General features: G+C 62.4%; 52 protein-coding genes and 1 other RNA gene (2 of these 53 running past the window's edge). 28 read left to right on the top strand and 25 right to left on the bottom strand.

Translation table 11 applies throughout. The annotated features are described in order from the left end of the window. The 6 genes from M5G11_RS04670 to M5G11_RS04695 form a co-directional block, all read left to right on the top strand. Positions 1-706, top strand: the final stretch of a protein-coding gene (locus tag M5G11_RS04670; RefSeq protein ID WP_273909407.1) for an efflux transporter outer membrane subunit. Its footprint begins 821 nt before the window's first position; the window shows 706 of its 1,527 coding nt (coding positions 822-1,527); its start codon lies off the left edge, out of view; its stop codon occupies positions 704-706. Beyond that, on the top strand, positions 703-2,889 hold the full coding sequence (locus M5G11_RS04675; RefSeq protein WP_273909408.1) for an FUSC family protein: 2,187 nt from the start codon (positions 703-705) through the stop codon (positions 2,887-2,889). Before M5G11_RS04670 ends, M5G11_RS04675 begins: the two co-directional genes overlap by 4 nt. Continuing rightward, the gene (locus M5G11_RS04680; protein ID WP_273909409.1) at positions 2,879-3,079 is read left to right on the top strand and encodes a DUF1656 domain-containing protein; all 201 of its coding nucleotides are present in this window, start codon (positions 2,879-2,881) and stop codon (positions 3,077-3,079) included. Before M5G11_RS04675 ends, M5G11_RS04680 begins: the two co-directional genes overlap by 11 nt. Positions 3,080-3,090: 11 nt before the next feature. After that, positions 3,091-3,945: an efflux RND transporter periplasmic adaptor subunit gene (locus M5G11_RS04685; RefSeq protein WP_273909410.1), complete on the top strand. Its 855-nt coding sequence runs from the start codon at positions 3,091-3,093 to the stop codon at positions 3,943-3,945. 198 nt (positions 3,946-4,143) lie between these two features. Beyond that, the gene (locus tag M5G11_RS04690) at positions 4,144-5,052 is read left to right on the top strand and encodes a LysR family transcriptional regulator (RefSeq protein ID WP_273909411.1); all 909 of its coding nucleotides are present in this window, start codon (positions 4,144-4,146) and stop codon (positions 5,050-5,052) included. Positions 5,053-5,210: 158 nt separating this feature from the next. Further along, the gene (locus tag M5G11_RS04695; protein ID WP_273909412.1) at positions 5,211-6,005 is read left to right on the top strand and encodes an SDR family NAD(P)-dependent oxidoreductase; all 795 of its coding nucleotides are present in this window, start codon (positions 5,211-5,213) and stop codon (positions 6,003-6,005) included. A 2-nt stretch (positions 6,006-6,007) separates the two neighbouring features. Here the strand turns inward: M5G11_RS04695 and M5G11_RS04700 are convergent, their stop codons facing one another. The 15 genes from M5G11_RS04700 to M5G11_RS04770 all read right to left on the bottom strand — a co-directional run bounded on the left by M5G11_RS04700 (position 6,008) and on the right by M5G11_RS04770 (position 24,134). Then, on the bottom strand, positions 6,008-6,832 hold the full coding sequence (locus M5G11_RS04700; RefSeq protein WP_273909413.1) for an SDR family oxidoreductase: 825 nt from the start codon (positions 6,830-6,832) through the stop codon (positions 6,008-6,010). A gap of 50 nt (positions 6,833-6,882) precedes the next feature. Beyond that, complete coding sequence (locus tag M5G11_RS04705; RefSeq protein ID WP_273909414.1) at positions 6,883-7,233, bottom strand: hypothetical protein; 351 nt, start codon at positions 7,231-7,233, stop codon at positions 6,883-6,885. Between the two features lie 70 nt (positions 7,234-7,303). Further along, positions 7,304-7,768 carry a multidrug transporter gene (locus M5G11_RS04710; RefSeq protein ID WP_273909415.1) on the bottom strand — a complete coding sequence of 155 codons (465 nt, stop codon included), beginning with the start codon at positions 7,766-7,768 and terminating at the stop codon, positions 7,304-7,306. 169 nt (positions 7,769-7,937) lie between these two features. Beyond that, positions 7,938-9,389 (bottom strand): mannose-1-phosphate guanylyltransferase/mannose-6-phosphate isomerase, encoded by a 1,452-nt coding sequence (locus M5G11_RS04715; protein ID WP_273909416.1) that lies wholly within the window; start codon positions 9,387-9,389, stop codon positions 7,938-7,940. A 33-nt stretch (positions 9,390-9,422) separates the two neighbouring features. Next, on the bottom strand, positions 9,423-10,070 hold the full coding sequence (locus tag M5G11_RS04720) for an alginate O-acetyltransferase AlgF (protein WP_273909417.1): 648 nt from the start codon (positions 10,068-10,070) through the stop codon (positions 9,423-9,425). A gap of 12 nt (positions 10,071-10,082) precedes the next feature. Then, entirely contained in the window at positions 10,083-11,240 is a 1,158-nt protein-coding gene (locus M5G11_RS04725; RefSeq protein ID WP_273909418.1) for an alginate O-acetyltransferase, read from the bottom strand. Positions 11,241-11,251: 11 nt separating this feature from the next. Beyond that, on the bottom strand, positions 11,252-12,712 hold the full coding sequence (locus tag M5G11_RS04730; RefSeq protein WP_273909419.1) for an MBOAT family O-acyltransferase: 1,461 nt from the start codon (positions 12,710-12,712) through the stop codon (positions 11,252-11,254). 188 nt (positions 12,713-12,900) lie between these two features. Further along, positions 12,901-14,010, bottom strand: a complete 1,110-nt coding sequence (locus tag M5G11_RS04735) for a mannuronate-specific alginate lyase (protein WP_273909420.1) — start codon at positions 14,008-14,010, stop codon at positions 12,901-12,903. A 7-nt stretch (positions 14,011-14,017) separates the two neighbouring features. Beyond that, entirely contained in the window at positions 14,018-15,460 is a 1,443-nt protein-coding gene (locus tag M5G11_RS04740) for an alginate O-acetyltransferase (RefSeq protein WP_273909421.1), read from the bottom strand. Between the two features lie 10 nt (positions 15,461-15,470). Beyond that, positions 15,471-17,024 (bottom strand): mannuronan 5-epimerase AlgG, encoded by a 1,554-nt coding sequence (gene algG, locus M5G11_RS04745; RefSeq protein ID WP_273909422.1) that lies wholly within the window; start codon positions 17,022-17,024, stop codon positions 15,471-15,473. Positions 17,025-17,042: 18 nt separating this feature from the next. Beyond that, a complete protein-coding gene (locus M5G11_RS04750; RefSeq protein ID WP_273909423.1) occupies positions 17,043-18,524 on the bottom strand; it encodes an alginate export family protein in 1,482 nt (493 codons plus the stop codon). Then, a complete protein-coding gene (gene algK, locus M5G11_RS04755; protein WP_273909496.1) occupies positions 18,521-19,915 on the bottom strand; it encodes an alginate biosynthesis TPR repeat lipoprotein AlgK in 1,395 nt (464 codons plus the stop codon). Before algK ends, M5G11_RS04750 begins: the two co-directional genes overlap by 4 nt. A gap of 145 nt (positions 19,916-20,060) precedes the next feature. Next, on the bottom strand, positions 20,061-21,227 hold the full coding sequence (locus M5G11_RS04760; RefSeq protein WP_273909424.1) for an alginate biosynthesis protein Alg44: 1,167 nt from the start codon (positions 21,225-21,227) through the stop codon (positions 20,061-20,063). Between the two features lie 37 nt (positions 21,228-21,264). Beyond that, positions 21,265-22,746, bottom strand: a complete 1,482-nt coding sequence (gene alg8 / locus M5G11_RS04765; RefSeq protein WP_273909425.1) for a mannuronan synthase — start codon at positions 22,744-22,746, stop codon at positions 21,265-21,267. A 71-nt stretch (positions 22,747-22,817) separates the two neighbouring features. Next, complete coding sequence (locus M5G11_RS04770) at positions 22,818-24,134, bottom strand: nucleotide sugar dehydrogenase (RefSeq protein WP_273909426.1); 1,317 nt, start codon at positions 24,132-24,134, stop codon at positions 22,818-22,820. A gap of 797 nt (positions 24,135-24,931) precedes the next feature. On the opposite strand from M5G11_RS04770, the gene M5G11_RS04775 reads away from it, so the two are divergent. Continuing rightward, positions 24,932-25,459 carry a hypothetical protein gene (locus tag M5G11_RS04775; protein WP_273909427.1) on the top strand — a complete coding sequence of 176 codons (528 nt, stop codon included), beginning with the start codon at positions 24,932-24,934 and terminating at the stop codon, positions 25,457-25,459. Between the two features lie 170 nt (positions 25,460-25,629). Here the strand turns inward: M5G11_RS04775 and M5G11_RS04780 are convergent, their stop codons facing one another. Next, the gene (locus M5G11_RS04780; RefSeq protein WP_273909428.1) at positions 25,630-26,793 is read right to left on the bottom strand and encodes a type III PLP-dependent enzyme; all 1,164 of its coding nucleotides are present in this window, start codon (positions 26,791-26,793) and stop codon (positions 25,630-25,632) included. A 649-nt stretch (positions 26,794-27,442) separates the two neighbouring features. Here M5G11_RS04780 and M5G11_RS04785 point away from each other — a divergent pair. From M5G11_RS04785 to M5G11_RS04795, 3 genes are all read left to right on the top strand, one after another. Next, on the top strand, positions 27,443-27,931 hold the full coding sequence (locus M5G11_RS04785) for a sigma-70 family RNA polymerase sigma factor (protein WP_273909429.1): 489 nt from the start codon (positions 27,443-27,445) through the stop codon (positions 27,929-27,931). Between the two features lie 17 nt (positions 27,932-27,948). Beyond that, positions 27,949-28,926, top strand: coding sequence for a FecR family protein (locus M5G11_RS04790; RefSeq protein ID WP_273909430.1), 978 nt, complete (start codon positions 27,949-27,951; stop codon positions 28,924-28,926). A gap of 108 nt (positions 28,927-29,034) precedes the next feature. Next, positions 29,035-31,482, top strand: coding sequence for a TonB-dependent siderophore receptor (locus M5G11_RS04795; protein WP_420793785.1), 2,448 nt, complete (start codon positions 29,035-29,037; stop codon positions 31,480-31,482). Positions 31,483-31,653: 171 nt separating this feature from the next. On the opposite strand, the gene M5G11_RS04800 is transcribed toward M5G11_RS04795, so the two are convergent. Next, positions 31,654-32,133, bottom strand: a complete 480-nt coding sequence (locus tag M5G11_RS04800) for an Lrp/AsnC family transcriptional regulator (protein WP_273909432.1) — start codon at positions 32,131-32,133, stop codon at positions 31,654-31,656. A gap of 127 nt (positions 32,134-32,260) precedes the next feature. Between M5G11_RS04800 and M5G11_RS04805 the strand changes: the two genes are divergently transcribed. Together M5G11_RS04805 and mdeB are read left to right on the top strand one after the other, a co-directional pair. Further along, the gene (locus M5G11_RS04805; protein ID WP_273909433.1) at positions 32,261-33,457 is read left to right on the top strand and encodes a methionine gamma-lyase; all 1,197 of its coding nucleotides are present in this window, start codon (positions 32,261-32,263) and stop codon (positions 33,455-33,457) included. 25 nt (positions 33,458-33,482) lie between these two features. After that, positions 33,483-36,152 carry an alpha-ketoglutarate dehydrogenase gene (mdeB, locus tag M5G11_RS04810; protein ID WP_273909434.1) on the top strand — a complete coding sequence of 890 codons (2,670 nt, stop codon included), beginning with the start codon at positions 33,483-33,485 and terminating at the stop codon, positions 36,150-36,152. 178 nt (positions 36,153-36,330) lie between these two features. Here mdeB and M5G11_RS04815 read toward each other — a convergent pair whose 3' ends face one another. After that, entirely contained in the window at positions 36,331-36,765 is a 435-nt protein-coding gene (locus M5G11_RS04815) for a Z-ring associated ZapG family protein (protein ID WP_273909435.1), read from the bottom strand. Between the two features lie 140 nt (positions 36,766-36,905). Here M5G11_RS04815 and M5G11_RS04820 point away from each other — a divergent pair, with 140 nt between their 5' ends. The 3 genes from M5G11_RS04820 (at position 36,906) to zapE (ending at position 40,091) form a co-directional block, all read left to right on the top strand. Continuing rightward, positions 36,906-37,541, top strand: a complete 636-nt coding sequence (locus tag M5G11_RS04820) for an alpha/beta hydrolase (protein ID WP_273909436.1) — start codon at positions 36,906-36,908, stop codon at positions 37,539-37,541. 24 nt (positions 37,542-37,565) lie between these two features. Continuing rightward, positions 37,566-38,915, top strand: coding sequence for a tryptophan--tRNA ligase (locus M5G11_RS04825; protein ID WP_273909437.1), 1,350 nt, complete (start codon positions 37,566-37,568; stop codon positions 38,913-38,915). Between the two features lie 81 nt (positions 38,916-38,996). After that, positions 38,997-40,091, top strand: a complete 1,095-nt coding sequence (gene zapE / locus M5G11_RS04830; RefSeq protein ID WP_273909438.1) for a cell division protein ZapE — start codon at positions 38,997-38,999, stop codon at positions 40,089-40,091. A gap of 89 nt (positions 40,092-40,180) precedes the next feature. Here zapE and M5G11_RS04835 read toward each other — a convergent pair whose 3' ends face one another. Together M5G11_RS04835 and M5G11_RS04840 are read right to left on the bottom strand one after the other, a co-directional pair. Beyond that, positions 40,181-41,077: a GlxA family transcriptional regulator gene (locus M5G11_RS04835; protein WP_273909497.1), complete on the bottom strand. Its 897-nt coding sequence runs from the start codon at positions 41,075-41,077 to the stop codon at positions 40,181-40,183. A 214-nt stretch (positions 41,078-41,291) separates the two neighbouring features. Then, complete coding sequence (locus M5G11_RS04840; RefSeq protein WP_273909439.1) at positions 41,292-42,332, bottom strand: NADP(H)-dependent aldo-keto reductase; 1,041 nt, start codon at positions 42,330-42,332, stop codon at positions 41,292-41,294. Positions 42,333-42,579: 247 nt separating this feature from the next. On the opposite strand from M5G11_RS04840, the gene rplM reads away from it, so the two are divergent. The 7 genes from rplM (at position 42,580) to M5G11_RS04875 (ending at position 47,445) form a co-directional block, all read left to right on the top strand. Continuing rightward, on the top strand, positions 42,580-43,008 hold the full coding sequence (gene rplM, locus M5G11_RS04845; protein WP_273909440.1) for a 50S ribosomal protein L13: 429 nt from the start codon (positions 42,580-42,582) through the stop codon (positions 43,006-43,008). Positions 43,009-43,022: 14 nt separating this feature from the next. Further along, positions 43,023-43,415, top strand: a complete 393-nt coding sequence (rpsI, locus tag M5G11_RS04850) for a 30S ribosomal protein S9 (RefSeq protein WP_116549419.1) — start codon at positions 43,023-43,025, stop codon at positions 43,413-43,415. Positions 43,416-43,679: 264 nt separating this feature from the next. Continuing rightward, on the top strand, positions 43,680-44,273 hold the full coding sequence (gene petA / locus M5G11_RS04855) for a ubiquinol-cytochrome c reductase iron-sulfur subunit (protein WP_273909441.1): 594 nt from the start codon (positions 43,680-43,682) through the stop codon (positions 44,271-44,273). Next, positions 44,273-45,484: a cytochrome b gene (locus M5G11_RS04860; RefSeq protein ID WP_273909442.1), complete on the top strand. Its 1,212-nt coding sequence runs from the start codon at positions 44,273-44,275 to the stop codon at positions 45,482-45,484. The genes petA and M5G11_RS04860 overlap by 1 nt, the downstream gene beginning before the upstream one ends. Continuing rightward, positions 45,484-46,263 (top strand): cytochrome c1, encoded by a 780-nt coding sequence (locus M5G11_RS04865; protein ID WP_273909443.1) that lies wholly within the window; start codon positions 45,484-45,486, stop codon positions 46,261-46,263. The genes M5G11_RS04860 and M5G11_RS04865 overlap by 1 nt, the downstream gene beginning before the upstream one ends. A 118-nt stretch (positions 46,264-46,381) precedes the next feature. Next, positions 46,382-46,999, top strand: a complete 618-nt coding sequence (locus M5G11_RS04870; protein ID WP_273909444.1) for a glutathione S-transferase N-terminal domain-containing protein — start codon at positions 46,382-46,384, stop codon at positions 46,997-46,999. Positions 47,000-47,016: 17 nt separating this feature from the next. Further along, positions 47,017-47,445: a ClpXP protease specificity-enhancing factor gene (locus tag M5G11_RS04875; RefSeq protein WP_273909445.1), complete on the top strand. Its 429-nt coding sequence runs from the start codon at positions 47,017-47,019 to the stop codon at positions 47,443-47,445. 44 nt (positions 47,446-47,489) lie between these two features. Here M5G11_RS04875 and M5G11_RS04880 read toward each other — a convergent pair whose 3' ends face one another. The 5 genes from M5G11_RS04880 to M5G11_RS04900 form a co-directional block, all read right to left on the bottom strand. After that, a complete protein-coding gene (locus M5G11_RS04880; protein ID WP_273909446.1) occupies positions 47,490-47,708 on the bottom strand; it encodes a YgdI/YgdR family lipoprotein in 219 nt (72 codons plus the stop codon). Positions 47,709-47,824: 116 nt separating this feature from the next. Continuing rightward, a complete protein-coding gene (locus tag M5G11_RS04885) occupies positions 47,825-48,403 on the bottom strand; it encodes a BON domain-containing protein (protein ID WP_273909447.1) in 579 nt (192 codons plus the stop codon). Continuing rightward, positions 48,400-48,993, bottom strand: coding sequence for a phosphoheptose isomerase (locus M5G11_RS04890; protein WP_273909448.1), 594 nt, complete (start codon positions 48,991-48,993; stop codon positions 48,400-48,402). Before M5G11_RS04890 ends, M5G11_RS04885 begins: the two co-directional genes overlap by 4 nt. 134 nt (positions 48,994-49,127) lie before the next feature. Next, the gene (locus M5G11_RS04895; protein WP_273909449.1) at positions 49,128-49,499 is read right to left on the bottom strand and encodes a YraN family protein; all 372 of its coding nucleotides are present in this window, start codon (positions 49,497-49,499) and stop codon (positions 49,128-49,130) included. Further along, positions 49,499-51,319, bottom strand: a complete 1,821-nt coding sequence (locus tag M5G11_RS04900; RefSeq protein ID WP_273909450.1) for a penicillin-binding protein activator — start codon at positions 51,317-51,319, stop codon at positions 49,499-49,501. Before M5G11_RS04900 ends, M5G11_RS04895 begins: the two co-directional genes overlap by 1 nt. Positions 51,320-51,505: 186 nt before the next feature. On the opposite strand from M5G11_RS04900, the gene rsmI reads away from it, so the two are divergent. From rsmI to M5G11_RS04930, 6 genes are all read left to right on the top strand, one after another. Continuing rightward, positions 51,506-52,384, top strand: coding sequence for a 16S rRNA (cytidine(1402)-2'-O)-methyltransferase (gene rsmI, locus M5G11_RS04905; RefSeq protein ID WP_273909451.1), 879 nt, complete (start codon positions 51,506-51,508; stop codon positions 52,382-52,384). 67 nt (positions 52,385-52,451) lie between these two features. Next, an RNA gene (gene rnpB / locus M5G11_RS04910) (RNase P RNA component class A) lies at positions 52,452-52,810 on the top strand. A gap of 309 nt (positions 52,811-53,119) precedes the next feature. Continuing rightward, entirely contained in the window at positions 53,120-53,575 is a 456-nt protein-coding gene (gene mraZ / locus M5G11_RS04915) for a division/cell wall cluster transcriptional repressor MraZ (RefSeq protein WP_043862058.1), read from the top strand. After that, positions 53,572-54,519, top strand: coding sequence for a 16S rRNA (cytosine(1402)-N(4))-methyltransferase RsmH (rsmH, locus tag M5G11_RS04920; protein WP_420793786.1), 948 nt, complete (start codon positions 53,572-53,574; stop codon positions 54,517-54,519). Before mraZ ends, rsmH begins: the two co-directional genes overlap by 4 nt. Next, the gene (ftsL, locus tag M5G11_RS04925) at positions 54,516-54,809 is read left to right on the top strand and encodes a cell division protein FtsL (protein WP_273909452.1); all 294 of its coding nucleotides are present in this window, start codon (positions 54,516-54,518) and stop codon (positions 54,807-54,809) included. The genes rsmH and ftsL overlap by 4 nt, the downstream gene beginning before the upstream one ends. Next, positions 54,809-56,422: the 5' portion of a peptidoglycan D,D-transpeptidase FtsI family protein gene (locus M5G11_RS04930; protein WP_273909499.1), read on the top strand. Its footprint extends 120 nt past the window's final position; only the first 1,614 of its 1,734 coding nucleotides appear in the window; it begins with the start codon at positions 54,809-54,811; the stop codon falls past the right edge of the window. Before ftsL ends, M5G11_RS04930 begins: the two co-directional genes overlap by 1 nt.

Here is a 56,422-nt window from a genome sequence, read left to right on the forward strand (position 1 = left end):
CCCGAGCCTGTCGCTCAATGCCGCGCTCAAGCTGCCATCGGCCTTGCCGGCCGAACTGGTCGGCCAGCGCCCGGACGTGGTCGCCAGCCGCTGGCAGGTGGCCGCGCAGGCCCGGGGTATCGATGTCGCGCATGCCGGCTTCTTTCCCAACGTCGACTTGATCGGCGGCCTGGGCTTCATGGCTACCGGTGGCGGCCCGCTGGAGTTTCTGACCGGGCGCAAGTTCAACTACAACCTCGGCCCGGCCATCAGCCTGCCGATCTTCGACGGCGGTCGCCTGCGCTCGGAGCTGGGCGTGGCCTCGGCTGGCTACGACATCGCCGTGGCGCACTACAACCAGACCGTGGTCGAGGCGCTCAAGGGTATCTCCGACCAGTTGATCCGCCGCGAGTCGATGAACGAGCAGCAGCACTTCGCTGCCGAGTCGGTGGCCTCGGCGCAGAAGACCTACGACATCGCGATGATCGCCTTCCAGCGTGGCCTGACCGACTACCTCAATGTGCTCAATGCGCAGACCCTGTTGTTCCGCCAGCAGCAGATCCAGCAGCAGGTCCAGGCTGCGCGCCTGAGCGCCCATGCCGAGTTGGTGACGGCGTTGGGTGGCGGCCTGGGTGCCGGCAACGATGTGCCGAAGGCCGACACCGAGGCCGCGCCGAAAACCCCGGGCAGCCTGGCCATTTTCGATAAAGCGGGCAGCGCACAATGAGTGCCGCGACCCTGCCGTTGCGTTGGCTGGCCTCCCTTGAATGGCGCCGTGGATTCTTTGCCTGGGCGCGGACCGACGGGGTGACCTGGGTCTACATCTTCAAGGTGCTGACCGCCGCGTTCATCACCCTGTGGCTGGCCATGCGCCTGGAGTTGCCGCAGCCGCGCACGGCGATGATCACCGTGTTCATCGTCATGCAGCCGCAAAGCGGGCATGTCTTCGCCAAGAGTTTCTGGCGGCTGCTGGGGACCTTGACCGGCTCCTCGGTGATGGTCGCGCTGATCGCCATCTTCCCGCACAACACCGAGCTGTTCCTGCCCAGCCTGGCCCTTTGGGTCGGGCTGTGTTCGGCGGGCGCGATGCGCTACCGGACCTTCCGCGCCTACGGCTTCGTGCTGGCCGGCTATACCGCCGCGATGGTCGGCCTGCCGGCCTTGCAGCACCCGGACGGGGCGTTCATGGCGGCGGTCTGGCGGGTGCTGGAAATCTCCCTGGGGATTCTCGTGTCGACCCTGGTCAGCGCCGCGATCCTGCCGCAGTCGGCCAGTGCCTCGATGCGCAACGCGCTGTACCAGCGCTTTGGCGTGTTCGCCAGTTTTGTCACCGAGGGCCTGCGTGGCGACAGCCAGCGCGACCGCTTCGAAAGCAGCAACGTGCGCTTCATTGCCGAAGCGGTAGGCCTGGAAGGCCTGCGCAACGTAACGGCCTTCGAAGACCCGCACATGCGTCGGCGCAATGGCCGGCTGGGGCGCATGAACAGCGAGTTCATGGCCATCACCACGCGCTTCAACGCCCTGCATCAATTGCTCGAACGCTTGCGCTCACGTGGCCCGTTGCAAATCGTCACGGCCATCGAGCCGGGCTTGAACGCGCTGGCTGAACTGCTCGATGGCTATGCCGGCCGCGCCCTGACCGATGCCGACGCCGCGCGTCTTGCCGGGCAATTGGCGGCCTACAAGGAAGACCTGCCGGAGCGTGTGCGCAGCTTGCGCGCGGCCTATGTCGAAAGCGGCCCGAGCGAGGCCGACCTGCTGGACTTCCACACGGCCTACGAGCTGCTCTACCGCTTCGTCGACGACATGCACAACTACGCGCAGACCCACGCTTCGCTGGCCGAGCACAGCCACGCCCGCGAGCAGTGGGACGAGCCCTATGTGGCCCAGACCAACTGGATGGTGTCGCTGGCGGCGGGCTTGCGCGCCTCGCTCATTCTGCTGGTGCTGGGCAGCTTCTGGCTGGCCACGGCCTGGCCCAGCGGGGCGATCATGACCCTGATCGCAGCGGCCACCGTGGGCTTGTCGGCGGCCACGCCGAACCCCAAGCGCATGTCCTTCCAGATGGCCTGCGGAACCTTGCTCGGCGCGCTGATCGGCTTCTTCGAAACCTTCTTCGTGTTCCCCTGGATCGACGGTTTCCCGCTGCTGTGCCTGGTGCTGGCGCCGGTGTTCGTGCTGGGTGCATTCCTCGCCTCGCGCCCGGCCTATGCCGGTTATGGGCTGGGCTTGCTGATCTTCTTCTCGACCGGCTCGGTGCCGGACAACCTGACGATCTACAACCCCTACAGCTTCATCAACGACTACATCGCCATGGTCATCGGCATGCTGGTGTGCGCGGCGGCCGGCGCGATCATCCTGCCGCCGAACAGCCGCTGGTTGTGGAGCCGGCTGGAGGAAGACCTGCGTGGCCAGGTGCTGTTCGCCTTGAGTGGCAAGTTGCGCGGGCTGGGCTCGGCGTTCGAAAGCCGGACCCGCGACCTGCTGCACCAGGCCTATGGCCTGGCGGTCGGCCAACCGCAGGTGCAGAGCACCTTGCTGCGCTGGATGTTCGTGGTGCTGGAAGTCGGTCACGCAATCATCGAGCTGCGCCGCGAGCAGGCGATTTTGCCGGTGCACCCGTGCTACGCCGAATCGCAGCCCTGGCGCCAGGCGATCCGGGTCATGGGGCGGGCGCTGGCGCGGCTGTTCCTGCAGCCCTCGGCGAGCAACCACGAGCGCGCGCTGGTGGCGGTAGACCATGCCATCAGCCGTGTGCAGGCCACCGATGAACCCTTCGCCCGGCACTTCGACACCTCGGCCTTGCGCCGGGTGCAGAGCTACCTGCATTTCATTCGTACTTCGCTGCTAGACCCGCAATCGCCGCTGGCCGCACTGGCGCCCGCGCAAGGACCGACCCATGCCCCGTGAAATCGCCTTCCATGGCGTGTACATGCCGACCATGACCCTGATGTTCCTGTTTGCCGCAGGGCTCGCCTGGGGGCTGGACCGGTTTATCGCCGGGTTCGACGGCTACCGCTTTTTCTGGCACCCGGCCTTGTTGCGCCTGTGCCTGTTCATCTGCCTGTTTGGCGCGATGGCGCTGACTGTTTACCGTTGAGAGCGAAGTTGATGAAAAAGTTTTTCAGCCTGCTTGCCACCTTGCTCGTGCTGGCTGCTGCCGTGGTGATCGGCCGGCAGCTCTGGGTGCACTACATGAACACGCCGTGGACCCGCGATGGCCGCGTGCGCGCCGATATCATCAACGTTGCCGCGGATGTACCGGGGTATGTGGTGGACGTGCCGGTGCGCGACAACCAGTTGGTGAAGAAGGGCGATGTGCTGATGCAGATCGACCCGGAGCACTACGAGGTGGCAGTGAAGCAGGCGCAGGCAATGGTTGCCTCGCGCAAGGCCACCTGGGAGATGCGCAAGGTCAATGCGCACCGGCGTGCCGACATGGACAACCTGGTGATCTCGCGGGAGAACCGCGATGATGCCAGCAACATCGCCACTGCCGCCCAGGCCGACTACCAGCAGGCGCTGGCGCAGCTGGCGGCGGCAGAGCTGGACCTCAAGCGCACGCGAATTCTGGCAACGGTCGATGGCTATGTGACCAACCTGAATGTGCACCGGGGTGACTATGCGCGCACCGGTGAAGCGAAGATGGCGGTGGTCGACAAGGACTCGTTCTGGGTCTACGGGTTCTTCGAGGAAACCAAGCTGCCGCATGTGCGGGTGGGTGACAAGGCAGACCTGCAGATGATGAGCGGTGAAGTGCTCAAGGGGCATGTGGAGAGTATTTCGCGGGGCATCTATGACCGTGACAACCCAGAGAGCCGCGAGCTGATCGCCGATGTGAACCCGACCTTCAACTGGGTGAGACTGGCGCAGCGGGTGCCGGTGCGGATTCACATCGACGAGGTGCCGCAAGGCTACCTGCTGGCGGCGGGTACGACCTGTACCGTGGTGGTGAAACCGCAGTAATTCAGTGCAGGCGCCGGCACGGCCGGCTCCTGCAAAAATATGGATTTACTCTTTTGCACATATCCATCCAAATGAATGCGCTAAGGTAACGAAGCTGTGGCGTGGGACGGTTTTACTCTCTCTGCCAAACCGCTGCGCTACGGGTAAGCTGCACGGACCACAGCCGACCCTCTGGACCCGTTGAATGGATGCTCGCTCATGCAATTCCCGGATATGAATCTTCTGGTGGCGCTGGACGCATTGCTCGACGAAGGCAGCGTTGTCGGCGCCGCCCGCCGCATGAACCTCAGCCCCGCCGCCATGAGCCGCACACTGACCCGCATTCGCCAGGCCGTCGGCGATCCGATCCTGGTTCGCGCCGGCCGTGGCCTGGTCCCCACACCCAAGGCCATCGCCCTGCGCAGCCAGGTTCGCCAGGTAGTTGAACAGGCCAACCAGCTGTTCACGGCCAATGACGATCTCGACCTGACAACCTTGGAACGCACCTTCAACGTGCGCGCCAACGATGTGTTCATCACCCCTTATTGCCCACCATTGTTCGAGGCCATGCGCCAGCAGGCACCGCGCACCGTGCTGCGCCTGATGCCGGAGGCTGAGGACGACGAGGATGACGCTCTGCGCGATGGCCGCCTGGACCTGTACGTCGGGGCCACTCGCGACCTCGGTCCGGAAATCAAGGTGCAAGGGCTGTTTTCCACCTCGTTCGTGTGCCTGGCGCGCAACGATCACCCGATATTCGATGACGAAATCACCCCCGAGCGCTTTGCCAGCTTCGAGCAGATCAGCGTTTCGCGCCGTGGCCGGGCGCGTGGCCCGATTGATGACGCACTCGCTGCACAGGCTTTGCAGCGACGCGTGGCGCTGATCACACCGAGCGTTCACTGCGCCATGTTCGCGCTGCTCGATGGCAGCTTGTTGCTGCCGCTGCCGGAGCACATGCAGTCGTGTGTTGCGCGCTTGGGGCTGCCGTTGCGCTCGTTCCGTATCCCCTTTGCCTTGGAGCCGGTGAAGGTCATGCAAGCCTGGCACGCACGCGTCGACAATGATCCGGCCCACCGCTGGTTGCGCCAGATCCTCAAGGCCTGCTGCAGCCGACACCAAATTTGACGGTTTTTTTACAGCTGCACCGGGTGCACTGATTGGCGACTGACTCGTCAGTTCAAGTCAATGGCTGGCGTTCACGGACGCGCCAGCTACGCTCGACACAGCCAGTGCTGGAACGCCGGTTTGGGTAGTTTGACTTTCATCCATAGAAGGACGCGGGCATGAATATTTCTTTGCACGGCAAACGCGCGATCGTCAGCGGCTCCACCGCTGGCATCGGTTTGGCCATTGCGTTCGGGTTGGCGGAATCGGGTGCCGAAGTGGTCCTCAACGGGCGCAGCAAGGCCCGGGTCGATGCGGCGGTGAAACAGCTGCGCGGCAAGTTCCCAGGCGTCAAGGTCAGTGGCGTGGTGGCGGACCTGGGGACGGCCGAAGGCGCAGAAAAACTGTTCGCCAAGGTGCCGCAGGCCGACATCCTGGTGAACAACCTGGGCATCTTCGAGCCCAAGGGCTTTTTCGAGATCAGCGATGAAGAGTGGCGCAACTTCTTCGAGGTCAACGTGATGAGCGCAGTGCGCCTGTCGCGTCACTATGCGCCGGGCATGGCCGAGCGTGGCTGGGGCAGGGTGCTGTTCCTGTCCAGTGAGTCGGCCGTGCAGATCCCGGTCGAGATGGTGCACTACGGCACCACCAAGACCGCCTTGCTCGCGGTGTCCCGTGGCTTGGCCGAAACCCTGGCTGGCACCGGCGTGACGGTCAATGCGGTATTGCCGGGGCCGACCCGTTCCGAGGGCGTGGGCGAGTTCTTCCAGAAGATGGCCAAGGAGCAAGGCCTGAGCAGCGACAAGATGGAAGCCAACTTCATCGCCGAGCATCGCCCCACGTCGCTGATCAAGCGCCTGGCGACGGTGGAGGAGGTGGCCAGCATGGTGGTCTACCTCGCCTCGTGCCAGGCCAGCGCCACCACCGGCGCGGCGTTGCGCGTCGATGGCGGCGTGGTGCGCTCGATTGTCTGAGGCTACAGCGCGCGGTTGAGCCCGAAGCGCTTGGCGAGGACTTTCTCGAGCAAGGCTTTGGGCAGCAGGGTAGCCAGCAACGGCAGCGCACGGCTGCCGTTGCCCAGGCGCACCAGCCGTGGGGTCGGGGTTTTCTGGGTGGCCTTGAACAGGCCTTCGGCAAACACCGCCGCCGGGGTCGGGTGATCCTGCGAGGCGCGGGCGCGGGCACGAATGCTGTCGCGCAATGGCCACCAGGCTGAGCCCTGGTCGAGCAGCTGCTCGGCCTCGCGTTCGGCGTTGTTGGCAAAGCTTGAGGCAATCGCCCCCGGCTGCACTTCCATCACCCGGATAGCAAACGGTGCCAGTTCCAGGCGCAGCGCATCGGTCAAGGCGTGCACGGCCGCCTTGGACGCACAGTAGGCGCCGGCAAACGGGGTCACCAGCACACCGGAGACACTGCCCACATTCACCACCAGGCCGCGGTTGCGGCGCAGCAGCGGGAACAGCGCGCGGGTGACGCCGACCAGGGCGAACACATTGGTTTCGAACTGGCGCTGCATGGCCTCGACCCCGCCGTCGAGCAATGGGCCCATGGCGCCGTAGCCGGCATTGTTGATCAGGATGTCCAGGCCGCCGTGGGCCGTGTCGATTTCCTCGGCCAGTTGTTGCAGCGCGGCGCCATCGTTGACGTCCAGTTGGCGGCCGGCGAAGCCGGCGGCTTGCAGGCGGGCGACGTCGTCGGGTTTGCGGGCCGTGGCCCAGACCGTGTGGCCGGCGTTCTTGAAACTGTCGGCCAGGGCGCGGCCGATACCGCTGGAGCAACCGGTGATAAGCACGAGGGACATGGCATGGGCCTGCTGATCGGGAAGAGTGGGCCGATCATACGGCATGTCGGCTAGTGCATATCAGCCAGTTCCAGGCGGATTTCTTCCAGGCTTGAGGTGCTGATCACCCGGGATTCGCCGTGGCTTGGCAGCAACACCTGTGAGGGCAGGTATTTGATGTGGCGCAGGGCAAAGATTTCCAGCAAGGCGCTGTGCAGAAAGTCTTCTTCATAGTCATCGACGTTGAATTCGTAGAGCTGCACGTCGGGGCGGCTGTTCGCCAACGTGGCGATCTGTGAATGCAGCTCGGCGCAGTACTGCCAGGCGCGTGAGCCGAGCAACAGCAGGCCAGGTGTTTGACGTGGGTGAGTGTCGAGCAGCTTGCTCAGGTCGGTGAGGTCCGGGACGGTGATCAGTGTCATGAAGGGGTCTTCCCTGAAGAAAAGACTCCATTCAACACGCAGATTTCAAACGGCGGTACTGGTAGAAATACTAGTTGGCAAAACTGCCCTGAAGGTGTTCGGCACGAAATTCCAGGGTTTGCGGGCGGTAGCCGGAGCGCAGTGGCGGCAGGGGCAGGCAGTCGCTCCAGCTGGCACCGGCCTGCAGTTCGCCGGGGCCGCGATAGCGTGGGGCGCTATAGGTGTTCTCGGCCAGGTTGACCGTGTCGCCGGGGGCGTAGGCAGCAACACGCCAGCGCAGCTCCTGCAGCGGGACGGTGTTGCCGTTGTTCATTTTGACTTGCAGCGGGCGGTCGACGGGGCAGTCTTTCGGGGCGTAGTTCAGGCGCAGTTCAAGGCGGGCCAGCTGGCTGGCCTCGCGATTGTCGAGCCAGACCACCCAGACCCCGACCAGGCCCAGGCCGAGCAGGGCGGCGAGGGAGATGGGCAAGGCTTTGGCGGGGTAACGCAGGAGAAGAATCAGCCAGGTGAGGATCAGCAGGATTCCGATGAACATGGTGGGCGCCTTGGGTGCAGTTACCATCCATCCTAATAGCGGTGCGGGGCGGCGACAACTTTAAAAGCATCGCCGGCAAAGCCGGCTCCCACAGGCAATGGCAGGGTTTCTGAAAGCACCGCCTTACCTGTGGGAACCGGCTTTGCCGGCGATAGGGCCCTACGGCTGACTACTGGGCAATGGTCTTGATCGACACCCCCCGCTCAATCGGCGTCGAGCGCCCGTAGATATCTTCGAAACGCTCGATATCATCCTCGCCGAGGTAGCTACCCGACTGCACCTCGATGATCTCCAGCGGGATCTTGCCCGGGTTGCGCAGGCGGTGGATCGAGGCAATCGGAATATAGGTCGACTGGTTCTCGCAGAGCAGGAACACATTCTCGTCACAGGTCACTTCCGCCGTGCCGGACACCACGATCCAGTGCTCCGCCCGGTGGTGGTGCATCTGCAGCGACAGGCTCGCCCCCGGCTTGACCGTGATGTGCTTGACCTGGAAACGCCCGCCCATGTCCACCGAGTCATACGAACCCCACGGCCGGTACACCTCGCAGTGGTTCTGGGTTTCGCTGCGGCCCTGGGCGTCCAGGGTATTGACCATCTGCTTGACGCCCTGGACCTTGTCCTTGTGGGCAATCATCATCGCGTCCTTGGTCTCGACCACGACGATGTTCTCCAGGCCGATCACCGACACCAGCTTGCCGTTGCCGTGGATCATGCAGTTGCGGCTGTCCTGCACCACCACGTCGCCCTTGGTGACGTTGCCGTTGGTGTCCTTCTCGTGCACATCCCACAGCGATGACCAGCAGCCGACATCGCTCCAGCCGGCACTCAGTGGCACCACGCAGGCGCGCTGGGTTTTTTCCATCACCGCGTAGTCGATGGAGTTGTCCGGGCAGCAGGCGAAGGTGGCCTCGTCGATGCTGACGCTGTCGCCGTCCTCCTGGCTGCGTTCCAGGGTCAGCACGCAGGTGTCATAGATATCCGGGTCATGCTTTTTCAGCTCTTCGAGGAAGCGGCTGGCACGGAACAGGAACATCCCGCTGTTCCAGAAATACCCCCCGGCCTTGACGAACTCGGTGGCACGCTTCTCGTCCGGTTTCTCGACGAACTGCGCGACCCGGCTGACGCCTTCGGGCAGCAGTGCATCCTGGCTCGACTTGATATAGCCGTAGCCGGTTTCCGGCTTGGTCGCCGGCACCCCGAACAACACCATCTCGCCTCGTTCGGCCGCCACGGTGGCCAGGGCCAGGGCGCGTTGCAGGGCCTTTTGGTCATCGATCACGTGGTCGGCCGGGAGCACCAGCATCAACTCGTCGCGCCCTTCAGACACCAGCTTCAACGCGGTCAGCGCCACGGCGGGTGCGGTGTTGCGACCGAACGGCTCCATGAGGATGGCCTGGGTCTCCAGCTTGAGGTTGCCCAACTGCTCGTTGACGATGAAGCGGTGGTCCTTGTTGCACACCACGATGGGCGCCTGCATGCCGTCGAACACCAGGCGCGAGAGGGTTTGCTGGAACAGCGTGTGTTCACCGGTCAGGGCCAGGAACTGCTTGGGGAATTGCTTGCGCGACAGCGGCCACAGACGCGAACCGCTACCGCCGGACAGGATGACTGGAATCATGAGTATTCTCCGAACGTTGAAAGGGGCAGGTGATTAACGGGTGGACACCGGGCGCTTGACCCAGACCGGCGACAGGCTGCTGCCGGAACCGGTCACGTAGAGCACGGCGGCTTCGCCACGCTCGAGTGCCACGGGCTTGAGGTCGCTGACTTTCTTGTCGCCTTCATACAGCGCCAGGCTGACCTTGACCGGGTTGATCTCGCGCTCGCCGCGCGCCTTGGCCGCGACCGGCTTGACCACTTCGGTCTTGCCATCGGCGGTCTTCAGGGTCAGGGCCTGGTCGCTGAGGTTCTGCACGCGTACCAGGGATTTCTGCTTGTTGCGAAACGGTGGTTCCTCGACCAGTTGCGGTGTGCCGCCGGCGTGGTTGACCAGGGTGTAGTAGTGGTCGGAGGCGAGCTTGACCGGCACGCTCTGGCTGCCGACCTTGGCGCTGTAGTCGCCTTGCGGCATGAAGCTGAAGTCACTGCTGGCCTGCGCGCCGACTTCGCTGATCTGGGTGTTGCCGACACTGGCGGCGACCGGTTGGTTGCTGGCGTTGTAGATGCGCACGAAGGTCGAGCCTTTCGGTGCACTCGGGCCATACAGCGCGGCATCGGCGCCGGCCCAGGCCTGCAGCGAGAGCAGGCTGATGCCGGCGGTCAGGGCGAAAGCTTTGGCAATACGGTGCTTGGTGGTCATGTGCGTTACCTCTCAGTGTTCCGTCCGATGGGACGACAGGGCCAGGTCTTGCTTGGCATTGCGGGTTTTTTTCAGCTGCGCGATCCACTGCGGATCGAAGGCGCTGAGGTCGTTTTTCATTGGCAGATAGCGTTCCGGGAATTCCCAGATCAGCACGTGTGGCGCGCTGTTTTTGAAGGCGTCGGTTTGCAGGTACTTGAGCATTGGCAGCAGCGGGCCATGGCCGTCTTCGGCGTAATTGACCACGTCGCTGCGCAGCGCCTGTTGCAGCGCACCGAGGAAGTTCCAGTGCGGGTTGGCGCTGTAGCTGGTGCCCACCAGCGCCACCGGGATCTGCTTGTCGGCGAACAGTGCGTCGTCGCCATCGGTGTTGCCTTCGGCCGGGCGGGTAGTGCGTTGTTGCAGGGTGTCCGGGGCGGGCAGCAGGTGGGTGAACAGCGGGTCCAGTGGCAGGAAGTTGGTCAGGTCACCTTTGTACGGCGCGCTGGGTTGGGTGTCGGTGACGAACAGCTCCGGGGTGTGGCTGAGCAGGTCCTGGCGGCTGATGGCTTCGGCCAGTTGCTGGGCCGCGACTTCGGCGCCCATCGGCGTCCAGTGCGAGTCGGTGCGCAGGAACACCTGGCCGCGGTCCTTGGCGCTCTGTAGCGGGGCGAGCAGGTCCGGGGCGAACACGCCGGCCTGGCGAGCCTGGGCGTGGAAGCGGCTGAACAGGTCGTCGTGCAGGCGGGTCGGGGTTTGCTCGCCGATGTATTCGGGGTACAGGCGCGCCTTGGCCGGGACGATCGCCAGGACCAGTTGCACGCCGTGCTCCTGCAGGGTGTCGCGCACCCCGCGGATCAGCGCCAGGTTTTCCAGCACGTGCTGGTCGGCGCTGGCCACCGGCTTGAACTCTTCATCGCTGAACAGCCACTGCTCGCGGCCCAGCACCACGCCGGGGCGGCCTTCGTTGAACAGTTTGAAGTCCATCGCCGCCCAGAGGTTGGTGCCGATGCGCTTGAGCGGGAACTCGGCGTCGTAATGGGTTTCGGCGGCCTTGGCCAGCTTGCCGTTGAGGGTGGTCATCTGCGCAGTGCGCTGGAAACTGCCCAGGCCGCCCAGCGACCACAGGCCCAGGCCCAGCAGCAGGGCGAGGAACAGCAGCGAATAGAGTTTGCGTAATGATCGGGTCATGGTCGGCTCACTCAGAACTGGAAGTAGAGGAACGGCGAGTAGCTTTGCGCCGAGAGTTTGAGAATCGACGCGGCGAACAGCAGCAGCACCAGCGCGCGGGTCATGATCTTGGTCCAGTCCAGGCGCATGACCTCGCCATCGGCGTTGAACGTCAGTGGTGCCGGGCGCGGCTCTGGGCGCGCATTGCGGTAGAAGTCACGCAGGCCGAAGAACGCCAGGGTCGCATAGGCCAGCACCAGGGTTGCCACTTGCAGGCCGGTGAGGTTGGCGCGGTTGAGTTCCGACAACTGCCAGTCGCCGAAGCTGAACATGGCCCCGTACATGCGCCCGGCGACGTGCAGGTTTTCCGCACGGAAGATCACCCAGCCCATCACCACCAGGAGGAAGGTGAAGGCCCACTTGATCGGGTTGAAGCGCTGCGGGTTGGTGTTCAGCCCCAGTGCCCGCTCGATGGCCAGCCACATGCCGTGCCAGGCGCCCCAGATGATGTAGGTGAAGTTGGCGCCGTGCCAAAGGCCGCCCAGCAGCATGGTCAGGAACAGGTTGCGGTAGGTGGCGAAGGTGCCGCCGCGGTTGCCGCCCAGGGTGATGTAGAGGTAGTCGCGCAGCCAGGTCGACAGGCTGATGTGCCAGCGCCGCCAGAACTCGGTGATCGACTGGCTGATGTACGGCTGCTTGAAGTTCTCCATGAAGCGAAAGCCCATCATCAGGCCCAGGCCGATGGCCATGTCGCTGTAGCCGGAGAAGTCGAAGTACAGCTGCGCGGTGTAGGCCAGCGCGCCGAGCCAGGCATCGCCGGTACTCGGGTTTTGCAGGGCGAAGCAGTGGTCGGCGACCACTGCCAGGGTGTCGGCGATGAACACCTTCTTGATGAAACCCTGCATGAACCGCGTGCAGCCCTCGGAGAATTTGTCGAGGGTGTGGGTGCGGTGGTTGAACTGGTCGGCCAGGTCGCGAAAGCGCAGCACGGGGCCGGCGATCAGGTGCGGGAAGATCGCGACGAAGGCGGCGAAGTCGATCAGGTTGCGGGTGGCCGGGGTATCGCCGCGGTACACGTCGATGATGTAGCTGATCGACTCGAAGATGTAGAACGAGATACCGATCGGCAACAGCACGTGGGTGAGGATGAACGGCTCAAGGCCGAACGAGCTCATGATCGCGTTGATGCTGTCCACGCCGAAGTTGGCGTATTTGAAGTAGCCGAGGATGCATAGGTCGACGGCAACGCCGAGCAACAGCCAGCGTTGGGCGGGCTTGGTGCGCACGCCGGCGGCGCCGACTTTCAGGCCGATCCAGTAGTTCCACAAGGTGACCCCGGCGAACAGCGCGAGGAAGTCCACCCGCCACCAGGCGTAGAACAGGTAGCTGGCCAGCAGCAACAGCAGGTTGCGATAGCGTTGCCCGCTCAGGTAGTACAAGCCGAGAAAGATCGGCAGGAACAGGAACAGGAACACATTGGACGAGAACACCATCCCGATCTCTCCTTGTCGTTATCCATATCGGGGCAGCAGCCCCCCAAACCCCCCATGAACATTCATGGGGAAACCTTCATTGCGTATGCCCTGCACTGACCCTGTGGGAGCCGGCCTTGCCGGCGATGCTTCCAGGGCTGGCGTGCGGCCCATCGCTGGCAAGGCCAGCTCCCACAGGGTTTGCGGGGTTAGTGCTTGCGGGTTTCGGCCTGCGGGTCATACACCCGCGTGACATCCCCACCCAGGCGGAAGCTCTTGAACGGCTGCATCTCGTGCTTCTTCTCCAGCGCATCGGCGCTGCAGCGATAGAGGCTGCACCACGGCTCCAGCCAGGCGTATTTGCTGTCGATCTTCAGGTCGTCCATGTCCTGCTTTTCACCATTCTTGGCCTTGAACGCACTCGGGTCCTCAACCCCCGACAGCACCCGGTCCCCCAGGCGCTTGAGCGCACTGTTGTTCTCGCCGCGCACATCCACGCCATTGGCCTGGGCGAAACTGGCGATCATTGCCAGCGGCGGCAGCGCATAGTTGTGGTACGCCAGCGCACGCTGCTTGCGGTGCAGTTCGTTGGGCAGGAAGCCCTGCGCATCCACCTGGTTGGCGCCGATCTTGTATTCCTTGATTGCCCAGTCGAACAGGTCACGCCGGTCAGTCGCGACCGCCGTGGCCATCACCGACCAGGCCGCCCAGTACGAGTGGTTGTTGATCTTCGCCAGCGGCAGATCGCTCCAGTCGCTGACCACCTGGTCGGCCAGGCGGCCAAACCATTTCTCGATCAGCTCGGCCTGCTGCTGATGCGCCGCCAGCGGGTGCGAATCGGAGAACTTCAGGCGCAGGTAGGCGGCGCTCATGCTGCCCAGCGCCCATTTGCGCATCGACTTGCCGGTGTGGTTGAAGTCCGTGGACATCAGCGCATCGGCGCGTGCCCAGGTGCCCAGCCACTGCAGCGTGCAATCGAGCTGTTGCGGGCGACCGTCGCGCATGTACTGCATCACCTGCTTGCTTACCCCGCGCTCCAGCGTGGTGATGCTCGCGGTGGAGTCGCGGAAGGCTTTTTCCGAAGCGCTGTTCAGCGTGGCGCGGGCCTTGTCCGAGCCCTCGTACTTGCTGCGAAACTGCAACGGGCCGGTATAGGGCGTCGGCACGGCCTCGCACTGGAAATCGTTGGGCCCGGTCTTGAGCTTTTCGATGCCGGCGCTGTAGCCCTGCGGCGGCACCAGCGCGGCGGCCTGTACGGCCGGGCCGAACAGGGCCAGGGCGAGCAGGCCGGGGGCGGCGATCTTGCGCAAATGGTTCATGTGCACCTCACTGGCCAGCCTGCGCAGTACGCTGCGCAGTGCCGGCAAAGTTGTTGCGTTTGCAAAGGGTGGCCTCGACTTTCTGGGTGCCGCTTTCCGGCCCCTGGACTTCCACCGCGAGCAAGGTCTGGCTGGCCCAGTCCTCGTCCTCGCGCAGCTGGAAGGCGAAGCGCCCGTCGGTGTCGGAGGTTTGCGGTTTCTCGATCTTCAGGTCTTCATGGCGACCGTTCAGGTACCAGAGGGTCGCCTGCAAGGTCTTGACCGAGGTGTCCTCGAACTTGATGTCCAGCTGATGGCGACCATTGACCAGGTCCTTGATCACGCCACCCTTGCCATTGACCATCAGCTCGTTCTTGCCAGGCTTGAGCGTGGTGTTCACCTGCATCTGCGCCGGCCGGCCTTCACAACCGTTGTCGAGCAGGGCGAGCATCTGCCGCCAGATGGTTTCCTGGTCCAGGCGGTACAGCGGCGAGAATTCCCAGATGAGAATCTTCGGCGGGTGCTGCTGGAAGTCGTCGCTGCCCAGGTACTGGATCATCGAGCCTTCCAGGCCGCCGCCGGGGAAGGCGACGTTGAGCACGTCGGCGCCGATGTACTGCTCCAGGAAGCCGGAGAAGTTGTAGTTCTTGCCACTGTGGCTGGTGCCGACCAGGGTGATCTGCGGGTTGCCGGAATCACCGAACAGATCGTCGCTTCCGCTTTCACCCTTGGGTTCGGTGCTGAACTGGTCCATGTACTGCACCGCGTAGCTGCTGCCGCACAGCTGGCCGGCAACGTTGTGCAGGGTGCCGGTCTTGCCCATGCGCCCGGACTTGTGGCTTTCGAACTCGCGCTTGGGCACGTCGGCGAAGGCCGGCATCTGGTGTACGGTTTCGGCTACCAGCTTGGCCGCGCGTTCGGCGCCATAGGGCGTCCAGTGCTGGTCGCCACGGAAGTAGAAGTCCTTGCCTTGCTGCGCGGCCGGCAGTTGCTCGTTGGTCAGCGGCGACAGGTCGGGCACGTTGTAGCCCATCTTGCTGAAGCGCTGGAGCATGGCCTGGTAGTTGTGCAGGGCTTTTTCGTAGTTGAACGCGGCCTTGTCGGCCGGCTTGAGCATGTTGCGGTTCACCAGGCCACGGGTCGGCTGGTACACCACCACCAGCTCGACGCCGCGTGCCTTGAACGCATCGTGAATCTGCTGCAGGCGGCGGTAGCCGGCCGGGCTGGTGTCGAATTCGGTGCGCAGGTCTTCGCGGGTACGGAACAGCCAGTCGCCCTGGGCTTGGACCAGGGTGGTGAAGTTCTGCTGGTAGCGCGTGGTGTAGCGGCTGGCATCGTGCGCTTCAGGGCACAGTTGGCAGCACGGTTCGGCGCTGAAGCTCGGCGCCTGCACCTCGGCGGCGCGGGCACCGTTGCTGATCGCCAGCAGGGCGGCGCTCAGGCCAAGCAGTTTCATCAGGTGTGGGGTCATGTGGGCTTCCTCAATCCGCCATTTCGGTCTGGCGTTCGACCGGGTCGATCAACACCGCTTTCTGCTGGCGCACCATCAGGTCGAGAATCTCGTCCTGCCGTTCACCCAGCACGCCGGAAAAACTGATGCCGCTGGCCTTGCTCGGCGCCAGCATCGACACCCGGTACAGCTCGACGCTCAGCGGCGAGTCGATGGACAGCGGGCCGCTGCCATTGGCCGCCAGCTCGCCACCGACCACGATCAGCGAGACCTTGGTATCGAACGGGTCGAGGGCGATGTCGCGGTCGGTGTCGGACAAATCCTTGATGTGCCCGTATACCCCGACCAGGCCGTTGGCCATGGCGACGTTTTCGTACAGGCGGATGTTCACGCTGTTGCGCACCCGGATGCCGTGGCGGCGGTTGCTGATCAGCTTGTTGCCCCAGATCAGGTTGTCGCCGCTCTCGTACAAGGTGATGCCGTCGGTGTGGTTGCGGTAGATCTCGTTGTAGGCGATCAGGTTGTTGACGCTGTTGCGGTCGATCACCACGCCGGAGAGCTTGTTGTCGAAGCTCTTGTTGTTGAAGATCCAGCTGTCGTTGACCTCACGCGAAACGATGATCCCGTGCTTTTTCTTGGTCCCGTGGACGGTGTTGCCGGCGATGATCAGCCGATGCGAACGGTCGTGCGGGTCGATGCCGTAGACGATGTTGTCGCGGTAGGTGCTGTCCTTGACCACGAAGTCGCTGGTCTCGTAGCAGTAGAAGCCGTACCACATGTCGCTGAACTCGGAGCCGATGATCCAGCCGGTGGGTTCCTCGCGGCCCATGGTCTTGGCCATGTTCGGCGTGTACTGCGAGATGCTCACGCCGTACGACTTGGACTTGGCGTAGCCGAAGCTGGCCATCTTGCTGTTGACGATGTAGGTCTCGGTGCCGCCCCACGACAGCAGGAACGGACGGAACTCCGAGGGCGAACGGAAGGTTGCCGGGCCGTTGTCTTTCTCGCGCCAGCCATTGACCTGGGTGTCGGTGACGAACAGCTTGCCGTCGTTGACCATGAACGCGCCGCCTTCCTGGGACAGGCGCAGCTCCTTGACCTTGCGATCGATCTCCAGCACGCCGCTGTGCCCGACCACGATCGGCAGGCGGGCGAGGTACACGCCCGGGGCGGTTTCGCGCAGGTACTGCTTGGGCACCTGGCGGGCCAGCTCGGTGAAGTCGACATGCCCGCCGTCGATGAAGATCGCCTGGGGGATGCCATGCTGGCGCGCGACCCATTCGGCCATCTTGTTGTCGCCGCCGATGAACTCCTTGAGCGCATCTTCCTGGAGCATGCGGCGCACCGAGACCTTGCCCTTGTGGCGGCGGTCGATCTTGTTCTGCACGGCCTCGGCGGTGTAGCCGGTGAGGTCGGGCAGGGTCGGCGGCGCCAGGTGCAGCGGCTCGATGGGCGCGCTGCTCACGGTGTAGGTCTTGGCCTGTTGCAGTTCCTTGGCCACCGGCGTGCTGGCCAGGGCGATGCTGCTGCTCAGCAGCAGGGCGCCGGCGAGCAGGGCATGGAACGGGTTCGCTTGAGGACTCATGTCATTGCACTCCAGGCCTTAGAAACGCCAGATCACGTCAACGAAGGCGCGGTGCATGTACGAGTCCGCTTCCTTGCCATAGGCGTCACCCGGCTTGAACACGCCGCCCCGGAATCGCACCATCGCCGACGGCTCGTCGATCGACTGGCTCAGCGCGGCCGGCAGCAGGCCCTGCTTGAAGTACTTGGTGACGACCAGGTCCATTTCCTGGCCGAGGTCTTTCTCGCCCTGGATCAGCGGACGGTTGATGCCGTTGTCCTCGACCACCGCGTTGATGCCGCTGCTGCCGATGTTCTGGTCGCCATCGACGCGCCAGAACTTGTGGTAGACCAGGCTCGCGTCGTAGTCGTCGCGCAGTTGCCAGGAGGTGAACAGGGTGGCGGCCTGGAGGTTGCCCAGCTCGCCACGGAAGGCTTCGCCGAAGCGGTGGACGCGCGCGCGGGTGCCGGTGAAGTTGGAGCGGTTGCTCTCAAGGCCGGTCTGCTCGTAGTTGCCCGAGCCATCGCTGCCGCCGCCACCGCTGCCACGGGCATAGGCCGCACCGACTTGCCAGTTCGGGTCCAGGCGCAGGCGGATGCCGAGGTCGGTGGCCCAGGCATTGACGTCGCCGCTTTGTTTGCCACTGGCCACTTGTTCGCCGTTGACCGTGGTGGTGCCGAGGGTGTCGCGGTCACCGCTCAGCCAGGTCATGCTGCCCCAGTAGTTGAGGGTGTTCTGGTTGCGCCAGTTGTAGGCGTCGCTGTTGGCTTCGATGCCCAGCCAGGTGAGGTCGCCGGTGCGGGTCTTGTCCAGGGCGTCGACACTCTCGCCGGGGTTTTTCAGGTTGCCGTCGTCATGGGTGTGATGGGCGCGCAGGCCGACCCAGTGGCCGGGGGTCCACTGCGCGGCGACGTCGCCGTAGACGTGCAGGCGGTCCTTGTCTTCCGGGGCCAGTTCGGTGAGGTCGGTGCGGTATTCGCTGAAACGCTCGGCCATGCCCAGGTTGGCGCGCAGCAGGGTGGTGTCGAAGGTCCAGTTCAGCGCTTCGATATTGCTGTCGCGCCACATGCCGTCTTCATTGCGCAGGCGCTGGCGGCCGAAGCGCAGTTGCTCGCCGGGGTAGGCGGTCAGGCCGCTGTAGCCGACCCAGAATTCGCGCATGGCCAGGTAGCTCTTGTCCGCTTCGCGGCCATGGGCCCGGCTGGTGTCGGCTTCGGCTTCATCGCCGGACTGGCGCAGGGTGTCGGTTTCGATGATGTCGGTGGCGGTGACCGCCTGGCCCATGGCGTAGGCGCTCCAGTTGCCGCGCTCGCCATACACCCAGGGGCGCAGGTCCAGGCCGATACCGTTGACGTCGCCACCGGAGCGGGTGCCCAGGTCGCGGTCATCTTCCGATTGGCCGGTGACTTTGACTTCCAGGCCGAAATTCTTCTCGGCGGTCATGGCCGCCAGGGTCGGGCACGACCAGAGCAGGGCGAAGCCCAGGCCCACGCCGGCTTTCATCCAGGGGTTGAGTGTCATAGGGAATCCTCTGCGCCTTGGTCGGCTGGTTCTTGAACGGCGTGCAGGGCCAGGGCAGCGGGGCCGGGGCCAATGGCACCACGGGCCTGGCGCTCCTGCTGCAACAGGCGCTGGGCCTGGGCTTTCTGCGCGGGGTTGAGCTGGGCATCGAGTTCAGCGACCAGCGCGTTGGATTGCTCGCTGGGGTTGGCTTGCGCCAACTGGCCGAAGACCCAGGCGTTGACCAGGTCCTTGCGGATGCCGTGGCCTTCGCTGAACAGCTGGGCCAGGGCGTAGTCGGCGCTGAGCTGGCCACCACGGGCGGCGTTGAGCAGATGGTCGACGGCCTTTTGCGGCTCGACAGTGCCCAGGTAGCCACGGCGGTACAGCTGGCCGAGGTAGTAGTGGGCGCTGATTTCACCCGCCTTGGCGGCGGCGAGCAGGTGGCTTTCGGCTTTCTGTGCGTCGGCCGGGACCACCTTGCCTTCGTAGTAGAGGCGCCCGAGCAGCAGTTCGGCGCGCGGTTGCTCGGTGTTGCGGCCGTTGTCGATGTACTCCAGCAACTTGTCGGTGTCGCCCAGTTCGGGGAAGTCGTAGAGCAGCTGCGCAAGGCTGACCCAGGAGCCGGGGTTGTTCGGCGCCACCTGTTCCAGCAGGGCCTGGGCGGTTTGTTCGTCGGTCTGGCCGAGGCTGCTGTCAGCCAGTACGCGGGCGACGCTGTCGACCCGCGTGGCGGGGACGGCGCCGCGCTGGTAGGCGGCCTTGAGCTGGTCGATCAGGGCCGTGCGTTGATCGGCCTGGCCACGCTTCTGGTAGACGGTGGCGAGCTCGACGTAGCAGATGTCGGTGCTGGCCAGCGCCGCCTTGCAGATTTTTTCGACGTCATCCAGGTGCTGGTCGTAGCTGTTCTGGGTGCGGTACAGCAGGACCTGGGCCAGGCCCGCTTCCGGGTAGCCAGCGCTGCGCCATTGATCGACCTGCTGCTGGGCGTTGATCTCGGGGAAGCTCTGCGGGTATTGCAGGTAGAGCATCGCCAGCGGGATCAGGGTGTTGCCCTCGCCGTTGGCGAAGGCTTGCTTGAGCAGGGTTTGCGCTTCCTTGCGCTCGGCTTCGCTGCTGTTCGGTTTGCTGGCGAGCAGGCGGCCGAGGCGGGCCTGGGCGCGTGGCGAAATTTGGGCGGCGGCGCGGTAGGTGTCTTCGGCCTGTTTGAGCTGGGCCGGGTCGCGGGTTTCCACCTGGATATCGGCCAGGCCTACTTGCGCCTCGCTGTAGCCGAGGTCGGCGAGCTGGCGGTAGGTGCGCTCGGCGAGGGCGGTATCGCCACGCTTGAGGGCTTCGTTGGCCAGGCGCTGGTCGGGCAGCCCGGCACAGCCGGCGAGGGTGACGGCAAGCGCCAAGCCGCACAGCTTTATGGCGTAACGCGACCCCTGTGGGAGCCGGCCTTGCCGGCGATGGGGCGCACAGCGGCCCTCACTGGCAAGGCTGCGCCTTGCATCGCCGGCAAGGCCGGCTCCCACAGGATCAATGAATGTTGGAGTAGTCACCGGCAGATCCCCCTCAAAGCCCGCGCGCAACGGCTTTATCGATCAGCCAGTCCAGCGACGGGCCACGGTTGCTGTCGACCGCCACCGGGCGACCGGCCAGCTCTGCCGGCAACGCAGCGTCCGGCTTGATCTGCACGCGGATGTCCGAAGACAGGTCTGCACTGTTCAGGCTGGCGCTGCTGACGATCTGCCCCAGGCGAATCTCGTCTTCACCGGCAATCTGGAAATGCACCCGGCTACCCGGACGTACATCCTCGAACTGGCGATAGCTGAAGCGTGCCTCAACCGTCGGCACCGCGGTGCGCGGCACCAGCTCGAAGATCGGCGCGCCCTTGGCGGCGTACTGGCCGTCATCCACCAGTTGCTTGGCCACCACGCAGTCACACGGGCTGGTCAGGGTGCCGCTCATTTGCTTGCCGAACAGTTCTTCAACCTTGCTCGGGTCCAGTTGCTGGTCATCCAGATGACCCTTGAGCAGGTCCAGCATGCTGGTGCTGAACGAAGCCAGTGGCGCGCCCTTGATCACGCTGCCAGCGCTCTCGACCAGGCTCTGCACGGTGCCGTCACGCGGCATGGTCACGGTGGTGGTGGGCACGCTGACCACGCCGGCCTGGGCATGGCTGACGAAGTAGACGTTGTAGACCGACTTGGCGATGAAACCGAACGCCGCCACCCCGACCACGAACACGCCAAGGCTGAAGGTCACCGCCTTCAGGCGGCCAAAGGCGCTCAGGCCACCGCTGTTGTCTTTCTGCTTGCGTGCCTTGGTGAAGTTGTCGCGCTGCAAGGTGCCGAGCACGTCGCCCATGCTGATCAGCTCACCGGACAGGTGCGAGGTGATGATGTGGCGCAGGGTGGCGATGTCGCGCGGTTCAAGGCTCTGGAACTGCACGCCGGTGCGGCCGCTGCCGGCATCGTAGGAACGCACCTGGTACTCGACATCCATCGACAGGCCCAGGTTGTCGACCACGAACTGCAGGCGACCGCGCAGCACTTCGCCGACTTTCAGCGGCTGCTTGGCATGGAAGCTCAGGCCCCCGGCAGACAGGTCGTCGACCTTCACTTCAAGGGTTTCGCGGTTGCTTCCCAGGTAGCGCAGCTTGGCCGGGATGCGCACCCGGGCGTGTTGGCGCTGGGCTTCGGATTCATGCACGACATTGACGTTCACGGCGGTATTCATGGTGTTGTTTTCCTGTTGGATCCGGAGGGGCTGCGGCTCACACGACCATGAACAGCACAGCAATGAAGATGCTGGCCGCCGAGAAGGTCATGGTCCGGGAAGACCAGGTGTTGAACCATTGTTGAAAGCTCGCCAGGTCGCGCTTGAGCGCCGTCGGCTGGCGGGTCCAGGACTGGCGGTCGAGGCGGAAGAACACGTAGATCTTCATCACCGCGCCGACGATCTGGTTGTAATAGAGAATCAGCGGGTAGGCCGGGCCGATGGCGTGCCCTGAGCACAGCAACATGATCGTCAGGATCAGCCGGGTGATGCCGATCCACAGCAGGTACACCAGGAGGAACGCCGGGCCGAACTTGAGCGCGGCGATCACTGCCACGGTCAGCCCGAGCAGGCTGGTCCACATCGATACGCGCTGGTCGAACAGCACCACGCTGGTGAACAGGCCGAGCCGGCGCATGCCCAGGCCGAGGGCGCGGGAGTTCTGCCGCAGGTTGTTGCCATACCAGCGGTACATGAGCTTGCGGCTGGCCTTGATGAAGCTTTTTTCCGGCGGATGCTCGATCGTGTTGATCGCCGCATCCGGCACATAGAAGGTGTCGTAACCCAGGCGCATGAGGCTGAACCAGCTGGACTTGTCGTCACCGGTGAGGAACTTGAAGCGGCCCAGGCGCCAGTGTTGCAGCGAGTCGTTCTCGACGTCGGCGATGAACTCGGGGTTGGTCACTACGGCGGCGCGGAACACCGACATGCGCCCGGTCATGGTCAGCACGCGCTTGGACAGGGCCATCGAGCACATGTTGATGTGGCGCTGGGCGAAGCGCAGCTTGTGCCACTCGCTCATGATGTAGCCGCCACGCACTTCGCAGAATTCGTTGGTGGTCAGGCCACCGACATTCGGGTAGAGCTTGAACCAGGGCACGGTCTTGCGCACCACGCCTTCGCCGAGCACGGTGTCGCCGTCGATCACCGCGACCACCGCGTTGGCATCCGGCAGGTGCCGGGAGATGGCGCGAAAACCAAAGGCCAGGCCATCGCGCTTGCCGGTGCCGGCAATGCGCACGAAATCCAGGCTGACGCGCTCGGGCGGGTTGTACTTGGCCCACAGGCTTTTCACCAGCAGCTCATCGGACATCTCCACCAGCGAGCAGACCACGGTGGTCGGGTAGCCGCAGTCGATGGCTTCGCGAATCACCGAGCTGTAGACCTGCGCGGTGGTCAGCGCATCGATGCGAAAGCTGGTGACCATCAGGTATACGTGCGACGGGTCGGCCGCGTCGCCCAGCTTGCGCACTTTGCGCCGCAGGTGCGGGTAGACCACGTAGAGGAACAGCATGCCGCGCACGAAATGCGTGGCACCCATGGAGTAGCGCCAGATACCGACGGCGCCGACCAGGAAAATGAAGTCCTTCGAGTCAGGGTCGAAAATGGTGTTGGGCAAGGCCAGGGCGATCAGCATGAGCAAGCTCACGTAGAACAGCCAACCGGCGACCTGAAGCAGGCCGTGCTTGAGCCTTTGCATGTTCTGTATCCGTATCGAATGGAAAGGGCGTTGAGGCAGCGCGGGGCCAGGCGGCCCCGCGCGGGCTGGGCTTACCAGCAGATGCCTTCGGTACGGCTTTGCGCACAGGTGGCCTTGCTCATGAAGCCGACCAGGTCGATCACTTGCTTGCCGGCCGGGGCCTGCTGGGCGAGCGCGCGGAACTTCTCGTCGCGGTTGCCCAGCACGATCAGCTCGGCGTTGTTGATCACCTGCTCGAAGTCAGCGTTGAGCAGCGACGACACGTGGGGGATCTTCGACTCGATGTAGTCCTTGTTGGCGCCGTGTACGCGGGCGTACTCGACGTTGCTGTCGTAGATGTTCAACTCGTAGCCCTTGCCGATCAGGCGCTCGGCCAGTTCCACCAGCGGGCTTTCACGCAGGTCGTCGGTGCCGGCCTTGAAGCTCAGGCCGAGCAGGGCGACCTTGCGCTTGTCGTGGCTTTCGATGATGTCGAAGGCGTTCTGCACCTGCGACTCGTTGCTGGTCATCAGCGAGTTGAGCAGCGGCGCTTTGACGTCCAGGGCGCCGGCGCGGTAGGTCAGGGCGCGCACGTCCTTGGGCAGGCACGAGCCGCCGAAGGCGAAGCCTGGGCGCATGTAGTACTGCGACAGGTTCAGGGTCTTGTCCTGGCAGACCACGTCCATCACTTCGCGGCCATCGACGCCGACGGCCTTGGCGATGTTGCCGATCTCGTTGGCGAAGGTGACCTTGGCTGCGTGCCAGACGTTGCAGGTGTACTTGATCATCTCGGCCACTTCGATGGCCTTGCGGATGATTGGCGCGTCGAGTTCTTCGTACAGCGCTTGGAGGACATCGCCGCTGGCCGTATCGAGCTCACCGATGACGGTCATGGGCGGTTGGTCGTAGTCCTTGATCGCGGTACTTTCACGCAGGAACTCGGGGTTGACCGCCACGCCGAAATCGACGCCGGCCTTTTTCCCGGAGCAGTCTTCGAGGATCGGGATCACCACGTTCTTCACGGTGCCCGGCAGCACGGTGCTGCGCACCACGATGGTGTGGCGGCTGGGTTTGTCACGCAGGACGAAGCCGATTTCGCGGCACACCGATTCGATGTACTCAAGGCCCAGGTCGCCGTTCTTCTTGCTCGGGGTACCGACGCAGATCATCGACAGGTCGCTGTCGCGAATGGCCTGGGCGAAGTCGGTGGTGCCACGCAGGCGGCCAGTGGCGATGCCTTGTTGCAGCAGGTCTTCAAGACCGGGTTCGACGATGGGGGATTTACCCTGGTTGATCAGGTCGATCTTGGTGCTGGAAACGTCGACGCCAATGACCTCATGGCCCCTGGCAGACAGGCAGCCTGCACAGACCGCACCCACATAACCCAAACCAAAGATGCTGATACGCATCGCATTCACCTCACGTGTTTATCATGCCGGCTCAAACAATAAGAGCCAGACCGGATTGATTAACCAGCAGTTTTCGGGCGCACAGCAGCGTGCTTCAAACATTCATGCTGCTGACGCAGGCATAAGTAAGTTGTTGAATGCAATTAACAGCGCATTCAAGTAGGCAGCCAATGGCCATTAATAAGGGACGGGCCCAAAATGCTAGCCGTCTTTATTGCAGTACACAGTGCCAGTACTGCAGTGCTTGTTCTTTCAATTGGATTAAATCCTTTGAAATCAACCACAAGGACGATTTTAAGGGCGCTTTCTCCTGGGTTTATCAGGTGTTCATGGCAGTGCCATGACAGCCGTCAAAGGTGTTCGGGTAACTTGCCGAACAGGTCCATTTGTTTTGTAGTTCATCTCTTACATGTCGCTCGAGAATCGTTACCGGTGGTATGAGCGGGATTCGCAGGGATAAGTTCCAGTCGCGGTTCTGCGCAAGTGAAAGATTTCTTAATATTTCTTCAGTATTCGGTACTTTCACTTTGATAGCACTGTCGTGCTGCACCCCTGTATATAAAGGGCGAACTTGAGGTGGGATGGTTTTATGCCAGCATCGGAAAAAATTTCAGAATATTTCGTCAAAAAAGTACGAACGGTCATTTGACGCGTTGACTGTAAAGAAGCATGTCTAATTATTGACGCCGTATTAATGGCGTTTCCCGGTCGGCAGTGCTTCCGTATTTGCTGAGAGGGGTGGGCTGGTTAGGGTGAGTCGACACATTTATTCGTCGTTATCGGACAGGAGGTCCACCATGACAACTACACCCGTGCCACAAGGTCATTCATTTATCGTTGAGCTGCGCGGCCTGGCCCAGAATGCTGATGAGGGGTATGTGGGTATTACCAGTGGGGTGTACCGGGATGGTGTCGCCCAGGACGGCTGGCTGGTGCTGCGCACCGATGGGGTTGGCTCGAAGACCTGCCGGTTCCACTTCGATTTCGTGCACGAGCGCGACGGGCATGCGCATTACGCGGTGTTCGGCAAGCTGGGCGGCAATACCCAGGTAGAGGAGCATGAGGGGCGGCTGGAGATCAGTCGCAATGGCTACCTTGGCTTGTATCAGAACTCGACGTCCTATCAGCGCTGGAGGCTGGCGTTTGCCGAGCCGCTGGGGGATGACTGGCATGCGGTCAAACTGACCTCCGTGGAAGGTGACACGGTCAGGGCCCTGCGTGAAGCACGCAGTGCCTTCGCCCCCAACGGCAAGGAAACACTGCTGAACACGCAGCAAGGGAGCGGGTTGCGCTTGGCTGCCAGGGTGACGCATCGCTACCCTTGATATTGCGGTAGCCGCTGCCGTCAGGCTGCGCTGGAGCCCGTCAGGGCTCCCGGAGGGGAGGCGAGGGCGACGCCTGCGTTGCAGGCGAGCGCAGCCTGTCGGCAGCGGCTACAGCTCCAATAAAAAAGGGCAGACCCCAAGGCCTGCCCTTTTTCAATCAGCGTACGTGCTTACACGTAGAACGCCTTCAGCGGCGGGAAGCCGTTGAATTCCACCGCGCTGTAGCTGGTGGTGTAGGCGCCGGTCGACAGCCAGTACAGGCGGTCACCGATGGCCAGGTTCAGCGGCAGGCCGTACTTGTAATGCTCGTACATGATGTCGGCGCTGTCACAGGTAGGGCCGGCGATGACCACTTCTTCCATCTCGCCTTTCTTCTCGGTCCAGATCGGGAACTTGATCGACTCGTCCATGGTTTCGATCAGGCCGGAGAACTTGCCCACGTCGGTGTACACCCAGCGCTCGACCGCGGTGCGCGATTTGCGCGCCACCAGCACCACTTCGCTGACCAGGATGCCGGCGTTGGCAATCAGCGAACGGCCCGGCTCCAGGATGATTTCCGGCAGGTCGTCGCCAAAATCTTCCTTGAGGAAGCGGATGATCTCTTCGGCGTAGGTTTCCAGGCTGTTGGTCCGGGTGATGTAGTTGGCCGGGAAGCCGCCACCCATGTTGATCAGCTTGAGCTCGATGCCGTCTTCTTCTTTAAGACGCTCGAAGATCACCTTCACCTTGGCGATGGCGGCGTCCCACACGCTGATGTCACGTTGCTGCGAACCGACGTGGAAGGAAATGCCATAAGGCACCAGGCCCAGGTCACGGGCCAGGATCAGCAGGTCCATGGCCATGTCGGTCTGGCAGCCGAATTTGCGCGACAGCGGCCAGTCAGCGGTGGTGGAGCCTTCGGTGAGGATGCGCACGTAGACTTTCGAACCCGGTGCGGCCTTGGCGATGTTGCGCAGGTCGGCTTCGGAGTCGGTGGCAAACAGGCGCACGCCCTTCTCGAAGAAATAGCGGATGTCCTTGGACTTCTTGATGGTGTTGCCGTAGCTGATGCGATCAGGGCTGACGCCACGGTCCATGACCTTGTCCAGCTCGTAGATCGAAGCGATGTCGAAGCTCGAGCCTTTTTCCTTGAGCAGGTCGATGATCTCGACCGCCGGGTTGGCCTTGACCGCGTAGTAGACCTTGGCGAATTCGAAACCGGCGCGCAGGTCGTCGTAGGCCTGGCTGATCATCTGGGTATCGATGACCACGAACGGGGTTTCTTGCTTGTCGGCGAACGCCTTCATTTTCTGAAAGGTATCGCGCGCGAAGTAGTCTTCGACTTGAATCGACATGCTTGGGGACTCCATGGGCAAACTGAAAAAATAAGTGGCTGCAACTGAACGTCCTCCGTATCCCCACTTTGGTTCGCCTACTTCCCAAGGCATGTCGCCGAAAGCAAAAAGGTCAACCGTGCCTGATACACAAAGCGGCGGGTGACCTTGCTGTCTCGTCGTCAGTACTTGAGCCGGATGGATCGTTTCCAGCATGGACGTTCGGCGCGAACTTTAGGACCTGAAGGGTTCAAGATCAACAAAAAATGTCGCGTTTTCGCACACGTCTGTCGCCCTGAATCGGCCAGCCACACTGCAGCCGACCCAGGTAAACAGTAGGCGTTCAATTTGATGACAAAAGCGTTAAAAATACCGATATACGCGGGGATCTTCCGCTCAACGGCAGGGGTGGCCCGTGTGGGGAATTATCGGCGACGTTGGCGACGAAACACCGCCAAAAGGCCTCGATTGCGTCCCACGAGATCCCTAGGCGGCGACGCTGTGCCGTTCATATTTTTTTCCGCCATGGCGCGCGGTTTTTTTTCGTTCGGCGGGCAATTTTTTTTCCTTAACATTCGTTTCGTCGGCAGGTGCGATCTCCGATTGCTCGCCTTAATAAGAAACATTACTATTCGAACCCTTCTTCATTGCCTACCGATGACCCCGCACCGTGTCACGACACAAAGGCTTCCTCGACCACTACAACGAGCTGATCGGCACCTGGACGCGCAAATTGCGCAGTCGTCAGCAGGCCGAGGATCTGGCACATGACGCATTTGTGCGGGTGCTGGAAAACGATCAAGGCGCGATCACCCAGCCGCGTGCCTACCTGCACCAGACCGCGCGCAACATTGCGGTCGACGGTTATCGCCGCGAAGACCGGCGCCAGGCCATGGAGCAGGATGTCGCCGACTTCGCCCCCGCCGCCAGCGAGGACCCGGAGGTGTACATGCACGCCCTGCAACTGGCCGACAGCGTCGAGAAGGCCCTGGCGCAGTTGCCGCTCAACTGCCGCCAGGTGTTTGTCTGGCAGAAACTCGAAGGGCTGACCCAGGCGGAAATTGCCGAACGGCTGGGTTTGACCAAGAACATGGTCGAAAAGTATATGATCCGCACGCTCCGGCATCTGCGTGAGCACCTGGATGTGTCAACGAGATGAGTCAGGCGAATGTTTTCATGAATCAGGCAATTTGCCCCTGCGGCAATGACGCAGTCCGCGACCAGGCAGCCGAATGGTTTGCCCGTGGCCGCGATGCGCCGCTGGCCGGTGAGGCGCTGGCGCAGTTCGATGCCTGGCGCGCAGAGCATCCGCAGCACCAACACGAATATGACCTGCTGCGTTGCCTGTGGGGTGCGGCGGACCTGTTGCAACCCGAACGCCTTGAGGCGTTGTGCGCGCCCGACCCGGTGCGCGTATTGCCTGGGCGGCGGCGTTTGCTCCATCAGGCACTGGCCGCCGGGGTGGTCGCGGCGGCGGTTGGCCTGGGCTGGTTCGGTTGGCAGCAGCATCAGCTCAATTATCAGGACCAGCTGCAAACCGGCCTCGGCGAGCGCCGGCAATTGAGCCTGCCTGATGGTTCGCAGCTTGAGATCAACGGGCGCACCCGTTTGCAGGTGCGCTTCAGCGCCGGGCAGCGGGATATCCTGTTGGAGCAGGGCGAAGTGATGTTCAGCGTGGCCCATGACACGGGCCGGCCGTTCGTGGTCAATACCGGCAATGGCAGCGTAACGGTGACCGGCACACGCTTCGACGTGCGCCGCGATGCCGAACAGACCCGCGTGGCGGTCGAGCAAGGTTCGGTGCGGGTTCAGGGCCAGGGTGATTCACTCGCGCTGCTCAGTCCGGGGCTGGGCGCGCATATCGATGCCCAGGGCCGGGTGACCCAGCCCTATGCCGTGGACCCCGCCGCAGTGACGGCGTGGCGCCAGGGCAAGCTGGTGTTCAACGACGTGGCGCTGAGCGACGTGGTGCAGGAAGTCTCGCGCTATCGCGAACATCCGCTGCGCGTCGCCCCGGGCAAGATCGCGGCGCTGCGCCTGAGCAGCAGCTTCAGCAGCGATGACACCGACGCCTTGCTGCGCGCCCTGCCGAGCATCCTGCCGGTGGCCATCCAGCAGCACGCCGACGGCTCCAGCGAAATTATTTCAAAATAAAATTCAGGTTTTTTTCGAGTTGTTCGTCTTCCTCGCCAACTGCAACTGCCAAGCATTTCCATTTGCATGCAGCTGACGCTTTCCGGACATTCAGGACATCTCGACGACGTGAACAACAACAAGTGCTCCCCGCGTTCTTCCAGCCGTTCCCGCTGGCTGCCATTGGCGCTGGCCCTGGCGGTCAGCAGTGGCATCGCCAATAGCTATGCCGACCAGGCCCCAGCGGCCATCCACATCCAGGCGCAATCGCTGGCCTCGGCGCTGAGCCAACTGGGCCAGCAGACGTCGCTGCAGTTGTTCTTCAGCCCTGAGCTGGTGGCGGGCAAGCAGGCGCCTGCGGTGTCTGGCAACCTGGCGCCGGAGCAGGCGCTGCAAGCCCTGCTGCAAGGCAGCGGGCTGACCTATGAAATCTCCCAGGGCACCGTGGTGCTGCACGCGGCGCAAGCGCCAGGCGCGCAGGCCAGCGGTACCCTGGAGCTGGCGCCGACCGACATCAGCATGGTTGGCGACTGGCTTGGCGATGCGCAAGAGCGCGTGGTGCAGAACCATGCCGGCGCGCGCACCGTGGTGCGTCGCGAGGCCATGGTCGAGCAGGGCGCGATGAACGTGCGTGATGTGCTCAAGGGCATCCCAGGGGTGCAGGTGCAGGACTCCAACGGCACCGGTGGCAGTGACCTGTCGCTGAACGTCGGGGTACGCGGGCTTACTTCGCGCCTGTCGCCACGCTCCACCGTGCTGATCGACGGCATTCCGGCCGCGTTTGCCCCGTACGGCCAGCCGCAACTGTCGATGGCACCGATCTCCTCCGGCAACCTCGACAGCATCGACGTGGTGCGTGGCGCAGGTTCGGTACGCTACGGGCCACAGAACGTCGGCGGGGTGATCAACTTCGTCACCCGGGCGATCCCCGAGAAGGCCACCGGCGAGTTGTCGACCACCATGCAGACTTCGCGCCACGGTGGCTGGAAGCATATCGAGTCGGCCTTTCTCGGTGGCACCGCCGACAACGGCCTGGGCGCGGCGCTGATCTACTCCGGGGTCAACGGCAACGGCTATCGCAGCAGCAACAACGGCAACGATATCGACGACGTACTGCTCAAGACCCACTGGGCCCTGACCGAGCAGGACGAGCTGTCGCTGAACTTCCATTACTACGATGGCAAGGCGGACATGCCGGGCGGCCTGACCCAGGCGCAGTTCGACAAGGACCCGTACCAGTCCGATCGCGACTACGACAGCTTTTCCGGGCGTCGCAAGGACGTGTCGCTCAAGTACCTGCGCCAGATCGACGACGTCACCCAGTTCGAAGTGCTGACCTACTACACCGACAGTTTCCGTGGCAGCAGCATTGCCGCGCGGGATCAAAAGACCCTGTCGTTCTACCCGCGCAACTACCACACCTTTGCCATCGAGCCACGGGTGTCGCGGCTGTTCTTTGCCGGCCCGGTGACCCAGGAAGTCAGCGTCGGCTATCGCTACCTGAAGGAAGCGATGCACGAGCAGACCTCGCGCCTGGCGCTGGTCAACAACGTGCCGACTGTGACCCCGACGTCTGACGGCCACGTGTATCAGGACCGTACCGGTGGCACCGAAGCCAGCGCCTACTACATCGATGACAAGATCGATGTCGGCAACTGGACCATCACCCCGGGCATCCGTTTCGAGCACATCAATACCGACTGGCGTGATCGCCCGGTGCCGGGCGTCAACTATGTGCCGGTGCCGGAGAAGAACCGCAGCATCTCCAGCAACGAACCGCTGCCGGCACTGAGCGTGATGTATCACCTGTCCGATGCCTGGAAGCTGTTCGCCAACTACGAGACTTCGTTTGGCAGCCTGCAGTACTTCCAGCTGGGGCAGGGCGGCAATGGCGACTCGACGGCCAATGGCCTGGAGCCAGAGAAAGCCAAGACCTACGAGATTGGTACGCGCTATAGCGATGGCACTTGGGGTGGTGAGCTGACGGCGTTCTACATCGACTTCGATGACGAGTTGCAATACATCAGCAACGATGTCGGCTGGACCAACCTGGGCGCGACCAAGCACCAGGGCATCGAGGCTTCGGCGCACTACGACCTGGGGGCGTTTAACCCGTTGTTGCAGGGCTTGAGTGCGAATGCGGGCTTCACTTATACCCGTGCCACCTATGAAGGTGAGATCCCGGGCTTCAAGGGGCGTGACCTGCCGTTCTATTCGCGCCAGGTGGTCAATGCCGGGCTGCGTTACGAGGTGGACCGCTGGACCTGGAACCTGGATGCCTTTGCCCAATCCAAGCAGCGTGCGCCGGGTACCGGGATGAACGCCGATGGCAGCTTCACCGGCAACTACATCACCACGCCGAGCGCTGATGGGCAGTATGGCGATATTCCGGGCTACGTGACCTGGAGTGCACGCGGTGGCTATGACTTCGGCAAGGAGCTGTCGAACCTGAAGGTCGGCGTCGGGGTAAAGAACATCTTCGACAAGCAGTACTACACCCGTTCCAGCGACAACAACTCGGGGATTTACCTGGGTGAGCCGCGCACGGTGTATGTGCAGGCCAGTGTAGGGTTCTGAGGTGAGCACTCTTGTAGCCGCTGCCGACAGGCTGCGCTGGAGCCCGCGAGGGCTCCCAAAGGCGGCGCCTGCGATGCAGGCGAGCGCAGCCTCACGGCAGCGGCTACGTTGCCAGCGATCTGAAGCAGTGCATGCCTCGCCTTGTGGGAGCGGGCTTGTCCCGCGATGCTTTTAGATGTGCTTCTCCGACACCGGAATCACCCGCGTCTGTTTCACCGACTTGAACGAGAAACTCGAGTAGATCTCCTTCACCCCCGGCAAGCGCTGCAACACCTCGCGGGCAAATTCACCAAACGACTCAAGGTCGCGCGCGAGCACCTCCAGCAAGAAATCATAGCGCCCCGAGATGTTGTGGCAGGCGACGATCTCCGGGATCTCCATCAGCCGCTGCTCGAACGCCAGGGCCATGTCCTTGGTGTGCGAGTCCATCATGATGCTGACGAACGCCGTGACCCCAAAGCCCAGCGCCTTGGGTGAAAGGATCGCCTGATAGCCGGTGATATAGCCCGACTCCTCCAGCAACTTGACCCGCCGCCAACACGGTGAGGTGGTCAGCGCGACGCTGTCTGCCAGCTCGGAAACGGTCAGCCGGGCATTGTCCTGCAAGGCCGCGAGCAGGGCGCGGTCGGTACGGTCGATGGCGCTAGGCATGTCTTGCCCTCTATAGCCTGGTTTTGTTGTTTTTATGTCAATAACCACAGGGTGCAGTAGGCATATTTGGAAAAATATCGGCCCTGTAAAGGCATAAGCTTATAACAAACCACAAGAGGCTGTTGTCATGAGCGGCTCTACCCAGCAAACAGGATTTGCAACCCGTGCCATCCACCATGGCTACGATCCCCTGGACCACGGCGGCGCCCTGGTGCCACCGGTTTACCAGACGGCCACCTTCGCGTTTCCCACGGTCGAATATGGCGCCGCGTGTTTCGCCGGCGAGCAGGCCGGGCACTTCTACAGCCGGATCTCCAACCCCACCCTGAACCTGCTCGAAGCGCGCATCGCTTCGCTGGAAAACGGCGAAGCCGCGTTGGCATTGGCCTCGGGGATGGGGGCGATCACGTCCACGTTCTGGACGCTGCTACGCCCCGGCGATGAAGTGCTGCTGGGCAAGACCCTGTATGGCTGCACCTTCGCCTTCCTGCACCATGGCATCGGCGAGTTCGGGGTGAAGCTCAAGCATGTCGACATGGCCGACTTGAAGGCCGTCGAAGCAGCGATCACGCCGGCCACGCGGATGATCTACTTCGAGTCACCAGCCAACCCCAACATGCACCTGGCCGACATTGCCGGCGTGGCGAAAATTGCCCATCAGCACGACGCCCTGCTGGTGGTCGACAACACCTATTGCACGCCCTACCTGCAACGTCCGCTGGAGCTGGGCGCGGACCTGGTGGTGCATTCGGCGACCAAGTACCTCAGCGGCCATGGCGATATCACCGCCGGGCTGGTGGTGGGCGCGAAGGCGCTGGTTGACCGTATCCGCCTGGAAGGCCTCAAGGACATGACCGGGGCGGTGATGTCGCCGCATGACGCCAATCTGCTGATGCGCGGCATGAAGACCCTCAACCTGCGCATGGACCGCCATTGCAGCAACGCCCAGCAGTTGGCCGAATTCCTCGACAAACAGGCGGAAGTCGAACTGCTGCACTTCCCCGGCTTGCCGCACTTCCCGCAGTACCAGCTGGCACAACGGCAGATGAGCCAGCCGGGCGGGATGATCGCCTTCGAGCTCAAGGGTGGCATCGTCGCCGGGCGCCGCTTCATGAATGCCCTGCAACTGTTCAGCCGCGCCGTCAGTCTGGGCGATGCCGAATCCCTGGCCCAACATCCGGCGAGCATGACCCATTCCAGCTATACCCCAGAAGAGCGTGCCCATTACGGCATCTCCGAGGGGCTGGTGCGGTTGTCGGTGGGCCTGGAAGACATCGCCGACCTGATCGCCGATGTGCAGCAGGCGCTCAAGGCGAGCGTCTGAAACCGACAGGGATGGGAGTTGGGCGATGGTGGCAATGATGAATCGGGTGCCCGAAGACGGCGTGCCCGGCGACAGCGACCCTGGCGAAACCGCCGAGTGGCTGGACGCGCTGGACTCGACCTTGCAGCACTGCGGCGCGGAACGTGCGCGGTTTTTGCTGGAGCAACTGGAAGCGCATGCCCGGGAGCTGGGCATCGAGCGTGGAACGCCGGCCTACTCGGCCTACCGCAACACGCTGTCGGTGGAGCAACAGGGCGCCTATCCAGGAGACCTGGAGCTTGAAGAGCGCATTACCAGCCTGTTGCGCTGGAACGCCCTGGCGATGGTGGTGCGGGCGAATCATGCTTATGGCGACCTGGGCGGTCATATCGCCAGTTATGCCTCGGCGGCGGAAATCTTCGAAGTCGGTTTTCAGCATTTCTTCCGCGGTGACAGCGGCGGCGCGCGGCGCGATGCCGACCTGGTGTTCTTCCAGCCGCATTCGGCGCCGGGCATTTATGCCCGCGCCTTTCTTGAAGGGCGCCTGAGCGAGGCGCAACTGGCCAGCTATCGACAGGAGGTCGATGGCGGCGGCTTGTGCTCTTATCCACACCCCTGGCTGATGCCCGAGTTCTGGCAGTTCCCCACCGGATCGATGGGGATCGGCCCGTTGAACGCGGTTTATCAGGCGCGCTTCATGCGTTACCTGCAACACCGTGGGCTTGCTGAAACGGCGCAGCGGCATGTCTGGGGCGTGTTTGGCGACGGTGAAATGGATGAGCCGGAATCCATCGCCGGCCTGACCCTGGCGGCCCGCGAGCAATTGGACAACCTGACCTTCATCGTCAACTGCAACCTGCAACGCCTGGATGGCCCGGTGCGCGGCAACGGGCAGATCATTCAGGAGCTGGAAGCGCTGTTCAGCGGCGCCGGCTGGAACGTGATCAAGGTGCTGTGGGGTTCCGAGTGGGATGCGTTGTTTGCCCGCGATACCGAGCATGTCCTGCTGCGTCAGCTGGCGGCGACGCCGGACGGGCAGTTCCAGACCTTGGGTGCCAACGATGGCGCCTACAACCTTGAACACTTCTTCAATCAGCAGCCGGCCTTGCAGAAGCTGGTCGAGCACATGAGTTCGGCCGAGATCAATGCGCTCAAGCGCGGTGGCCACGATTTTCGCAAGCTGTATGCCGCGTTTGCCGCTGCCCGCGCGTGCAAGGGGCGCCCGACAGTGATCCTGGCCAAGACCAAGAAAGGTTTTGGCATGAGCGCCGCCGGCGAGTCGCGCATGACTGCCCACCAGGCCAAGAAGCTCGACGTGCAGGCTTTGCTGGCGTTCCGTGATCGCTTCCACCTGCCGTTGAGCGATGCCCAGGTCGAGGCACTGGAATTCTATCGCCCGGCCGAGGACAGCCGCGAGATGCGCTACCTGCGCGAGCGTCGGGCAGCACTGGGCGGCACGCTGCCGATTCGTCGAGCGCAGGCGCCAACCATTCCCGTGCCTTCGCTGCAGACCATGGGCGGCTTTGCGGTGCAGGCCGAGGGCAAGGAGATGTCCACGACCATGGCGGCGGTACGCATGTTGGCTGCCTGGCTGAAGGCGCCGCAATTGGGCGCGCGGGTGGTGCCGATCGTGGCCGATGAGGCGCGTACCTTCGGCATGGCCAGTTTGTTCCGGCAGATCGGCATCTACTCGCCGCACGGCCAGCGTTACGAGCCGGAAGATGCCAGTTCGCTGCTCTCCTACAAGGAGGCGCGTGACGGCCAGTTGCTGGAGGAGGGCATCACCGAGGCCGGGGCGATTTCGTCCTGGGTGGCGGCGGCTACTTCCTATGCGGTACATGGCGAGCCGATGTTGCCGGTGTACATCTATTACTCGATGTTTGGTTTCCAGCGGGTCGGTGACCTGATCTGGGCAGCGGCGGACCAGCGTGCCCGAGGTCTGTTGCTCGGTGCCACGGCGGGCCGCACGACGCTGGGTGGGGAAGGGCTGCAGCATCAGGACGGTTCGAGCCTGGTGATGGCCTCGATGGTGCCCAACTGCCGGGCGTGGGAGCCGTGCTTTGCCGGTGAGCTGGCGGTGATCCTTGAGCATGCCTCGCGGCGCATGCTGGTCGAGCAAGTGGATGAGTTCCACTATGTGGCGGTGATGAACGAAAGTTATCCACACCCCTCGTTGCCGCAAGCGCTGCACGCGGATGTGTTGCGTGGCATGTATCGCCTTGGCGAGCCGCGTGTCGGGCAGGTGCGTTTGCTCGGTTCCGGGGCGATCCTGCGTGAGGTGATGGCGGCGGCCGAGCTGTTGGCGCAGGACTGGGGCATTGACAGCGAAGTGTTCAGCGTGACCAGTTTCAGCGAGCTGGCGCGCGAAGCGCGGGATGTGCAGCGGGCCTCGCGTTTGGGGGCTGATCAGCTGAGCCATGTGCAGCGCTGCCTGGCCGGGCGTGCGCCGGTGATTGCGGCGACGGACTATGTCCGGGCCTGGCCGCAATTGATTGCCGAGTATGTACCGGCGCCGTATGTGACGCTGGGGACGGATGGCTTCGGGCGCAGCGACACGCGGCAACAGTTGCGGCGCTTCTTTGAAGTGGACCGGTTCAGCGTGGTGCTGGCGAGTGTGCACAGCCTGGTGATGAACGGGGAGTTGGACAAGGCTGTACTGGCTGAGGCGCTGGAGCGCTATCCGGCAGCGGCGGGGCAGGCGCCTTGGTATAGCTGAGAGCAGCGACTCCACTGTGGGAGCCGGCCTTGCCGGCGATGAGGCCGGCACTGTCAGCGGCTGGTTCCCAGCCGATCGCTGGCAAGGCCAGCTCCCACAGGCATTTGTGCAAGCCGGTGGTTTCCAGAGAATGTGCAGTCCAAAAAAAAGGCCCCTGATCGGGGCCTTTTTCATTGGCTCAACGCTTGAGCCCGTACTGTTCATCCAGCATGCCCGGCGCGTTCGGGGCTTTCGGCGCGTAGTCACGCGGTACTTCCGTGTCGCGCGGCGGGGTCAGGCGATCACGCGGTGCCTGCACGGCTTCCGAATGCAGCGCCGCCAGCAGACGCTGACGCGTCACCTCGTCCAGGGCCAGGCGGTTGGCACCTTCGGCCAGGTGATCCTGCACTTCCTGGTAGCTTTGCGTGAGTTTCTTGACCAGCGCGGCAGTGCTGTTGAAGTGGGTCACCACTTCACTCTGGTAACTGTCGAAGCGTTCCTGGATATCGTCCAGTTGCCGCTGGGTGCTGCTAGGTGCAGCGTTGGGCAAGAGGCGGGCGACCAGGAAACCAACGACAACGCCCACTGCCAGGGCCAGGGTTGGCAACAACCAAACTAAGAGCGAGAGTTCCACGAGTCCTTCCTCTATAAACGGCTTTGCTTTACGTTAACGGCTCGGACCTGCCCTGTATACCGCGAACCATCGCAAATATCTCAGAACAGAATCATTCAGCTAGACGAGTCGACCCCTTCCGAGGTCACGGAGTTCATTCCTTGCTTATCCGCGAAACCCCCGTATTCATCGATGGCCCGGTCGGCCAACTGGAAGCCCTCTACCTCGATGTCGCCGATGCCCGAGGCATGGTCCTGCTGTGCCACCCGAACCCGGTTCAGGGCGGCACCATGACCAACAAGGTGGTGTCGATGCTGCAACGCACCGCCCGCGACGCCGGCTACGTCACCTTGCGTTTCAACTACCGTGGCGTTGGCGCCAGTGCCGGCAACCATGACATGGGCAGCGGTGAAGTCGATGATGCCGAAGCCGCCGTGCGCTGGCTGCTGGCCCAGCACCCAGGCCTGCCGTTGACCCTGATGGGCTTCTCCTTCGGCGGGTTCGTCGCCACCAGCCTGGGCGGTCGCCTGGAAGCCGATGGCGTGGCGATCAAGCACCTGTTCATGGTCGCCCCGGCGGTAATGCGCCTGGGTGAGCACGACAGCGTGCCGCAACACTGCGCCTTGAGCCTGATCCAGCCGGACACCGACGAAGTTATCGATCCGAACATCGTTTACCAATGGTCTGACGCACTTGCGCGCCCCCATGAGCTGCTGAAAGTGGCAGAATGCGGACACTTTTTCCACGGCAAGCTCACCGATCTCAAGGATCTGGTGCTGCCGCGCCTTTCGAACTGATACAAGCCTGATAAGCGATTACCCATGACCACTCGTATCCTTACCGGTATCACCACCACGGGCACGCCCCACCTGGGCAACTACGCCGGTGCCATCCGCCCGGCGATCCTTGCCAGCCTGCAGCCCGGTGTCGACTCGTTCTATTTCCTGGCCGACTACCACGCGCTGATCAAGTGTGACGACCCGCAGCGCATCCAGCGTTCGCGCCTGGAAATCGCCGCGACCTGGCTGGCCGGTGGTCTGGACCCGGAGCGAGTGACCTTCTATCGCCAATCCGACATCCCGGAAATCCCCGAGCTGACCTGGTTGCTGACCTGCGTCGCGGCCAAGGGCCTGCTCAACCGTGCCCACGCCTACAAGGCCTCGGTGGACAAGAACGTCGAGACCGGCGAAGACCCGGATGCCGGCATCAGCATGGGCCTGTTCAGCTACCCGGTGCTGATGGCGGCGGACATCCTGATGTTCAACGCCAACCAGGTGCCGGTCGGCCGTGACCAGATCCAGCACGTGGAGATGGCCCGTGACATCGGCCAGCGCTTCAACCACCTGTTCGGCCAGGGCAAGGAGTTCTTTGCCATGCCCGAAGCGCTGATCGAGGAAAGCGTGGCCACCTTGCCGGGCCTGGACGGTCGCAAGATGTCCAAGAGCTACGACAACACCATCCCGTTGTTCACCAGCGCCAAGGACATGAAGGACGCGATCTCGCGCATCGTCACCGACTCGCGCGCCCCAGGCGAAGCGAAAGACCCGGACGACTCGCACCTGTTCACCCTGTTCCAGGCCTTCGCCACGCCAGGCCAGGCGGATGAGTTCCGCACCGAACTGTTGCAGGGCCTGGGTTGGGGCGACGCCAAGCAGCGCCTGTTCCAGCTGCTCGATGGCCAGTTGGCCGAGAAGCGCGAGCACTATCACCAGTTGATCGCTCGCCCGGCAGACCTGGAAGACATCCTCCTGGCTGGCGCGCAGAAAGCCCGCAAGATCGCCACGCCGTTCCTTGAGCAGCTGCGCGAAGCGGTGGGCCTGCGCTCGTTCCGCAGCAGCGTGCAAGCCGGTACCGAGGTCAAGAAGAAGGCCGTCAAGACCGCGCGCTTTGTCAGCTTCCGCGAAGAAGACGGCAGCTTCCGCTTCCGCCTGCTGGCCGCCGATGGCGAGCAACTGCTGCTCTCGCGCAGCTTTGCCGACGGCAAGACCGCAGGCGCGGTGACCAAGCAACTGCAAGCCGGCGAGCCGCTGGATGTGCGCAGCGAAGGCCTGGGCTTTGCCCTGTGGCTGGGCGATGAGTGCATCGCCGATGGCCCGCAGTTTGACGATGCCGGCGCGCGCGACAACGCGATCGAAAGCCTGCGTGTTGCCTTGCAGCCACAACAGGACTGACGGCTTATCGGAAGTCTGATTGCCATTACCCGGGGCCGTCGCTACAGTGACGGCCCGCTTTTGTTGCCTTGCTAACGAATTATGACGCCCCTAGAACGATATCAAGCAGATCTTAAACGTCCCGATTTCTTCCATGACGCGGCGCAGGAAACAGCGGTGCGCCACTTGCAGCGCCTGTACGACGATCTGGTCGCGGCGCAGAACAGCAAGCCGGGCATGTTCGGCAAACTGTTCGGCAAGAAGGAGCAGACCCCGGTCAAGGGCCTGTATTTCTGGGGTGGGGTAGGGCGCGGCAAAACCTATCTGGTTGACACGTTCTTTGAAGCGCTGCCGTTCAAGCAGAAGACGCGTACGCACTTCCACCGCTTCATGAAGCGTGTGCATGAGGAAATGAAAACCCTCAAGGGCGAGAAGAACCCGCTGACCGTCATCGCCAAGCGTTTCTCCGACGAGGCGCGGGTCATCTGCTTCGACGAATTCTTCGTGTCCGATATCACTGACGCGATGATCCTCGGCACCCTGATGGAGGAGCTGTTCAAGAACGGCGTGACCCTGGTGGCCACCTCCAACATCGTCCCGGACGGCTTGTACAAGGATGGCCTGCAACGTGCGCGCTTCCTGTCGGCGATTGCGCTGATCAAGCAGAACACCGACATCGTCAACGTCGACAGCGGCGTCGACTACCGTCTGCGTCACCTCGAGCAGGCCGAGCTGTTCCATTTCCCGTTGGACGAGGCCGCGCATGAAAGCCTGCGCCAGAGCTTCCGCGCGCTGACGCCGGAGTGCACGCAAGCGGTCGAGAACGACGTGCTGATGATCGAGAACCGCGAGATCCGTGCGCTGCGCACCTGTGATGACGTGGCCTGGTTCCAGTTCCGCGAGCTGTGCGATGGCCCGCGTAGCCAGAACGACTACATCGAGCTGGGCAAGATCTTCCACGCGGTGCTGCTCAGTGATGTCGAGCAGATGAGCGTGGCGACCGACGACATTGCGCGACGCTTCATCAACATGGTCGACGAGTTCTACGACCGCAACGTGAAGCTGATCATCTCGGCTGAGGTTGAGCTGAAGGATCTGTACACCGGGGGTCGCCTGACCTTCGAGTTCCAGCGTACCTTGAGCCGCTTGCTGGAAATGCAGTCCCACGAATTCCTTTCGCGGGCGCACAAGCCTTAATACGGCGGTGCATTGATCGCCGGCAAGGCCGGCTCCCACAGGGTAAGCAGATATCCTCTGTGGGAGCCGGCCTTGCGGCGATATGCGCCTCAAGCCTCCTGCATGAACTGCTGCCGATACTGGTTCGGCGACAACTCCGTGTGCTGCCTGAACAGCCGGGCAAAGAAACTCGCATCGTCATAACCGACCTCATAGCTGATGGTCTTGATGCTCTTGCGCGTGCCCGACAACAAGCCCTTCGCCGTCTCGATGCGCAGCCGCTGCAGGTAGTGCAGGGGCTTGTCGCCCGTGGCGCTCTGGAACCTGCGCATGAAGTTGCGAATGCTCATGCCATGGTTGCGCGCGACATCCTCGAAGCGGAACTTGTCGGAGAAGTGCTCCTCAAGCCATTGCTGGATCTGCAGGATGATCAGGTCCTGGTGCAGCTTCTGCCCGCCAAAGCCCATGCGCCCCGGGGTGTAGTTGCGCTGCACTTCATAGAGGATGTCGCGGGCCACGGCCTGGGCCACGTTGGCCCCGCAGAAGCGTTCGATCAGGTAGATGTAGAGGTCGCACGCGGAGGTGGTGCCGCCGGCGCAGTACAGGTTATCAGCGTCGGTCAGGTGCTTGTCCTGGTTCAGCGTGACCTTGGGGAAGCGTTCGGTGAACTGGTTGAAGAAACGCCAGTAGGTGGTCGCCTCCTTGCCATCGAGCAAGCCAGCCTCGGCCAGCCAGAACACGCCACTGGCTTCACCACACAGCACGGCGCCACGCGCATGCTGCTCACGCAGCCACGGCAACACCTGGGGGTAACGCTGGCAGAGTGCATCGAAGTCGTCCCAGAACGCCGGGAGGATGATGATGTCGGCTTGTTCCAGGCCGCTGTCCACCGGGATCGAAACGTCACTGAAACTGTGTACGGGCAAGCCATCGGGACTCACTAGACGAGTCTCGAACATCGGTTGCAAGCCCAGGCCTAGCTGCTTGCCGTAACGCAGGCTGGCCAGGTGGAAAAAATCCTTGGCCTGCATCAGGGTCGATGCAAACACGTTATCAATGGCCAGGATACTGACGCGCCGCAGGGATGCGGTGGGTTGGGTAAACATCATTGTCTTTATTCTTATAGGGTAGAGTGGTCAATCACCGGCTGGATCGTCTTATTTTTTGGCGATTGTGTCTACCCTCGGTTCCCGTGACGTGCACGGGAACCGTTAGCGCAGGTTACGGCGCGGGGTTTGGCTGGTCCTGATGGATGGCCTCGATGCTCGCCAGCAGCTCTTCGCTGAGCTTCAGGTTGATGCTGCCCAGGTTGCTCTCCAGCTGCTCCAGCGACGTCGCGCCGATAATGTTGCTGGTCACGAACGGTTGGCGGGTGACGAACGCCAGCGCCATCTGCGCCGGGTCCAGGCCATGTTCGCGGGCAAGGTTGACGTAGCGGGTACAGGCCGCCACGGTCTGCGGGTTGGAGTAGCGGGCAAAGCGGCTGAACAGGGTCAGGCGGCCGTTGGCAGGGCGAGCGCCGTGCTCGTATTTGCCCGAGAGCATGCCGAAGGCCAGCGGCGAATAGGCCAGCAGGCCGCACTGCTCACGTATGGCGACCTCGGCCAGGCCGACCTCGAAGCTGCGGTTGAGCAGGTTGTAGGGGTTCTGGATCGACACTGCTCGCGGCCAACCACGGCTCTCGGCCAGGTGCAGGAACTTCAGGGTGCCCCACGGCGTTTCGTTGGACAGGCCAATATGGCGGATCTTGCCGGCCTTGACCTGCTCGTCGAGCACTTCCAGGGTTTCTTCCAGCGGTGTGAACAGGTCCTGGGGCAGGTGCTGGTAACCCAGCTTGCCGAAGAAATTGGTGCTGCGCTCCGGCCAATGCAGCTGGTAGAGGTCGATCCAGTCGGTCTGCAGGCGCTTGAGGCTGGCGTCCAGCGCCGCAACGATGTGCTGGCGGTTGTGCTTGAGCTGGCCGTCGCGAATGTGGCTGATGCCGTTGCCCGGCCCGGCTATCTTGCTGGCGAGGATCCAGTCGGCGCGATCCCCGTGCTGGCGAAACCAGTTGCCGATATAGCGCTCAGTGACAGCGTAGGTCTCGGGGCGCGGCGGCACCGGGTACATCTCGGCGGTGTCGATGAAATTGATCCCGGCGGCCTTGGCCTGGTTGATCTGGGCGAACGCTTCAGCCTGGTCGTTTTGCTCGCCCCAGGTCATGGTGCCCAGGCACAATTCGCTGACGTTCAGGTCGGTCCGGCCCAGCTTGCGATAGTCCATGCGTCACTCCAAGGCAAAAGAAGCATAAAAGCAGGTTGATATTTTTTGCGCAATCTGGATAATTCTGCACCTCTCTCAGCAGTGGAAGTGATGCCCCGCTCGCCGAAGAATCTTGCCGTATATTTGGACGTGCTGACCCGAGCCCCCGATAGCGTCCGTATCCGGCTGCCTTTGACCTTGTCAAAGTACGCACTATTCAGTAAGATCCGCCGTCTATTTTGCTGGGCGGCCCCTGAGGCTATAAAGAATGAAAACTTTCTCTGCTAAACCAGAAACAGTAAAGCGCGACTGGTTCGTCGTCGACGCTGCTGGTCAGACCCTGGGTCGTCTGGCCACCGAAATCGCGAGCCGTCTGCGTGGCAAGCACAAGCCAGAATACACCCCTCACGTTGACACCGGCGACTACATCGTCGTTATCAACGCTGAGCAAGTACGTGTAACTGGTGCCAAAACCACCGACAAAATGTACTACTCCCACTCCGGTTTCCCGGGCGGCATCAAGGAAATCAACTTCGAGAAGTTGATCGCCAAGGCCCCTGAGCGCGTGATCGAGACCGCGGTCAAAGGCATGCTGCCTAAGAACCCGCTGGGTCGCGACATGTACCGTAAGCTGAAAGTCTATGCGGGCGCTGCTCACCCTCATACTGCTCAGCAGCCCCAAGAACTGAAGATTTAACGGAATAGTTCATTATGTCGGCGACTCAAAATTACGGCACTGGCCGTCGCAAGACTGCAACCGCACGCGTTTTCCTGCGTCCGGGTACTGGCAGCATCTCCATCAACAACCGTTCTCTGGACGTGTTCTTCGGTCGTGAAACCGCGCGCATGGTAGTTCGCCAGCCGCTGGAACTGACTGAAACCACCGAGAAGTTCGACATCTACGTCACCGTCGCTGGTGGTGGTGTTAGCGGTCAAGCCGGTGCAATCCGTCACGGTATCACCCGTGCCCTGATGGCATACGACGAGACTCTGCGTAGCGCCCTGCGTAAAGCTGGCTTCGTGACTCGTGACGCTCGTGAAGTTGAGCGTAAGAAAGTCGGCCTGCGTAAAGCACGTAAGCGTCCTCAGTACTCCAAGCGTTAATTCGCTTCGGCGTTCAAAAAAAGCCCGGTTCCTGTGGAACCGGGCTTTTTTTATGTCTTGAATAAAGTGGACTAAGGTTCTCTGTGACATTGTGCCGCATATGACGCAGGTCAAGTCCTGTAAGGGATGCAGGCCCTTAGCCAGTCTAATCACCTTGTCAGAGCAGGGTCTTTTCATTACCATGCGGCAAATTTTGAGCAGTTCAGAAATTACTTAAGTAGATGCCTGTTGCAACAGGCCACAAAGCTGATGGGAGAGGACTGAATGAGCAATGACGGCGTCAATGCAGGCCGGCGCCGCTTCCTTGTAGCAGCCACGTCCGTGGTGGGTGCTGCAGGAGCGGTAGGGGCTGCGGTCCCGTTCGTAGGGTCATGGTTCCCCAGTGCCAAGGCAAAAGCCGCTGGTGCACCGGTGAAGGTCAACGTCGGCAAGGTCGAGCCGGGTCAGCAGATGATTGCGGAGTGGCGCGGTCAACCAGTGTTCATCGTGCGTCGAACGGATGAGATTCTCGCCAATCTGAAAAAAATCGAAGGCGACCTCTCCGATCCAGAATCCAAAGCTTCGGATCAGCCCGCTTACGTCGACCCGGAGAACCGCGCGATCAAGGCGCAGATCCTGGTGCTGGTCGGCCTGTGCACTCACCTGGGTTGCTCGCCGACGTTCCGTCCGGAAGTGGCGCCAGTCGACCTCGGCCCCAAGTGGGTCGGTGGTTACTTCTGCCCCTGCCACGGCTCCCACTACGACCTCGCAGGTCGCGTCTACAAGTCCCAGCCGGCACCGCTCAATCTGCCGGTCCCGCCGCACTCGTACGAGTCTGATGACGTCATCGTCATTGGTGTCGACCAGGAGAAAGCGTGATGAGTAAGTTGATGGACTGGGTCGATGCCCGCTTCCCCGCGACCAAGATGTGGGAAGACCACCTGAGCAAGTATTACGCGCCGAAGAACTTCAACTTCTTCTACTTCTTCGGCTCCCTGGCACTGTTGGTGCTGGTCAACCAGATCGTCACCGGTGTGTGGCTGACCATGAGCTTCACGCCATCGGCCGAAGAGGCGTTCGCCTCGGTCGAATACATCATGCGTGACGTCGAGTACGGCTGGATCCTGCGCTACCTGCACTCCACCGGGGCGTCAGCGTTCTTCGTCGTGGTCTACCTGCACATGTTCCGTGGCCTGCTCTACGGCTCGTACCAGAAGCCGCGTGAGCTGGTCTGGCTGTTCGGCATGCTGATCTACCTGGCGCTGATGGCAGAGGCCTTCATGGGCTACCTGCTGCCGTGGGGCCAGATGTCCTACTGGGGTGCCCAGGTGATCATCTCGCTGTTCGGTGCCATTCCGGTGATCGGCAACGACCTGACCCAGTGGATCCGTGGTGACTACCTGATCTCGGGCATCACCCTGAACCGCTTCTTCGCCTTGCACGTGGTGGCCCTGCCTATCGTGATCCTCGGCCTGGTGGTGCTGCACATCCTGGCGCTGCACGAAGTGGGTTCGAACAACCCGGATGGCGTCGACATCAAGAAGCACAAGGACGAGAACGGCATCCCGCTGGACGGTATCGCCTTCCATCCGTACTACACCGTGAAAGACATTGTCGGTGTCGTGGTGTTCCTCTTCGTGTTCTGCTCCATTGTGTTCTTCTTCCCGGAAATGGGCGGCTACTTCCTCGAAAAACCGAACTTCGAGCAGGCTAACGCCTTCAAGACCCCTGAGCACATTGCCCCGGTCTGGTACTTCACACCGTTCTACGCAATCTTGCGGGCGGTGCCAGACAAGCTGTTTGGCGTGATCGCCATGGGCGCCGCGATTGCCGTGCTGTTCGTCCTGCCATGGCTGGACCGTAGCCCGGTCAAGTCGATGCGCTACAAGGGCTGGTTGAGCAAGGCCTGGCTGGTGGTGTTCTGCATTTCCTTCGTGATCCTGGGCGTATTGGGCGTGCTGGCGCCGACCCCCGGCCGCACGCTGCTCTCGCAGGTATGTACCTTCCTGTATTTCGCCTACTTCATTCTGATGCCGTTCTACACCAGGCTTGAGAAGACCAAACCGGTTCCGGAAAGGGTGACTGGCTGATGAAAAAGCTATTTGCAGTATTGATTCTGGCAGTGATGCCCACCCTGACCTTCGCTGCCGAACACGGCGTCGAGCTGGACAAGGTCGATATCGATCTGACCGACAAGGCCGCCATGCAGGACGGTGCGCGCACCTTTGCCAACTATTGCATGGGTTGCCACAGCGCCAAGTTCCAGCGTTACGAGCGCGTGGCCGATGACCTCGGTATTCCGCATGAGCTGATGCTGGAAAAGCTGGTGTTCACCGGTGCCAAGATTGGCGACCACATGAACATCGGCATGCAGCCGGCTGACGCCAAGGCCTACTTCGGCGCGGCGCCGCCCGACCTGACCCTGGTGGCGCGAGTGCGCGGCACGGACTGGCTGTACAGCTACCTGCGGGCCTTCTACGAAGACCCGACACGTCCGTGGGGGGTGAACAACAAGATCTTCCCGAACGTTGGCATGCCGAACGTGCTGGTCGGTCTGCAGGGTCGCCAGGTGGTCGGTTGCAAGCAAGTGCAGATGGTGGTCGACGGCAAGAAGCAGTTTGACCCGCTGACTGGCACTCCTTTGACCCATGAAGCCTGTGACCAGCTGACCATCGTGCCGAAATCCGGTACCCTGACGCCAGAGCAGTTCGACGAGAAGGTCAAGAACCTGGTGACCTTCCTGGCCTATTCGGCCAACCCGGTCAAACTGGAAAGCCAACGCATCGGCACCTACGTGCTGTTGTACCTGGCCTTCTTCTTCGTATTCGCCTACCTGCTCAAGCGCGAATACTGGAAGGACGTGCACTGATCACGCAGTAATTTCTGGTAGTTGAACGCGCGCCCTGGGGCGCCCCTGGAAACAGGGGTGGCCTCAGGGCGCGTTTGCATTTGTGTATTCATAATTTCAACATGCGAGGAGGACCACCATGGGCGTGACCAATCGGTTAGCCTGCTACTCCGACCCCGCTGACCACTATTCTCATCGGGTGCGCATCGTTCTCGCCGAGAAGGGTGTCAGCGTCGAAATCATCAATGTCGAGGCCGGCCAACAGCCTGCCAAATTGCTCGAGGCCAACCCTTACGGCAGCTTGCCGACCCTGGTTGACCGCGACCTGGCGTTGTATGAATCGACGGTGGTAATGGAATACCTCGATGAACGTTATCCGCACCCGCCGCTGCTGCCGGTGTATCCGGTGGCGCGGGCCAATAGTCGTCTGCTGATCCATCGTATCCAGCGCGACTGGTGTGCGCTGGTTGACCTGATTCTCGATCCACGCAGCAAGGAACCTGCGCGGGTGCAGGCGCGCAAGGAGCTGCGCGAGAGCCTGACCGGCGTGTCGCCGTTGTTTGGCGACAAGCCGTATTTCCTCAGTGAGGATCAAACGCTGGTCGACTGTTGTCTATTGCCCATACTGTGGCGTTTGCCGGTATTGGGTATTGAATTGCCGCGGCCAGCCAAGCCGCTGCTCGATTACATGGAGCGCCAGTTTGCCCGTGAAGCTTTCCAGGCAAGTCTGTCCGCTGCTGAACGTGAAATGCGCTAGGTTTTAAGGAGCTTTTGATGAACTCCAGTCGCCCCTATTTGGTGCGTGCATTGTATGAGTGGATCGTCGACAACGATTGCACTCCGCACATACTGGTCAACGCCGAGTACCCGGCTGTACAGGTACCCCAGGGTTTCGCCAGCGATGGCCAGATCGTCTTGAACGTGTCGCCCAACGCTGTGCGTCACTTGCACATGGACAACGACGCAGTGAGCTTTGAGGGCCGCTTTGGCGGCGTGGCGCACACGTTGTATGTGCCGTCTGCGGCGATTCTCGGCATCTATGCCCGTGAGAATGGCCAGGGCATGGTGTTCGAGCTCGAGCCGCCGGTCATCGAGGAAGATGACCTGGAAGACGAAGGTGACGAGCCGGATGATGACGGTCCGCCGAGTGGCGGGCAGCCGCCGCGCCCAAGTGGCCGGCCAAGCCTGAAGGTGGTGAAGTAATAAAAAAGGCGACCTTCGGGTCGCCTTTTTCATGGGGGCTGCACTTACAGGTCGGAAATGGTCCGAACCTGGTCCTTGTTGATGCGGGTGCGTTTGCCGTCCGGTTGTTCGAACTCGTAGAAGCCCGAGCTGCGGTCGTATTTCGGTGCGTCGATGGCCTGGATTTCACGGCCGTCGTTCAGCGTGATCAGGGCAGGGGTGGAGCAGCCGGCCAGGGTGGCGAAAGCGCCGATCAACAGGGCGGACAGCAGACCGTTTTTCATTGCGGGTATTCCTGGTTTGAGTGGGGTGTTGAATGCATCGCCGGCAAGGCCGGCTCCCACAGGTTTTTGGTTGCACGCCAATCCCATGTGGGAGCCGGCGTTGCCGGCGATTGCCATCAGTCGATGTATTCGAACAGCTTGACGATCTTCTGCACGCCCGACACGCCCTGCACCAGGCCAGTGGCGCGCGCCGCTTCCTGTTGGGTCAGCAGGCCCAGCATGTAGACGATGCCATTCTCGGTGATCACCTTGATGCGTGAGCCGGGAATGGTGTTGTCGGTGAGCATCTGCGTCTTGATCTTGGTGGTCAGCCAGGCATCGTTGTTGCGCGCCAGCAGCGAAGACGGCGGCAGCACCTGCAGCTCGTTGTGTACCTTCTTCACCCGCTGGACCTGGCCGGCGGCTTGCTCGGCAAGGCTCTTCAGGTCGGCACGTGGGGTCTGCCCGGCCAACAGCACAATGCCGTTGAAGCTGCTGACAACAATGTGCGAGTTCTGGTCAAGGTCAGGGCTGGCCTTGGCCACGTTGACCGCCACCTTGGTTTCGATCAGTGAGTCGTCGATCTTGCTGCCGAAGGTGCGGGTGCCACGATCGTCCTCAATCGGCGTGTCGCGGGTGGCGGTGAGCACCGAGCTGCAGCCGGTCAGGCTCAGGCACAGGGTCAGGGCCATCAGGCCGAGGCGATTAGGGGTCATTCTTCACTCCCGAACAATTGGCTGTCGATCAGATCGCAAAGGCAATGGATCGTCAGCAGGTGGACTTCCTGGATACGTGCGGTGACGTTGGCCGGGACGCGAATCTCGACATCCTCGGGCAGCAGCAGCGAAGCCATGCCGCCACCGTCGCGTCCGGTCAGAGCTACGACAATCATTTCGCGATCATGTGCGGCCTGGATCGCTTGAATAATGTTGGCCGAGTTGCCGCTGGTGGAAATCGCCAGCAGTACATCGCCCGGTTGGCCCAGGGCGCGGATCTGCTTGGAGAAGATCTCGTTGTAGCTGTAGTCGTTGGCGATCGAGGTGATCGTCGAGCTGTCGGTGGTCAGCGCAATGGCTGGCAGGCTCGGGCGTTCACGCTCGAAGCGGTTGAGTAGCTCGGAAGAAAAGTGCTGGGCATCGCCGGCCGAACCGCCGTTGCCGCAAGCGAGCATCTTGCCCTCGTTGAGCAGCGCATTGACCATCACCTGACTGGCTTGCTCGATGTGCGGTGCAAGGACTTCCATCGCCTGTTGCTTGGTGTTGATGCTGGCCTGGAAAAGCTGGCGAATTCGGGATTGCATGTCCATCTGTGTGACCTTAAGTGGGGCGGCTGGTCGGGCGTGTCGGGAGGCTGTTGCAAAGGTCCCGGCACATGACTGTGCAGCCCGCGAAGCAAAGAGCAAAAAAGTGGCTGGGTAAAAGGTGCGTCAGTCGGGCGGGGTCAGCTCTCGAAGGCGTTTTTCAGCCAGTCCAAAGGGTGACCCGCATGGCCGTTGCCTTGCAGGGCGATCACGTCGAAACGGCAGGGATGGTGGGCCCAGTGCGGTTCTTTCTGAAGGAAAGACTGGGCGGCTAGCACCAGTTTCTCCTGCTTGCGTGCATCGATACTGCCAAGTGCGCCGCCGAAGTCTGCGTGCAGCCGGTATCGGACTTCGACGAATACTACTGTATCGCTGTCGAGCATGACCAGATCAAGCTCGCCGCGTTTGCATCGCCAGTTTTGCGCCAGGAGGGTCAGGCCTTGCCCTTGAAGGTGCTGCAAGGCCTGAAGTTCGGCAGCCTTGCCGGCCGCCTGGCGCGAACTGTGGTGCATTAGCGTGGGGTGTCTGGCAGGCGCTTGACCTGACCGCCGGCAAACTCTGCCCACGGCAACTGGCGCTCGACGCGCTGGTTCGGGTTCATGCTCAGGCTGCCGGAGAGGCCTTCGACGCGGTTGTCTGGCAGTGCCTTGAGCTGACCCAGGCGTGGCGCCAGGCTGTAGGCGTCGACGCCCATGGCGTAGAGGCGACCCAGGCTCCCGGCTGCCTGTGGCCATTGCTGGACCACTTGCTGACGCAGGCTGTTGCCGCTGTCGAGCAACCATGGGGTTTCGCAGAAGCGAATGCCGTTCATGTCGTTGTACTGGTTCACGTCACCACTGGCGCTATACACGTTCGAGGTGGCATAGACCGGTACGTCACCGGCGTATTGGAAGTTCAGGGTCGGCTTGATCTGTTGAGCCTGCTGCGGGGTGGCAGCGAGGAAGATGAAGTCGATGTCCTGGCGGCGCGACGGCTGGGCCGAAACGTTGCCGCCCACGGTGCTTTGCAGGCTCTTGGCGCGGCCTTCGCTTTGGCGCAGCTGGAACAGGTCGGCGATCTGCTGGGCCAGGGCCACTGGTTGGGCAACGTGCTCGGCAGCGATCAGGGTGCCACCGTTGGCTTCCCAATCCTGGCGGAAGGCCTTGAGGACGCGGTCGCCCCATTCGCCACTTGGCACCAGGGCCACGGCGCGGCGCATGCCGTCGGCGCGGGCGCGGCGGGAGACTTCGCGGGCTTCGTCTTCAGCGGCCAGGCCGAACTGGAACAACTGGGCCGGGCCATTCTGGCCGGCATCGCTGTAGTTCAGGGCCAGGGTAGTGATCGGCAGTTGCGGGCGGGCGGCGAGCTGCTTGACCAGGGGTTTCTCCAGCGGGCCGACGACCAGTTGGACGCCTGCGGCCTGGGCCTGACGATAGAAGTCATCCAGCGAGGTCAGGCGCGAGCTGTCGAACACTTGCACTTGTGGCGGCTTCTGGCCCGCTTGCTGAGCCTGGAAGTGGGCGGCCATGAAGCCGTCACGCAGGGCCTTGGCGACCGAGGCCAGCGGGCCTTCCTGCGGCAGCAGCAGGGCGATCTTGGTCAGTGGTTGGCTGGCCAGTTCCTTGAGCTTGATCAGCGGCACGGGCAGTTGCACGGCGGCCGGGTGGTCGGCGTGCTGGCTGCGCCAGGTCTCGATGGCCGCTTGTTGTTGCTCCAGGGTGCCAGCGCTTTTCACCGCCAGGGCCAGGCTGGTCCAGCCGGCCATGACGTCATTGCCGGCGCCTGCGCCTTGCAGTTGATCGGTTGGCAGTGCCGCGACCAGGTTCCAGATTGCTTCGTGGTTGGCGCTGGCAGCGTTGCCGGTCAGCAGCGGGGCGAGGGCGACGCGCTCCTGGGCGGCGGCCAGGGTCTGGCCATCGGCTTCCAGGGCGGCAGCGCGGACGCTGCGGGTACGGGCCTGGAGGTCTTGCGGCATTTCGTTCAGGCGCGCCAGGCTTGGGTGGCTCAGGGCGCTGAGGGCGGCCTTGGGCTGGTTGCGAGTAATGGCCAGTTCTGCGGCCAGGGTGCTGGCATACACTTGCTGGGCAGGCTTGAGGGTGTCCAGCTGGACCTGCTCAAGGATGCGCGCGGCGCGGACGTTGTCCTTCTGCCGATAAGCCAGGTCCGCAGCGCTCAGGCGCAGCAGGGCGGCTTTTTCAGGTGTCTTGCTGGTGGAGGCCTGCTCGAGCAGTTGCTCGATGCTGGCATCCGGAGTGCGTGGCAGTTCACCCAGGCTGGACGAAGGCGAACTGGCGCAGGCTGCCAGCAGGGCAGCGAGGCAGAGGGCTGAGAGCAGCCGCAGGCAAGCGATCATGTAAGGGTCCTGTTACTCGATCAAATTAACCTGCAATTGTACCCAAGCGTTGGCCGGGGCGCGATCTTGCTGGCGTTAATCCTTCAATATAGGTCGCCGGACTGCCCTCGGACGCCCCGTTGGTAACGCATTGTTGCCGGCTATCGGGCTACAATGGCGCTTTGATCAACATGACAGGTGTTTGCTGTGTCCGATGCTCCAGGTGCTTCCAAATCCGCTACCGGTACCCTCTATGTGGTGGCCACGCCGATCGGCAACCTGGATGACATGAGTGCCCGGGCCTTGAAAATCCTCGGTGATGTGGCGCTGATTGCTGCTGAAGACACCCGTCACTCGATTCGCTTGCTGCAACATTTCGGTATCAATACGCCGCTGGCGGCCTGCCATGAGCACAACGAGCGCGAGGAGGGTAGCAGTCGCTTCCTCGGGCGTTTGCTGGCTGGTGACAATGTTGCGCTGATTTCCGATGCCGGCACGCCACTGATTTCCGATCCGGGCTATCACCTGGTGCGCCAGGCGCGTGCCGCCGGCATCGCCGTGGTGCCGGTACCGGGGGCCTGCGCGCTGATCGCCGCGCTGTCGGCGGCGGGCCTGCCGTCTGATCGCTTCATCTTTGAAGGGTTCCTGCCGGCCAAGTCGGTTGGGCGTCGCGCGCGCCTGAGCCTGGTCAAGGAAGAGCCGCGCACGTTGATCTTCTACGAGGCGCCGCATCGCATTCTGGAATGCCTGCAGGACATGGAGGCGATATTCGGTGGTGAGCGCCAGGCGCTGCTTGCGCGCGAGCTGACCAAGACCTTCGAGACCCTCAAGGGCCTGCCATTGGCCGAGTTGCGCGCCTTCGTCGAAGCCGACAGCAATCAGCAGCGCGGCGAGTGCGTGGTGTTGGTCGCCGGCTACACGGCGCCGGACGATGAGGATGCCGTCGGCACCGAAGCCATGCGGGTGCTCGACCTGCTATTGGCAGAGATGCCGCTCAAGCGTGCTGCTGCTCTGGCGGCGGAAATTACCGGCGTTCGTAAGAATGTTCTGTATCAGGCAGCGCTGGATAAACAGAAAGACCACTGATGTCATAGTGATATTATTTGTTTTATCGCTTGTTCTTGAGCCCGCCTACCGTTAACCTTTGCGGCGGAGAGTCGATTGGACAGTCGCTGCCTTCTTTTGTTCGCAAAAGAGGGGGGAGGAAAGTCCGGGCTCCATAGGGCGGAGTGCCAGGTAATGCCTGGGGGGCGTGAGCCTACGGAAAGTGCCACAGAAAATAACCGCCTAAGCACTTCGGTGCCGGTAAGGGTGAAAAGGTGCGGTAAGAGCGCACCGCACGTCTGGTAACAGTTCGTGGCTAGGTAAACCCCACTCGGAGCAAGACCAAATAGGGTTCCATATGGCGCGGCCCGCGTTGGAACCGGGTAGGTTGCTAAAGGCGTCCAGTGATGGCCGTCGTAGAGGAATGACTGTCCTCGACAGAACCCGGCTTACAGATCGACTCTCCACCTCTTTCCCTCCCTGCTTGATTCGATAGCAGACGCGTCTCCGTAATACCGAAAAAATCTTACTCTTAATAAATCACTTTAACTTTGAACTCTATCCGTTTGAGTGGCTTCGCTTTTTCCCGCCATAAATCCCTCCAAATAGTCCATTCCTGTTGCGATGTTGAGCTAAATCTCCGATCTGTAAGGGTTTTCCTTATAAGCGCGCCTTGACGGTGTGGTAGGCGGATTCCTATAGTGTGCGCAAGTGGCAGAAAGTGGCACGAAGTGGGTTTTCAGAGACAAAAAAGCTAACATTTAAGGGTGAGCAGCCGTGTTCCGCGGAGCCAACGCAATCAACCTCGACGCCAAAGGCCGTCTCGCGATGCCGAGCCGGTACCGTGACGAGCTCGATTCGCGCAGTTCCGGGCAGTTGATCGTGACGATCGATGCGGTTGATCCCTGTTTATGTGTGTACCCGCTCGATGAGTGGGAACTGATCGAGGCCAAGTTGCGCGCCTTGCCGTCGTTACGCGAAGAGAACCGTCGCCTGCAGCGTTTGCTGATCGGCAATGCGGTTGATCTGGAGCTCGATGGCAGCGGGCGTTTTCTGGTGCCGCCCCGTCTGCGCGAATACGCCAAGCTCGACAAGCGGGCAATGCTTGTGGGGCAACTGAACAAATTCCAATTGTGGGACGAGGATGCCTGGAACGCTGTTGCTGCAGCGGACCTGGTAGCCATTCAACAACCGGGCGCCATGCCTGATGAACTGCGTGATTTGATCCTGTGACTATAGATAGCGGCTTTAACCACATCACCGTACTGCTTGACGAAGCCGTTGAGGCTCTCGCCGTACGCGCCGATGGCTGCTACCTCGATGGCACCTTCGGACGCGGTGGGCACAGTCGCCTGATTCTCCGGCACCTGGGGCCGGATGGCCGGCTGCTCGGGTTCGATAAAGATCCTCAAGCGATTGCCACCGGGCAAGCGCTGGCGGCCGAAGACGGCCGCTTTGTCATTGTGCAGCGCAGCTTTGCCGAGCTTGGCGAAGAGGTCGTAGAGCGCGGCCTGGCTGGCAAGGTCAATGGCATCCTGATGGACCTGGGCGTGTCGTCGCCGCAGCTTGATGACCCGGAACGCGGCTTCAGCTTCATGAACGATGGCCCGCTGGACATGCGCATGGACCCGAGCCGTGGCGTCAGCGCTGCCGAGTTCATCGCCACTGCGCCGGCTGAAGAAATCGCCCGGGTGTTCAAGGAATACGGAGAAGAGCGTTTCGCCAAGCGCATGGCCAACGCCGTCGTGGCCCGGCGTGAAATTACCCCGTTCGAGCGCACGGCTGATCTTGCCGAAGTGCTGAAGGTTGCCAACCCGGCTTGGGAAAAGGGCAAAAACCCGGCGACCCGTGCGTTCCAGGGCCTGCGTATCCACGTCAACAATGAGCTGGGCGACCTGGAGGTCGGCCTGCAAGCTGCACTCGATACCCTCGAAGTCGGTGGTCGCCTGGTGGTGATCAGCTTCCACTCGCTGGAAGACCGCATCGTCAAGCTGTTCATGCGCAAGCTGGTCAAGGGCGAGGCGGACAACCTGCCGCGCAACCTGCCGGTTCAGCACAAGGTGTTCGAGCCGAAAATCAAGGTGCATGGCAAGGCCCAGTTCGCTTCCGAGGCGGAACTCAAGGCCAACCCGCGTTCGCGTAGCGCCGTCATGCGTGTGGCGGAGAAGCTTAGGTGAGCAGGCTCTTTGCCAAGCCATTGCCAGGCGGAAGCTTCCTGATGCTTCTGCTGTTTATCGGCGTGCTGGTTTCCGCCATCGCCGTGTCCTACAGCGCGCACTGGAATCGTCAGTTGCTCAATACCCTGTACGGTGAACTCAGCGAGCGCGACAAGGCGCAGGCCGAGTGGGGCCGGCTGATTCTCGAGCAGAGCACCTGGACCGCCCATAGCCGTATCGAGGCCCTGGCCAGCGAACAGCTGAAAATGCGCATCCCGGCCGCCGACGAAGTGCGGATGGTGGCGCCATGATGAAGCTTGAAGGTGCACTCTACCCTTGGCGGTTCCGCGTGGTCATCGCCTTGCTGGCAATCATGGTCGGCGCGATTACCTGGCGCATCATCGACCTGCAGGTCGTCGATCGCGCGTTCCTCAAGGGGCAGGGCGATGCTCGCAGCCTGCGCCACATTCCGATCCCGGCGCACCGTGGCCTGATCACCGACCGCAACGGCGAACCGCTGGCAGTGAGTACCCCGGTGACCACCCTGTGGGCCAACCCGAAAGAGATGCAGGCCTCCAAGGACCGCTGGCCGGCGCTTGCCGCTGCACTGGGGCAAAATCCCAAGGCACTGGAAGATCGCCTTGAGCAGCAAGCCAGCAAAGAATTCATCTACCTGGTCCGTGGCCTGACCCCGGAGCAGGGCCAGGTCGTGCTCGACCTCAAGGTGCCAGGTGTTTACGGCATCGAGGAATTCCGCCGCTTCTACCCGGCCGGTGATGTCGCCGCGCACATGGTCGGCTTTACCGACCTCGACGACCACGGTCGCGAAGGGGTGGAACTGGCCTACGACGAATGGCTGGCCGGGGTGCCCGGCAAGCGCCAGGTGATCAAGGACCGGCGCGGCCGGCTGATCAAGGACATCCAGGTCACCAAGAACGCCAAGGCCGGCAAGACCTTGGCGTTGTCGATCGACCTGCGCCTGCAATACCTGGCCACCCGTGAACTGCGCAACGCCATTGCCGAGCAGGAAGCCAAGGCCGGTAGCCTGGTGATCATGGACGTCAAGACCGGCGAAGTGCTGGCCATGGTCAACCAGCCAACCTACAACCCGAACAACCGCCGCAGCATGTTCCCGGCGGCCATGCGTAACCGGGCGATCATCGACGTGTTCGAGCCTGGCTCCACGGTCAAGCCGTTCTCCATGAGTGCTGCGTTGCAAAGTGGCCGCTGGAAGCCTTCCGACAAGGTCGAGGTCTACCCGGGCACCCTGCAACTGGGGCGCTACACCATTCGTGACGTTTCCCGCAGCGAAGGCCCGATCCTCGACCTGACCGGCATCCTGATCAACTCCAGTAACGTCGGCATGAGCAAGATCGCCTTTGATATCGGTGGCGAATCCATTTACCGCGTGATGTCCAGCCTCGGCCTTGGCCAGTACACCGGCCTGGGCTTCCCGGGTGAGCGCGTCGGCAACCTGCCTAACCACCGCGAGTGGCGCAAGGCCGAGACCGCTACCCTGTCCTACGGCTACGGCCTGTCGGTGACCGCGTTGCAGTTGGTGCATGCGTACGCTGCGCTGGCCAACGACGGCAAGATGGTCCCGCTGAGCATCCTCAAGGTCGACAAGCCGCCAGAGGCGACCCAGGTGCTGGCGAAAGAAACCGCAGAAACCATTCAAGGCATGCTGCAGCAGGTGATTGAAGCACCGCGCGGCGTGTTCCGTGCCCAGGTGCCGTCGTACCACGTCGGCGGCAAATCGGGTACTGCGCGTAAAGCCACCATTGGTTCCAAGGGCTACACCGAAAACGCCTATCGGTCGCTGTTCACCGGCTTCGGCCCGATGAGCGACCCACGTTATGCCATCGTCGTGGTGATCGACGAGCCGAGCAAGGGCGGCTATTTCGGCGGCCTGGTTTCGGCACCG

Source organism: Pseudomonas fontis (genome assembly GCF_028656955.1).
Classification (GTDB): Bacteria; Pseudomonadota; Gammaproteobacteria; order Pseudomonadales; family Pseudomonadaceae; genus Aquipseudomonas; species Aquipseudomonas fontis.

What these genes read in the sequence shown, in the direction of transcription:
- M5G11_RS04890 (WP_273909448.1), bottom strand. Translation starts at nt 48,993, where the DNA reads ATGGACATGCAATCCCGAATTCGCCAGCTTTTCCAGGCCAGCATCAAC.
- M5G11_RS04880 (WP_273909446.1), bottom strand. Translation starts at nt 47,708, where the DNA reads ATGAAAAACGGTCTGCTGTCCGCCCTGTTGATCGGCGCTTTCGCCACC.
- alg8 (WP_273909425.1), bottom strand. Translation starts at nt 22,746, where the DNA reads ATGCAAAGGCTCAAGCACGGCCTGCTTCAGGTCGCCGGTTGGCTGTTC.
- M5G11_RS04675 (WP_273909408.1), top strand. Translation starts at nt 703, where the DNA reads ATGAGTGCCGCGACCCTGCCGTTGCGTTGGCTGGCCTCCCTTGAATGG.
- M5G11_RS04730 (WP_273909419.1), bottom strand. Translation starts at nt 12,712, where the DNA reads ATGGTGTTCTCGTCCAATGTGTTCCTGTTCCTGTTCCTGCCGATCTTT.
- petA (WP_273909441.1), top strand. Translation starts at nt 43,680, where the DNA reads ATGAGCAATGACGGCGTCAATGCAGGCCGGCGCCGCTTCCTTGTAGCA.
- M5G11_RS04760 (WP_273909424.1), bottom strand. Translation starts at nt 21,227, where the DNA reads ATGAATACCGCCGTGAACGTCAATGTCGTGCATGAATCCGAAGCCCAG.
- M5G11_RS04875 (WP_273909445.1), top strand. Translation starts at nt 47,017, where the DNA reads ATGAACTCCAGTCGCCCCTATTTGGTGCGTGCATTGTATGAGTGGATC.
- M5G11_RS04790 (WP_273909430.1), top strand. Translation starts at nt 27,949, where the DNA reads ATGAATCAGGCAATTTGCCCCTGCGGCAATGACGCAGTCCGCGACCAG.
- M5G11_RS04770 (WP_273909426.1), bottom strand. Translation starts at nt 24,134, where the DNA reads ATGCGTATCAGCATCTTTGGTTTGGGTTATGTGGGTGCGGTCTGTGCA.
- M5G11_RS04895 (WP_273909449.1), bottom strand. Translation starts at nt 49,499, where the DNA reads ATGCACCACAGTTCGCGCCAGGCGGCCGGCAAGGCTGCCGAACTTCAG.
- M5G11_RS04805 (WP_273909433.1), top strand. Translation starts at nt 32,261, where the DNA reads ATGAGCGGCTCTACCCAGCAAACAGGATTTGCAACCCGTGCCATCCAC.
- rplM (WP_273909440.1), top strand. Translation starts at nt 42,580, where the DNA reads ATGAAAACTTTCTCTGCTAAACCAGAAACAGTAAAGCGCGACTGGTTC.
- M5G11_RS04750 (WP_273909423.1), bottom strand. Translation starts at nt 18,524, where the DNA reads ATGACACTCAACCCCTGGATGAAAGCCGGCGTGGGCCTGGGCTTCGCC.
- M5G11_RS04870 (WP_273909444.1), top strand. Translation starts at nt 46,382, where the DNA reads ATGGGCGTGACCAATCGGTTAGCCTGCTACTCCGACCCCGCTGACCAC.
- M5G11_RS04710 (WP_273909415.1), bottom strand. Translation starts at nt 7,768, where the DNA reads ATGTTCATCGGAATCCTGCTGATCCTCACCTGGCTGATTCTTCTCCTG.
- mdeB (WP_273909434.1), top strand. Translation starts at nt 33,483, where the DNA reads ATGGTGGCAATGATGAATCGGGTGCCCGAAGACGGCGTGCCCGGCGAC.
- M5G11_RS04720 (WP_273909417.1), bottom strand. Translation starts at nt 10,070, where the DNA reads ATGACCACCAAGCACCGTATTGCCAAAGCTTTCGCCCTGACCGCCGGC.
- M5G11_RS04900 (WP_273909450.1), bottom strand. Translation starts at nt 51,319, where the DNA reads ATGATCGCTTGCCTGCGGCTGCTCTCAGCCCTCTGCCTCGCTGCCCTG.
- M5G11_RS04740 (WP_273909421.1), bottom strand. Translation starts at nt 15,460, where the DNA reads ATGACCCCACACCTGATGAAACTGCTTGGCCTGAGCGCCGCCCTGCTG.
- M5G11_RS04865 (WP_273909443.1), top strand. Translation starts at nt 45,484, where the DNA reads ATGAAAAAGCTATTTGCAGTATTGATTCTGGCAGTGATGCCCACCCTG.
- M5G11_RS04775 (WP_273909427.1), top strand. Translation starts at nt 24,932, where the DNA reads ATGACAACTACACCCGTGCCACAAGGTCATTCATTTATCGTTGAGCTG.
- M5G11_RS04700 (WP_273909413.1), bottom strand. Translation starts at nt 6,832, where the DNA reads ATGTCCCTCGTGCTTATCACCGGTTGCTCCAGCGGTATCGGCCGCGCC.
- M5G11_RS04685 (WP_273909410.1), top strand. Translation starts at nt 3,091, where the DNA reads ATGAAAAAGTTTTTCAGCCTGCTTGCCACCTTGCTCGTGCTGGCTGCT.
- M5G11_RS04690 (WP_273909411.1), top strand. Translation starts at nt 4,144, where the DNA reads ATGCAATTCCCGGATATGAATCTTCTGGTGGCGCTGGACGCATTGCTC.
- M5G11_RS04680 (WP_273909409.1), top strand. Translation starts at nt 2,879, where the DNA reads ATGCCCCGTGAAATCGCCTTCCATGGCGTGTACATGCCGACCATGACC.
- M5G11_RS04800 (WP_273909432.1), bottom strand. Translation starts at nt 32,133, where the DNA reads ATGCCTAGCGCCATCGACCGTACCGACCGCGCCCTGCTCGCGGCCTTG.
- M5G11_RS04825 (WP_273909437.1), top strand. Translation starts at nt 37,566, where the DNA reads ATGACCACTCGTATCCTTACCGGTATCACCACCACGGGCACGCCCCAC.
- M5G11_RS04695 (WP_273909412.1), top strand. Translation starts at nt 5,211, where the DNA reads ATGAATATTTCTTTGCACGGCAAACGCGCGATCGTCAGCGGCTCCACC.
- M5G11_RS04780 (WP_273909428.1), bottom strand. Translation starts at nt 26,793, where the DNA reads ATGTCGATTCAAGTCGAAGACTACTTCGCGCGCGATACCTTTCAGAAA.
- M5G11_RS04885 (WP_273909447.1), bottom strand. Translation starts at nt 48,403, where the DNA reads ATGACCCCTAATCGCCTCGGCCTGATGGCCCTGACCCTGTGCCTGAGC.
- M5G11_RS04860 (WP_273909442.1), top strand. Translation starts at nt 44,273, where the DNA reads ATGAGTAAGTTGATGGACTGGGTCGATGCCCGCTTCCCCGCGACCAAG.
- M5G11_RS04725 (WP_273909418.1), bottom strand. Translation starts at nt 11,240, where the DNA reads ATGACCCGATCATTACGCAAACTCTATTCGCTGCTGTTCCTCGCCCTG.
- M5G11_RS04705 (WP_273909414.1), bottom strand. Translation starts at nt 7,233, where the DNA reads ATGACACTGATCACCGTCCCGGACCTCACCGACCTGAGCAAGCTGCTC.
- M5G11_RS04715 (WP_273909416.1), bottom strand. Translation starts at nt 9,389, where the DNA reads ATGATTCCAGTCATCCTGTCCGGCGGTAGCGGTTCGCGTCTGTGGCCG.
- rpsI (WP_116549419.1), top strand. Translation starts at nt 43,023, where the DNA reads ATGTCGGCGACTCAAAATTACGGCACTGGCCGTCGCAAGACTGCAACC.
- M5G11_RS04735 (WP_273909420.1), bottom strand. Translation starts at nt 14,010, where the DNA reads ATGAACCATTTGCGCAAGATCGCCGCCCCCGGCCTGCTCGCCCTGGCC.
- algG (WP_273909422.1), bottom strand. Translation starts at nt 17,024, where the DNA reads ATGAGTCCTCAAGCGAACCCGTTCCATGCCCTGCTCGCCGGCGCCCTG.
- M5G11_RS04840 (WP_273909439.1), bottom strand. Translation starts at nt 42,332, where the DNA reads ATGGACTATCGCAAGCTGGGCCGGACCGACCTGAACGTCAGCGAATTG.
- zapE (WP_273909438.1), top strand. Translation starts at nt 38,997, where the DNA reads ATGACGCCCCTAGAACGATATCAAGCAGATCTTAAACGTCCCGATTTC.